Genomic DNA, 48,095 nt, shown 5'->3' with positions numbered 1-48,095 from the left:
GCGCGACCACGATAGCCGCGGTACTTACTGTCGCCGGCATCTCTGCTGGCGGGGTGGGGGGGACCTCGGCTGCGGCCGCCCCCCCCCCCCCCCCCCCCCCCCGGGACCGCTGGGTGGAGCGCGGGGGGCCGACGTGCTCTGATGGGGCCGAGGGGGTGATAACTGAGTTATCACCCCCTGCTTCTGACGATGCAGGTTAGTAAGCTCACCGCATGGTTACCCCAAGCCCTTCCGGAGACAGGGAAAAGGTTGTCTCCAAGCTGCCGACATGGCTGCGCCGTGACCTGAAGGTGCGCGCCGCGCAGCTCGGCGTGGACATCCAAGACGCCACTTCTCAGGCCATCGAGATGTGGCAGACGACTAGCGAAGTCGCGCCCGTGGAAACGGCCGGCGGTGTCGCGTGGTCGACTTGGCTGCCGCCGGGCCAGTGGGCGGAACTGCGTGAGACGTGCACGTCCCGCGGGATGCCGCTCGTGCAGGGACTCGCCCAAGCCATCACCCTGTGGCTCCAGACCCACTCGGCACCCGCCCCCACGGAGTACACCCGCCGCATCGTGGTGTGCAATCAGAAGGGAGGTGTGGGCAAGACGAGCATCGCGGCCGCACTGGCCGGCGCTTGCGCGGAAGATCCCGAACTGCAAGTGCCCGTAGCAGCGGAGGCCTTGGCCCTCCAGTCCGCTGACGGAGAAGGGCTGTCCAGCGAGGCCACGGACCTGCTCACGTCCGACGAAACGCATGCCGGTCTCGGCCTTCGGGTCCTGCTCGTCGACTACGACCCGCAGGGCCACCTCACCCAGCAACTCGGCCTGGAGCTCATCGGCATTGATGACCCCAGCCTCGCCAAGTACATGGCGGGCACCGTACGGACGGGGTCGATCCGGGACGTGATCGTCACCGTAGAGGACAGCCGATTTGGCGGACGTCTCGACATCCTGCCCGCCTGCAACGACGCCTTCCTCCTGGACGTCATGATCGCCATGGACCGCAACCGCCAGGCCACGCTCGAACGCGTACTGGAACCGCTGGAAGCCGACTACGACGTCATCATCCTGGACGGCCCACCCAGCCTCGGGGTGGGCATGGACGCGGGCATCTACTACGCGCGGCGCCGTGAGAACGAGGCCCCCGGCAACTCAGGCGTGCTCATCCCCGTCCAGCCCGAGGACAGCTCGGGCGACGCGTTCAAACTGTTGCGTCACCAGATCGAATCCGGTCAGGTGGACTGGCGTATCGAGGTGGACGACCTTGGCCTGGTCGTGAACCTCTACGACCCGCGCGACGGATACGTAGTCACGTCGGCACTGGAAGCTTGGAGACAGCTCAAGGAGCCCCGAATGATCGGCGTTGTCCGTCGATTGAAAGAGCAGCGGGAGGCCGTCAGGAACCGCCAGAACCTCATCTCCTACGCCCCGCTCTCAGAACAGGCAAAGGTCATCCGCCGCATCGTGAGGGAGATCGTGTGAGTGCCCGACGAGCAGCAGACCGCGTAGGCGCACCAGCTTTCGGTGCCCTGCAGAGCAGCCGGGGAAGGGCCATCGCTGCCGTCACCGGAGTGACTCCGGTCTTCGAAGCGACTCAGATCCCGCCCTCAGACATCAGCTTCAACCCGGACAACCCACGTGAAGAACTGGGAGACGTCAGCGATCTGACTGAGAGCTTCCAGGAAGTCGGGCAGATCGTCGCGCTCACCATCGCGACCGTGGACGCCTACCTGACCAACCGTCCCGACCGGCGGGGCGACCTGGAAGGAGGAGCCAAGTTCGTTGTCATTGACGGCAACCGGCGACTGAAGGCTGCCCGCGAAGCAAGCCTGCCGACTGTCAAGGTCATGCTGGCGGACGAGTTCGCCGCCACCGATGAAAGCCTGCTCGAAGCGGCATTCATCGCCAACGCCAAGCGGGAAGGTCTCAGCGAACTGGAAGAAGCCCAGGCCCTCGACAAGCTGGTCAAGTTCTACGGCTCTCAGCACAAGGCAGCCAAGCGCCTGGGCATCAGTCAGCCGCTCATCAGCCAGAAAATCTCCCTGCTCAGCCTCACACCGGAACTCCAAGCCGATCTGGAAGCAGGACGACGTAACGTCTCCCATCTGCGCAACCTGGCCAAACACCCGCCAGAAGAGCAGCGCAAGGAAGCCGACCGGCGCGCCCGGCTCGATGCTGAGAAGAAGAGCCGGCGCACGAAGCGCAGCTCCTCGGCGGTGCCCGAGGGTGATAACTCAGTTATCACCCTCCCCGACGTGTCACCACATGCTGGTGCACCACAGCCGCCCGTGTCGGTCCCCGTTCAGGCAGCCGAGCCCGCAGGCCGGCAGCCGGTGCTGTTCCCCTACGACGACGGGAAGTTCGCCGCCCAGCTCCTGACGCGCAAGATGCCCCCGGACCAGCTCGACTTGCTGACCGACCTCTTGATCGAGCAGCGGTCCAGGAAGAGCGTCTGACGAGCCTCGGCCCCGGTCCGCCGTGATGGCAGGCAGGCCGGGGCCAGGGTCTCCGGTGGGAGTTCAGGGCGTCGGAGTGCTGGGCAGTATCCGCGCACAGTCCTGTCCAGTGAATCGTCATCAAGGGGGCTTCGTGCCTGTCTCTGTCGACCGGGAAGAGTGTTACGGCTCAGCGGAGTGCGTGTACCGGGTGCCTGACGTGTTCAGGGTCGTGGACGGCTATGGGGAGGTCATCCCCGGCCAGGAGGGTGCGGACGAGGACCCGCGCGTCATTGCGGCCGCGGAGGCATGCCCGTCTCAGGCCATCAGGATTTCGCAGGTCGGCTGAGAAGCCGCGCCCCGCTGGGCATACTGCTGGGCATGACGCCGTCGCTCGTCTTCCGCCTCTACGTGACGATCGTGCTGATTGCGGCGTGCATGACGGTCGGAGGGGCCTGCCTGGGCTTCTTGCTCTGGGGTTGGCGGGGCGCCGTGGTGGGGGCAAGCCTGATGGGATTGCTCGTGGGTGCCCTGGTGTTGTTTCCCCACCGGCGGACGCTGACGCTGCTGGGAGCCGATGCCGCTGAGGTGCAGGGGTCGGCCGAGGGGGCAGCTGACGCGGTCGTCATAGGCATCTGCCTCTACCAGGCCGCGGTGGATCCGCTCACGCCGGGCGGTGTGAGCGAAGAGGAGCGGGAGGCCCGGCGTAGCCGGGCATACCAGATCGCCGCGTCCGAGGCGCTGCCCCGGAAGGTCCAGGTCTCGGCGGCGGCGGCCCTGGAAGCCCTCGATGAAGGTCAGGACGATGAGCGTGCGCAGGCTGCGCTGGAAGCACTGGTGCGTTCAGTCTACGAGAGCCGCGCCAACTTCTGACGGCTCAACTGGCAGTCTGTCACTCACCGAACAGCGGCACGGTGGACACCTCGATGTCTGTGCGGACGCGGTGCGCGCGGGCGGGGTGCCGCCACCGCCCGGCCGCGTCCCGGGCGACGTCGACCGCCACCTCCATCACGACGTCGGGCTGCACCAGGTGCACATCGAGGGTGCGCTGAGTGCCCCACCCCGCGCTGAACGTCCACCCTTCCCAGGGGTGCGCGGCCGGAGGCGGGGCGATCAGCTCGGCGAGGGTGCGGCCGGCTGCTTGGGAGAGGGTGGTGCTGCGGCCGGTGTACTGCAGGCGCCCGGCACGGTCGTAACGGCCCAGCAGGACCGTCCGGGGAGCGGCCCAGGGAGCCGGTGACCGCACCCACGATGGCCTCGGTCGTGACCCGTACTTTGTACTTCTTCCACGAGCGCACCGGTCGGTAAGGCTCATCCAGCCTCTTGAAACACAGGCCCTCCAACCCGGCCGCCGTCCATCCCAGCCACTGCTCAGCCACGGCCGGGTCGGTGGTCGACGGGCACAGCGTCAGCAGTCCTGCGAGACCGTGCTCACTGAACAGCTGCTCCAGTGCTGTGCGCCGCCGCGCGTAGGCCCAACCGGTCAAATCAGCATCACCGTGGTGGAGCAGGTCGAAGACGACGTAGTGCGCCGGCCACCGGCCCGCGGCCTCGCTCGCTCCCTTGCCCCTGTGGGCCAGACGCTGCTGCAGCCGCTCGAACACCAACCGGCCGGACTCCCACACCACCAGCTCGCCATCAAGGCCCACGTCGGCCGGCAGCTGCGTGAGGGCTGCGGCCCGGATCTCCGGGAACGAGCCCGTCATGTCGGTGCCCTGCCGTGAGCGCAGCAGCACCCGCCCACCGCTGTGCACGGCGAGCTGCGCGCGGAAGCCGTCCCACTTCGGCTCTGCCGCGTACCCGGCGGGCAGAGCAGGGCTGTCGACGGACACGGTGAGCATCGGCTGAGGCAGTGACCAGGTCATGCCCGCATGCCTTCCACGCCGCGGACCGCCGGGCCGGTCCGGAAGAGGGCCGTCACCAGGCAGGCAACCTGGAAGGCCGGGGCATGGTCAGTCGAGGATGCCCAGGGCGGTGTCGGGGCGGCAGTGCACGCAGGGCGGCACCTGCTGGCGCAGCGCGTCGAGGACCTGGTTGCGGGACGCTGGACGGCACCGGCCGCTCTTGGCAGCCGCCCAGCAGTCTCCGCAGTGCACGGCGTCCACGTTGGCGTGGTTCAGCCCGTACTGGATCAGCCAGTCCGGAGGCGCCGGCCGCGCCTGTTCGCCTCGCTGCCGCTCGGCTTCTCGTCGTTCCTCGTCGGCGATCCACTGATCGATCTGAGTGAGAGCCGCCGTCGCCTGCTGCACCACCACCCGGCGCGCGAAGTGCAGCATCTGAAGCCGCGAGGAGTGATCGGTCATGTGTTCGATATTAGAGGGAGGGCGGGCCGGTGGTCGGGCCGTCCACTTCCGTGCGGATCGGGCGCGGCGTACGGTCAGGGCCATGACCAGTGGAAACCGGCAGCGGCGTGACGGCTCGGCCAAGCGGGTCCAGCTGACCAGCGGTGACCACAGCGGCCCGAAGGACAAGAAGGCGAAGAAGCCGCGTGTCAGCCGGCCGGATCGGGCCCAGCGGAAGGCAGCCGCTGGCCGGGCCTGGACGGAGCTGTTCGACCGCCTCCGCGAGGTGAAAGAACGGGAGCAGGCCAGGTCTGATCCCTCCCAGGAGTGATCAAGGGGCCGGATCCGTGCCCACCTGATCAGTCTGCGGGTTAGCCGCTCATGCGACTCTCTGTGATCAAAGCGGCTATCAGCGTGGTGGCTGCCCTGGTGGTCCTGGCGCCTTCTGCGTCGGCGTCGGTACCGATGAGCGCGGACCGCACCAAGGGGGAGGTGACGATCTCCGTCAAGGGCCGTGGACTGCACGTCGAGACGATCCACGTCACGAGCAGCAGGCAACGCACCTTGGAGGCGTTCCGCGTCTACCGCCACACCGGCTCGGCGGCCACCCAGTCGAACGTCACCCGCTGGAAGAAGGCGCGCTTCCACACCGCCGGGATGACGCGCTTCGCCATGGCCTCATGGAAGATCAACCGGAAGTTCCCGCACGGGACGTGGCTGTGCGCCACGGCGAAGAAGTCGTCCGGCAACCCCTGCATCCAGGTCCGCCGCTGACCGCGCCGACACCACGGTGCCCGCACTGAACCCGGGCACTGTGTCGCGCTCCCTTGGACTGCGCTCATTGAGCGGCCGGTGCCCAATCCGCAAAGCGGGTGGCAAGGGCACCGGCCAACCAAAGACCTCACAAAGGAGGACTCACCGCCAGCATATCGGGCCACCGTTCCCCGCTGGCACTATGCGCCACCACGACCCGGTGGCTACTCTTCCACCATGTCTGTCACCACGATGACCCTCCGCGTCCCCGACGATCTCGCCCCCGCGATCCGGGCCGCCGCCGGCGAGGCCGGACTGAGCGTGAACGCCTACGTCGTGCGCGCGGCCCGCCGCGCCGCGACCCTCGACGCCGCGAAGCAGCTCGCCGCCCTCGGCCTGGGGGACACCCTCGCGGGTGAGGGCGACACCCTGTGAACCGCGGGGACATCTGGACACTCCCCGACGGCCGCAACGTCCTGATCATCAGCCTGACCGGACTCGAAGAGGCCTACGGCGCCGTCCTGGCCATCGTCCTCCACGACAGCGGCCGCTACCCCGACACCGCCATGTCCGTCGTCATCGGCGACCCGCTGCCCTGCACAGCCGTCGCCGTCAACATCGTCCAACTGCGCACCGAGCGCTTCGACGGCGCCAAACTCCTCGGCCCCGTCGACGCCGCAGCCATGGCCCGCGTCGACGCCGCACTACGCGCAGTCCAGGACCTCTGACCGGCTCGCTGCGCCCGTGTGCCGGTACAGCCCCTCAGCTAAAAGGGCTACAGCACCCGCACCGTTGTTGAGCAGGACGGGCCCCGTCGGCCCTAGCGAGGTGGAACCTACGAGGTATGGCTTCGCCTACGGGGGTCAGCGGCTCTCAACGATGTGCCTTAGACGCTTTAGAGCGCGCACCGAAGCACCCCGCGCCGCCATCGCACTCACCAGTTCGTCCGCATCAAGCAGACACGCCATCCGAAGGTCATCGACGACCCTCTGGGCTGCCTTCTTGCCCAAGGTGTCGCCCCAGCCGTTGTTCTTGTGGAAAGTCAGCCGCTCCAACGCGTCCAGCCACCGCTTGTCCTCCGCCATGGCTTCCTCGTGCTGGGTGGAAAGGTTGAGAGCGCCGCGTTCCCGAGCCCAGCCCCGCACGGAGAACAAGAACCCTTCAACCACCACGAGCGAGGAGCCTTGGGCCAGCTGCTCGGCGTAGACGAGACTTTCCGGCGTCGGCGTGTAGGCGAGGACGGGCTCGCCGCTCGCTGGACGGCTCCGTGACTGAGGGCTTGTCACCTCGAACCCGCGTAGTGCGGGGACACTGGAGATCGCATCCAGCGCGTTCGCGACGAGAACAGGCGTCGCGCCCTCGTCCGTGGCTCGCCTCCGCACCCAGCGCGCTGCGAGAGCCGCAGCCTCTTCCCAGTCCTGCGCAACATCTTCTGGCACCCAGGCCGCGTGTCGTATCCCCATGATCAGAAGATACGCGCGGCCAGCATCCGTCTGGCGCGGAACAGGGTCTTCCCGGACGCTCGTCCTCGCCACATGCCCGCAGACGTCGCCCGTCTGCTCCGCGACCACCCCGCTACCGCCGGCCGCCCCGACACCACCACCGCTTCCTCACCACGCTCACCGGTCACTGTCACCGCAACGCTCGCCAGCTCGCACCCCCCGGTGCTTCCGGGCTGCGCGCCTACCAGCACGGCGCCGCGGCCGCCGGGCTTGCCCCCCTCAGCTGCCGTCTGAGCTGACACGGCAGCTGTTTCGCCCGCGTCGCGTGCCCCTTCCCGCTTTCCGGGGTCTCGCTCGGGTGAATTCGACCTCGGGAGAGAACTTGGTCTGGGCAGGGTGCGTCGTGCCGGTCATGGAAGCGATCAACGATGTGCATGTGTCCGAGCCGGGTCTGGTTGTGGTCGATGTCGCCGCCGCCGACGACGAGACCGCGTTCGCGTTCCACTCGGCCCTGTCCGCGCGGTGGGCGACGACGTCGGTGGAGCGCACCACCAGGGATGCAGGCCAGGCGGGTGTGCGGCTGCGTTGTTACCTCGACCTGCGTCAGCCCTTGACGGAACCCGCCGGGACGGGCGGGCCCTGACGGTGCGCCGGGCGAGAAGGGCTACCGGGCGAGGGTGATCGTAACGGGCTGGTTCGGGCAGTCCGTGGTGGCCCGGGTCAGGGTGTCGCGTTCCCTCTCGTCGGCTGTCAGCTGCCAGCGCAGTTTGGTGGCGATCCAGTCGGTGAGGTACTGGCAGTGGTACGGCTCGTACGGGGGCAGCCACTCAGCCGGGTCCTTGTCGGCCTTGGAGCGGTTGGTGGCCGCGGTGACCGCGATCAGGGAGCGGTCGTCCCCAAGGTCGTTGGCGTAGGCCTCACGCTCGGCAGCTGTCCAGGTGGAGGCGCCGGAGTCCCAACTCTCCGCCAACGGCACCAGGTGGTCCAGGTCAAGGGCGCTGGGGGAGTCGACATAGGTGTTGCTGTAGGCGCTGTACCACTGACCGCCGGACAGCTTGCAGCCCGCGGCCTGCTCCGGAGCGATGACCGCTTCGGCCTTCAGCACCTCGCTGCGGGTGTTGCAGCCGTCTCGGTCGGCGTCGACCCAGTGTCTGAACGCGCTGCGCTGGTAGCCGGCGCGGCTTTCCGCTGCGACGGGTAGCGAGGTGATGGCGTCGGCCAGGGGCAGGGTCAGGGTGTCGCCCTTCTCACCGAGCGGGCCGTCGGCGTAGGCGGGAGTGATGAGAGCGGCGACGGCAGCAGCAGCGGCCGCGACGGAGACGAGGGCGCGCACAGCGGGTCCTTCCGGAAGATCCGACGAGACGAGTCGAGATCTTCGTAGCGGAAGCACGCTGTCCGGGAGGCAGATCAGCCGGGGCATTCACCCTGGGGCATGGAAAGTCAGACCAGCGGCCCAGCACCCGAACGAGAGGAACAGGACGGCTCTGAACTGCCTACGCCCTGCCGACTGGCCCTGCATGATGCACAAGGCCTCACATTCCTACCGCGTGCCCGGGTCGCGGAGGCTTCCGCATGGACGGCTTCTTCGACATTGCCGGCACGCGCTTCGGGAACTCTCCGGAAACCCGTGAAGTGCACGGTCTGTGCCGCCGCAGACCCTGCGTGAACCCTGCCCGGAGCAGACAAACGCTGGGCTGTCGGTCCCCCTCCGTACCCTTGGCACTCAACTGCTGGGGCTTACGGGCCTGCCGGGCCTTGGACCACGGAAAGCGGGACCGCACAGTGCCATCGATCTACCTCTCCTCCGACAACCCCCGGTGGACACCGAAGACCGAGGCCGACCTCCAGGCCGCCATCACCGGTGGCCTGTTCGAGGAAAGCCACTACCTCGACCTCAAGAAGGCCCCGAACAGCAAGGGCGACAACAAGGAACTGGCGCGCGACCTGTCCTCGTTCGCCGTCGACGGCGGCACTCTGATCATCGGCGTGCAGGAGAACAAGGAAAGCCGCACCTTCGAACTCGCCCCCCAGCCACTGAACGGACTGCCGGAGAAGATCGAGCAGGTCGCCCGGACGATCCCCGACCCGCCGCTGACCATCCTCACCGAGGAAATCAGCGCGGCGGCCGACGACGGCACCGGCTACCTCGTCGTGCACATCCCGGCCAGCCCCGTCGCACCGCACATGGTCGACAACCGCTACTTCGGCCGCGGCGACAAGACGAAATACCAGATGGGCGACGCAGAGGTCGTCGCGCTGCACGCACGGCGGCGCAACACCGAGGCCGACACCCTCGCCCTGCTGCGCAAGGAGATGGACGAAGACCCGCTACGCGACGTGGGAGCCCAGTCCCACCTCTTCCTGGTCACCCAGCCCACAGCCGGACGACGGGACATGTGCCTGTCGATCACCGGCGCCCAGGACTGGAACATGCGCCTGCACACCCTGATCCGTCGCGTCCAGGACAACCAGCGCCTACGGGCAGCGCTCGAAGGTAAGGGCTTCAGCCCCGACCTGAGCCAAGCACACCAAGGGCACAGGCGCGCCAGGGGCATTGCTCTCAGCTCCTCCGGCCTCCGCTCCGACCGCACATATGCCGCAGACGGCGGCGGCGACGAGGATGTGATCGAAGTCCAGCTCTTCGAGGACGGCGGACTGCGCCTGTTCATGACCCGTCTCTCCGCCGGTCTCAAGAGCCATGCCTCGGAGGACGAGAAGGAACAGGTCCTTTTCGACGCCGGCGCCGTCATCCTCACCCGGCACATGCTGGAACTGACGCGTCTGATCTCCGACGACGTGGGCTACCACGGAAACTGGGCCGCTGCAGTCGGGGCCAACAGGCTCCGCGGCCGCCGCAGGTTCTCCGAACGGTCACACTGGCCCAGCAACCACAGGTACAGCGCCGACACCTACGAGGAAAGCACCGGCACCACGCTGGCGGAGCTGCGTGACGCACCGGGCACGGTGACCCGCAGGCTTCTGGGCCCCCTGCTCCGTTCGCTGGACTCCGAAGAGTTGTTCACCAAGGCCCTGACCGACGAAGGGTGATCTCACTCACCAGACGCTGCGGGAGGCCGACCGTCCGGCCATCACGGTCGGGACGGCACCGCGGCTGCCGAGGAGCACCACGGTGTCGCAGCTTGGGCGGCTTCCGGGGTAATGGGTGCGCTGGTCTGCCCTCAGGGATGCCAGTCGCAGTGCTCGTGTGGGAGCTGATGCAGCGAGACGGTCGGCGGCATCACATCGGGTCGGTCGCGAGGAGAAGACCCGCATGAAGGGACGTGCGACTGATCCATTGGAGCGGTGCTCTCGACAGGACCGCGTGCGGACAGACCGCGGGGAGTGTCAGTGCTGTGGTCTACGGTCGTCGTGCCCCCTGTGCGGGGATGTGCTCTCGCCTGGCCTCTATGGGCGGCCAGGCGAGAGCGGATGCCCGCTTCCCCCATTGTTTCGGCACAGGGACGGGCCCTTCCGGATGGAAGGCCGACACCAACGGCGTCACGTTCCATTGACGTCGCTTTGGCCTGCAATTGCAAGGAGAACCGGGAACTTCCACCCGTCAGCGCGCCGACTTGCCCCCTCAGGCGCCGTTACTCTCCCCAGCCGTGCCGGATACGGCCGTGATCGCTATTGTTCCGCGATTCCCTGATCACGTGGCGTAACAACTCCCCGTCTGGTCATGCTGGTTGCCCTCCCCAGCGCGGCGGCCTCGGCACCCGTCTGCGCGGGGCGCCGGCGTGCCCTCCCGGATGGGGCCGCCGGGCTCACATGGCTGACCCGACGACGACCAAGGGGAGTACCCCGTATGAAGCCTCGGCAGATAGCGGTCACCACGGTCACGGTCACGGTGACCGTGTTCGCCTGGAGCGTGGTGATGGTGGCCGCCGGCGAGACGGCCGCGGTGGCCGCGCTCGCCCCGGCCCTCGCCCTGACCGTGCAGCAGATCGTCCGCACCGTCCGCACCCGTACCGCGCCCACGCCCGGCGCCGCCCGCCTGGACGCGGCCGCGGACAAGGAGGACGACGCCCCGTGACGACACCGACCGAACCTCCAGTACCACCCGGCAGAGCCGCACCCGCCCGCCCCGGACGCAAGCTCGGGCCCGTCGCCGACAACGTCGGCAGCGCCCACCGCGCCTGGCTCGACCCGATGCGCACCTCCTACCTGGCCAGCGGCCTGACCCTGAACGAGCTCAGCGGCCGCGTCCGCTTCGCCAAGTCGAAGATCTCCGAACTGCTGCGCGGCGTCGGCCTCTACCCCCGCTGGGAGATCGTCCTCCTGCTTGCCCTCGAGCTGGGCATGCCGAACTGGCCCCTCTACCGGCTGTGGAGCCAGGCGGCCCTCGAAGCCCACAAGAGCAGCGAATGGATCAACAGCTGCACCGACCGCACCACCGTGACCGCCACCCACACCACCCCGCCCCTGGACCACGGCGCCTTCCGCGAACTCGTCGAGAACGACTACGTGCTCTACGCCCAGGTCTTCCTCGACGACGACCAGCGCGACAACGCCGTCGCCGACACCTTCGACCGCCTCTGGCTGTCCTGGAACCAGGCCCTCGCCAGCCACGACCTCCGCCGCTACGCCTGGAACGTCCTGCGCACCACCGTCATGGCCCGCACCCCCCACCGCGACGGCCGGCCCGAACTCGGCCATGCCGCCTTCGACACCGTCACCCTGCAGAACCTCACCGACCCGACCCACTACGCCCACCAGCTCACCGAAACCCTCGAACTCTTCACCGCGATCAGCCGCCTGCCCGACCGCCAACTCGACGTCATCGTCCTGCGCCGCCTGTGCGGCTTCACCCACGAGGCCGCCTCCGCCCTCTTGGGCACCTCCCTGGCCACCATCCGCTCCGACGAACGCCACGCCACCCGCTTCCTGGACAGCGTCATCCCGCCGCCCAGCACCGAAGGGACCGCCTCGTGAGCCACATCGAAGAACGCCTCTCCAGAGCCCTCCTCATCCGCAACCGCACCATCCCCCGAGAGACCGCTCCCCACCCCACACCAGGCACGACCAGCACACGCCAACCCGCACACACCCAGGCCCCGGATGGCCCGCTCACCGAGGCGGCCGAAGACCTGCGCGCCCTGTGCGAAACCCTCCTCACCCACACCCCACCCACCGCCGTCGCCGACTTCCTCACCGACCAGGTCCCCGAACCCCGCAGCGCCCTCGCCCTCGCCTGCGTCCTGCAACTGTCCGACACCGACGAAGGGGCACGGTTCTGGTGGCAGTACGCCGCCGGCGCCGGACAAGCCGCCGCCGCCTACTGCCTCTACCTCCACCACCTCGCCCAAGGAGAGAGCGACACTGCCGACTGGTGGCACCACCAGACCGACGACGTCCAATCCCTATCCGGATCACCAACCCCGGCTCAGGACGTTGGTCCTGAGCCGTACTGCCCCCGGCGCTGGCACCCCGCCAACCACCCCATCACCAGCACATCCACCACCACCATCCTCCGAGTCCTGCGCCACCTCTCCGCCAACACCAACCGATCAAGGTCAGCCACAGTCCTCAAGCTGATGACCTACATCCCCCGGGCGGTCACCTCCGGCTACCTCCGCGAACCCGAAGCCGAACTTCCCGTTCCTGGAGACGGCTTCGCCCAACGCGTCCAGGAGCTGATCAACACACCAGCCATCCGGCCCGAAGTAGGCGAACCGGCAACGCACTCCACCGCTCATGATGCTGAGGAGGCAGCGCCGCAAATGCTGGGAGAGACCGCGAAACGGTGAGGGCTCCGTTCTCTGACACCTGGTACGTAGGGGCGCACGTCGGGGGACCGCCGCGTGTTACATGCTGTCGGCCCATGCAGGGACGGGGTAGGCGTGGAGGTCGCCGAGGGCGAGACGGAGCGGACCGAGGAGGCGGTGAGCGAGGCCGGGGGAGAGGTCTTCGATCGCGAGGGCCGCAGCGGCGAAGCACACGGATTTCTGTTCGTCCGAGAAGCCCCGTACAGGTTCGTTGTAGGAGCGGGCTGCTCGGGCCAGTGCTGCTTCGGTGTGCTTGATCAGGGCGTTCTTCAGCTGTGCCCGGTTGGCGGCCGTGGCAAGGTCCTGCGCCTGGAACAGCGGAGACAACCTCGAGGCAGGCAGGGCGGCCGACGCACCTGGGCCGCCAACGCCGCTCCCGGAGCCGACCCGGACGCGTGCCGCTGTTGCCCCGCCTGCGGCCCCGGCAGAAGCCGAAACGCCCCAGCCTTCAGGCCCCGGCCCGGCCGCAGCACCGGCCCGGGCAGATGCGCGACCTGTGCCGCCGGGCCGACGGTGCCGCCTCCCCCGAGATCGTGCGCCTCTGCCGCCAGACCTGGGGATAGGCAGCTCGCTCCACACAGCCCGGCGGGGCGCTGCAACCACGGGCGCGTGCGCCGTGTCTCCTCCCGCATGACAGGTAACCGCCGATGGCAGCAGCGGCCCGCGCCGGGCGAACGGGAACTGCGGCTGTGGAAGGTCGGGCGGGCATTAGGCGTCACGTTCGCGGCGGCGCTCCTAGCCGCGGGCGGCATCTTCTACGGCCTGGTCCACCTGCTGGAGATCAAAGAAATCGACAGCACGGCCAAGCTGGATGCCAAGACGCTGTTCGACCTGGTGAAGTTCTCCTTCGGCGTGGTCGCCGGAGCCGGTGCCCTCGTCGCCCTGGTCGTCGCTTACCGCCGCCAGCGCGTTGACGAGGCCGGCGCCCACCGTGAGGCCACCCGCCTGCACACCGAGCGGTTCTCCCAGGCCGTCGACAAACTCGGCTCCGACTCCCCGGCCGTTCGCCTCGGCGGCGTCCACGCCCTGGCCGGACTCGCCGACGACGCCCCCGACGACAGCCTGCGCCAGACCTGCATCGACGTCCTGTGCGCCTACCTCCGCCTGCCGTTCCCCGCCGATCCCGGAGACCTGCCCGTCCTGCCCGACGGATCCCCGCCCCCCGAGGACGAGCGCGACGCCCACCAGGACAGGAAGGACCGATACCGCGCCTTCCGCGAGGTCAGGCACACGATCCTGCGCCTCATCGGGGACCACTATCGCATCCCTCAGGACACTCACCGCTCCTGGCAAGGCTGCGACCTCGACCTCACCGGGGTCACCATCGACGGCCCCATGGACTTCACCGGCGCCGTATTCGCCAGCGGCCGCGTGGACTTCCAAGGTGCGACGTTCTCCAGCAACCACGTGCGCTTCGTGGAGGCGGTGTTCTCCGGCAGCCACGTGAACTTCGGCAGTGCGGTGTTCTCCCGCGGCTTCGTGGCCTTCACCGGCGCGGCGTTCTCCAGCGGCCACGTGGACTTCGCCTACGCGGCGTTCTCCGGCGGCATCATCGACTTCGACAAGGGGGTCTTCTCCGGCGGCGACGTGACCTTCGGCAGTGCGGTGTTCTCCCGCGGAAACGTGGACTTCCATGATGCAACGTTCTCCGGCGGCCACGTGGTCTTCCGAAGCGCGACGTTCTCCGGCGGCCACGTCGCCTTCGAAGCTGCGACGTTCTCCGACGGCGACGTGACCTTCCAAGGTGCGACGTTCTCCGACGGCCACGTGAACTTCGGGCGCGCGGTGTTCTCCGGCGGCCACGTGAACTTCGAAGCTGCGACGTTCTCCGGCGGCCTCGTGGCCTTCCCCTCCGCGATGTTCTCCGGCAGCCACGTGAACTTCGGGCGCGCGGTGTTCTCCGGCGGCCACGTGAACTTCGACAATGGGGTGTTCTCCGGCGGCCACGTGGACTTCCCCTACGCGATGATCTCCGGCGGCATCGTGGCCTTCGAGGGGGCGACGTTCTCCGGCGGCCACGTGAACTTTGGCAGTGCGGTGTTCTCCGGCGGCCACGTGGCCTTCGAGGGTGCGGTGTTCTCCCGCGGCATCGTGGCCTTCGAAGCTGCGGTGTTCTCCGGCGGCCATATGGACTTCTCGGCAACGACTGGACCTGCTCCCCTCATGCTGCTGAGGGCGGTCGGTACCCCAGTGCCGCCCGGGGTCCGTCTGCGCACCGACTGGCTTCCCGCCGGCCCATAGGACGGGTGGTCACCTCGTCGGAGGTGACCACCCGTCCGCGTCGTGGCTGGCCGCAGCGGTCAGGGTCCTGCGGGAGGCCCCGTTCCGTGCACGCGGCCTCGACCGGTGGGGGAGCACCGGCAGCTCTGACCCCGAAGAGCCTTGTGCTGCCGTCCGCCGCCAGGCGGCGGACGGCAGCAGTTCAGCTGGATGGGGGACGTCTGTGGCACCGTTTCCGAGGTTCACAACGGTCTACTGACCTCCTCCAGTTGATGTGACGAGGGCGATGAGCACGAGAAGACAGGTAGCGAGAGTGATGACATCCGTCGAGCTCCAACCCTGTTGGAGAGCCAGCACGAGTACGGCGGCAGCGACGTACGGCCACGACGGGCGCTGTCGCTGCGGTGAGTTGGGCGTGAGCACGGGGGGCCTCCAGAGGTTGCCTGGTCTGTTGGAGACCTACGTTCATCCATGGTTTCGTTGTCCGGCGTTGCGGCATGTGATTGCTGCAGGTGGAGGCTCATAAATCGCGGACAACCTGGGATTGTCCCGGGACAAGACGGAGTGGGGGAGCGGATGGGGCGGCCGCTGGGAGACCTGAAAGGGTTGACGGAACAGGCTAATGACTTCGCCCGCTGGTTACGCAGAATCACCCATGGGGTGACGGTGCGGTCTTTGGAGCAGGAGTTCCCCCACGGCAAGACCTCGTGGAGCAGGTTCCGTGATGGCAGCAGACTGCCGCCTGCGTCCTTGGTTGAAGAGGTGACCGCTCGCTTCGTGCGTGAGCCCGAGATGCGCAAACGCCAGCTGGAGCACGGGCTGAGTCTGCTTGGGGCTGCTGAGCGGGCTGCGAGGGACCTGTCTGAACAGGCTGCGCCACCCGGCAGGGGCCTGCCGGCGACATGGGCAGCCCAGCGACAAATTGATGTCGCCGCGCTTGCTCTGCGTCTGGACGACGCTCGCCTGCTGCAGTTCGAGGCGATGCGGAAGTATGAAGCCTCCGAGCGGCGTCGCGAGGAGTTAGAGACGATGGTCTCGGTTCTGGAACAGCGCATCACTGTCCTGGAGAGTGAGCGCGACCGGGTCAGGGAAGACGTCCGCGCCGAACTGCAGCGCGAACTGCAGATGTCGCGGGAGTACCGGCGGCAGGCAGGTGAGAGGCTGAGAAAGGCCAGCCGAGCGGTGGAACGGGCCCGGCAAATACGGCTTGCAGCTGACAAGCAAGTGGCTCGCGAGCAGCACGAGCTGCGACGTGTCGAAGGCCATGACGCCAAGGGATTCTCGCCTCTCACACCAGGCACGACCGTGGCCGAAGAACTGCAACTACCACCCCTGGACCGCATCCAGGAGTTCTTCGACGCCAACAAGCAGCAGATGGACGCCTTGGATGATGAGCTAGACGACCTCGGCAGGGAACTTGGCATCCACGAGACTGAAGACTTGCCCGACGACACTGCCACCCATCACGTCATCTGGGGACAGGTCGTCGAGCCGGCGGGGAACGACGAGGATGTCCCAAGACAGACGACGGACAACGCGCGAAAACCACTGACCAGCGCAGACACCGCCCGGCCGGCCAAGGAAATGGGACCCGAGGCGCCCCTCAGGGAGGCTTACGCTGCCGCCACGCGCCCTCAGCACACCGTATCGACGGAGTTGGTCGCTTGCTTGCGCACAGCAAGTACCCCGGACGCGTTGGCGACGGCGCTCTCCCAGCTACGGCGCCGCTCCGGAGCGAAACCAGTCCGGGAACTGGCCGCCGCACTGCCCGACGACATGAGAGATGACGTGCTTGGCGCCGCAGTTGGGCGCTGGATCGACGGTGACATCCTCCCAGACAGGTGGCCTCACCTTGAGGCTCTGGTACGCCAGATGGGGGCTACAGATGACGAAGCATCGGCGTTCGAACAGGCCTACCGCAGGATCGCATCCAGCGGACCCTCGTCATGGAGCACCCGAAATCACGACCTAGCCGACCTGGCTCCCTTCGCCCGCGGCCTACGCCACTTCCTTGGTGCACCTGCCACGCCGCTCCGGAAGCGAGACTGGGGCATAGCCGTTTCTGCTCCGACCGCTGTCCTCGGAATGACGACCGCCTATACGGCTGCCCTTCAGGCGACCCCCCGCCCTACCCTGGTCACGCTGAGCGTCTACGGAGCCCTCCTGCTTGCCGGATGTCTCTTCGTCGTGCTTGTCACTGCGCGAGTCGCAGTTCTTGGCGCACGAGGGGAGCGCTGGCGTAAACGGTTCGGCGAGGCCTGCCTCGCGGCCAGCCTGCTCACCGTTCCGGCAGGGCTGGCACTGCCCTGGCTGTTGGAGTTCGACCTCCCAGGACGGTGGCTCGCCCAACTTATGGGGCTCTTATAGGACTGGTCCTTTGGCGCGACGTTGGTAGCGGATCGGTGTGGTCGACGCCGTGTCGCGTTGCCGCGCTCGAGGCTGGCCCTGCCCGTGAGGCGGCCGGAGCCCCTCAGCCTCGCCCTCGCGACCTCCGCGTGAGCCCTGGACGTACTTGGTGAAGAACCGGTCGATCCGCGGATCGGATGCCTTGTCCACGGTGAGCTGGCGCCCCCAGGCCGACAGCGTGATCGCCCCGGACTGGCCCTGGACCGGGCTCCCCTTGAGCCGGGCGCACCCTGCGCGGCCAGGGGCAGGGCGAGGCAGACCTGGAAGGTCAGCACGTACGAGCCGATCATCGCCGTGGAGAAGAGCAGGAAGGGCCGGTTGGCCACGACAATGCGCCACTGTGCGAGCACCCCTCCCGGCCCGGCCGTGGCATCGGCGGTGTCGCCGCGGCGTACGGGCAGTGCCCGCCACTGCAGCACGGTCAGTACGGCGAAGACGGCAGCGGCCACCGTGCACACGAGGCGGAAGTCGGCAGCCGGGAGGGCGATTTCGACCAGCGGGCCGAGCAGCATGCCGGCCTGGTAGTAGACGTTGAAGGTGGCGAAGGCGTCCACGCGCCGGTCACCGGCCTCGGCGGCGAGATAGGCACGGACGGCCGGATTGAACAGCGCGCCGGCGAAGCCGGTGGCCGCCGCGGCGGCGATCCGGGCGGGCAGGCTGTCGACCCAGCCGAGCAGGCCGAAGCCAACGGTGCGCAGCAGGCAGCCCGCCATGATCGGAGCCTTGTAGCCGAAGCGGTCGGCGATGGTGCCGCCGATCAGGAACATGCCCTGCTGGGAGAAGTTGCGCACGCCCAGGACGAGGCCAACTGCCCAGGCCGCCAGTCCGAGCCCGCCGGACAGGTGGGCGGCGAGATAGTGCCGGGCTGCGGGCGAGAAGGAGCGGGTCTGCCGCAACAGGGTCATCATCGGGCAGTCCCCGCAAGGGCCTGCTCGATCGGCTGCTTCTGACCGGTCGCGGTGAGAGGGTTCGTGAGGTCGGTGCAGCGGGTCCAGCGGGTGACGACTCGGTCGCCGGGTGGGCGATCTCGTCCCGTTGGTGGGGTGGCCGGTCCAAGACTGTCCCGCCCATGCCGCACCCTCGCTGCACTCCCCCAGGCCGTTGACCAGTGCAGATGCAGAAGTCCGACAGGAGTGCTCACCGCATAGCCTGGGGGTCAGACGGGAATACCGACGCCCCGCTCGCGGTTTTCACTGATACCCCCCTAGGGTATCAGTGAGGGCGTCCCACTCACGGGACTGCCCGGAGAGGAAGCGATGAGCGCACCCCATCACGAGCACGGAGCGGACCCGGGCATGCAGGGGGAGGGTCACGATCGCGCCCGGGAGGTCACGCACGGCCCGGTACCTGAGCACGACCGGCACGGCGGGGTCGACACCGATGCCCTGCGTGAGCCCGCCCACGGGGGTCAGGGCCCGCACGCCGGTCACGGCACGTCTCACACGGGTCACGGCGGCCACGGTGACCACATCGGGCAGTTCCGCCAGCTTTTCTGGATCATGCTCGCACTCGCCGTTCCCACTGTGCTGCTCAGCCCGATGTTCGCGATGATCCTGGGCTATGACCTGCCGGACGTGGCCGGGCTCACCTGGGTCTCGCCGGTCCTGGGCACCGTGATCTACGTCTGGGGCGGCCGGCCGTTCCTGACCGGCGCGGTCAGTGAGCTCAAGGCCCGCAAGCCCGGGATGATGCTGTTGATCGGCATGGCCATCACGGTGGCCTTCCTCGCATCCTGGGGAGCCACGATCGGCGTGCTGTCCCACGAGCTCGAGTTCTGGTGGGAGCTCGCCCTCCTGGTCGTGATCATGCTGCTCGGTCACTGGATCGAGATGCGTTCCCTCGCTCAGACCTCCTCCGCGCTGGACTCCCTCGCCGCTCTCCTGCCCGACGAGGCGGAGAGGGTCGAGGGTGACACCGTCGTCACCGTCGCCCCGTCGGAGCTCCGGCTCGGTGACGTCGTCATCGTCCGCCCCGGCGGCCGTGTTCCGGCCGACGGTGAGGTGGTCGACGGCGGGGCCGACGTCGACGAGTCGATGATCACCGGTGAGTCCAGGCCGGTGCGGCGCGGGGTCGGTGACCAGGTCGTCGCCGGCACGGTCGCGACGGACAACGCGCTGCGGGTGCGGATCTCCGCCGTCGGGGAGGACACCGCCCTGGCGGGCATCCAGCGCCTGGTCGCCCAGGCGCAGTCCTCCTCCACCCGCGCCCAGCGCCTGGCCGACAAGGCTGCCGGCTGGCTGTTCTGGTTCGCCCTGGGTGCCGCCGTGATCGCCCTGGTCGCCTGGCTGCTGCTGGGCACGCCCGAGCAGGCCTGGATCCGTGTGATCACGGTGCTGGTCATCGCCTGCCCCCACGCGCTGGGTCTGGCGATCCCGCTGGTGGTCTCCATCGCCACGGAGCGCGCCGCCAAGGGCGGGGTGCTGGTCAAGGACCGCATGGCGCTGGAGCAGATGCGCACCGTCGACGCCGTCCTGTTCGACAAGACCGGCACCCTGACCGCCGGCCAGCCGGCCCTCACCGGCATCACCACGACCGGAGCCCGCGGCGAGGACGAACTGCTGGCCCTGGCCGCCGCCGCCGAGTCCGACAGCGAGCACCCGCTCGCCCGCGCCATCCGCGAGGCCGCAGCCGAGCGAGGTCTCACCGTCGCGCCGGCCACGGATTTCCACGCCTCGGCCGCCGTCGGCGTGCGCGCCACGGTCGACGGCCACACCGTCGCCGTGGGAGGTCCCGCCCTGCTGACCGGGTCCGGCCGGGACTTGCTGGCGGCCACCGGGGAATGGTCCGCGCGCGGCGCCACGGTGCTGCACGTCCTCGTCGACGGCGACGTCGCCGGCGCACTCGCCCTGGACGACGAGATCCGGCCCGAGTCCCGCGAGGCCGTCGACGCCCTCCACCAGCTCGGCGCGCACGTGGTGATGATCACCGGCGACGCCGAACCGGTCGCCCGCACCGTGGCCGGCCAGCTCGGCATCGACCAGGTCTTCGCCCAGGTCCGGCCCGAGCACAAGAGTGAGAAGGTCGCCGAGCTCCAGCGCCAGGGCCGGGTCGTGGCCATGGTCGGTGACGGCGTCAACGACGCACCGGCACTGGCCCAGGCCGACGTCGGCATCGCCATCGGCGCCGGCACGGATGTCGCGATCGCCTCCGCCGGGGTCATCCTCGCCTCCGACGACCCGCGGTCCGTGCTGTCGGTCATCCAGCTCTCCCGCGCCGCCTACCGCAAGATGAAGCAGAACCTGTGGTGGGCCGCCGGGTACAACCTCATCTCCGTGCCGCTGGCCGTCGGCGTGCTCGCCCCGGTCGGTTTCGTCATGCCCATGGCCGTAGGTGCGCTGCTGATGTCGCTGTCCACCGTCGTGGTGGCGATGAACGCCCAGCTGCTGCGGCGCCTCGACCTCAGCCCTCAGGCCAGCGTCAGCGCCGTGCGCGGCGCCCCGCCCGTGCGCGCCGAGCGAATCGACCGGGAGGAGGCAGCCCTCGCGCACCACTGAGCCCGGGCGTCGTCGAGCGCTCGCGGCCGCACGGAAAGGGTCTTCCGTACGGATCTGCCGATCGCGTGGCTGGTCAACGTCCCGCACTCGGTGATGCACAGTGCCGCCGGGGAGAGCCGCACCGGCGGCCTCAGCTCCGACCGCGCCGCCGATCACATCACGGGCACGGTACTGGCCGCCTTCACCCTGCCGGGAAAGCCGGTGCCGGAAGCCGGCGAGGGAGCATGACACCGGCGACCCCCTGAGGCTCTACGGGGCAGGCGAGCACCGCCACGACACGCGGACGCCGACGGGCGGGCCGGGGCGAGGCAGTGCGACAGGCGGCCGACGGGGCGGTGGCCGGTGAGGGGATGCCCGTACGATGGGGCCGTGACCGGAAGCACCCGATCAGGCCGCCGCCCCGCCGGGCGGCTGTTCGTGCTGCTGGTGCTCGCGGTGCTGACCGGTGTGCTGGGCATGCACGGCCTGGCGCCCGGCGGGGTGCTCGCAGCGCAGACGGGGGCCGGCCACGAAATGGTGACGGCCGCGGCGGACGGCGTGCCGCACGCGGACGGGGGATGCACGCACACGGACGGCGGATCAGGTCACCTCGATCATGCCGACGCGACGTGTGCGGCCGCCGGGACCGCTTCGGCGTACACGCCGCCGGCGCTGGCCGATGCGGTACTGGACGTGCCCGCCGCCTCTTCTCCCGTCGCGGCGGCCACCGGCTCACCCCAGCTCGGTCGGGCGCCGCCCGACCTTTCCGAGTTGCAACTTCTGCGGATATAGGGCCGCCCGCTCGGCACCGGCATCCCGGCATGCGCCGGTAAACGGTGCCGCGCTCGCGCACACCCTTTCGATCCGCGCATCTCGCGCGCCCTGTCGTGGGCGCGTGTGAAGGAGTTGCACCACCATGATCCGCAAGCGTTCCCTCGTCCGCCGCACCGCCGCCGTCGCCGCCGCCGGTGCGGCAGCACTCGTCCTGGCCGCCTGCGGCGGCAACGACGCCGACGGCAGCTCGGCCGCCGGGCACGGCGACCACAACGCCACCGCTTCCTCGTCCGCCTCGGCACCCGCGTCGCAGGGACAGCACAACGCCGCCGACGCCGCCTTCGCGAAGGGGATGATTCCCCACCACCGCCAGGCCGTCGAGATGGCCGACCTGGCCCCCGGCCGGGCTCAGTCGGCCGAGGTGAAGAAGCTCGCCGCCGACATCAAGAAGGCCCAGGACCCGGAGATCAAGACGCTGTCCGGCTGGCTGACCTCCTGGGGCGAGGAGGTGCCCGCCGAGGGCGCCATGGACCACTCCATGCACGGCATGGACGGAATGATGACGGCCGAGGAGATGACCGAGCTCGAGAACGCCTCGGGCAAGGCGTTCGACACCGCCTTCATGGAAATGATGATCAAGCACCACGAAGGCGCGGTCGAGATGGCCAAGACCGAGCAGGCCGACGGCGCCTACGCCCCCGCCAAGAAGATGGCCGAAGAGATCATCGCCTCGCAGAGCGCGGAGATCGAGCAGATGAACGAGCTGCTCGGCAAGAACTGACCTGCGGCTGACAGCACGGGGCGGGCGCCAGGCAAGCGCGCCCGCCCCACCCGCCGCGCCCACCGCCTTTCTCCTCCCGCTTGGACACCACCATGACTTCCGTCCGCATACGGCGCCGCGCCCGGCGCGCCGCGTACTTCCTGGCCGCCACGGGGCTGCTGCTGGCGGCCTGCTCCACTCCCGCCACGGATCAGCACGCGGCCGTGCCCGATCCGGGGACCGGGCACCTGCACGGCCTGGGTGTCGACCCGGCCGACGGCGCCGTCTACGCCGCCGGCCACCACGGCGTCTTCCGCCTCGGCGGCGGCACGGCGGTCCGCGTCGCCGACCGCTACCAGGACACCATGGGCTTCACCGTCACCGGCCCGTCCACGTTCCTGGCCAGCGGCCACCCCGCCCCGGCCGACCCCGACGCCCGCTCCCCCCACCTGGGCCTGATCCGCAGCACGGACGCCGGCAGGACGTGGCGGACCCTCTCCGCCGAGGGCGAGGCCGACTTCCACGCCCTCCAGCAGGCGGGCGACACCCTCTACGGCTTCGACAGCCAGAGCGCAAAGGTGTGGGCCAGCACCGACGGCGGCCGCACCTGGGACATCCGGGCCGGCCTGCCGCTGCTCGACCTGGCCGCCCACGCCGACAGCCCCGCGACGGTGTGGGCGGCCACCGGCAAGGGCCTCGTCCACAGCACCGACGGCGCACGCAGCTTCCGGGCCGTCCCCGGCGCCCCGGCCTTGGTGGCGGTCGACGAACCGGAGTCCGGGCTGCTGGTCGCCCTGGCCGCGGACGGCCGCGTGGTCACCAGCCGCGGCGGCCAGACATGGACCGAACAGGGCCGCCTGCCCACCGGCGGCGAGCCTACCGTGCTCACCGCTGCAACCGTCCGGCATCTGCTGGCCGCCGACAGCACCGACACCATCTACCAATCCACCGATGGTGGCCGCACCTGGACCGCGCTCCACCGGCCGTACAGCCAAGCGGAACGCCCCTAAAGACCGGCCCATGAGACCCGCCGAGCCCGCAGCTGCGCTCACCCCCCGTGGCCGGGGCGGTGCTGCGCAATGCATGCCGCCGGGCACGCCGCAACGACGCTGCCCGTACCGGCCGGTTCGGCAACCCTCACAGACGCGGGGCGCGGCGCAGGGTGTCGCTGAGTTCGGCGTACTTCTCCTCGGCCCGGGCGGGGCCGGTGCGGGCGGCGGCGGTGACGCAGCCGCGTACGTGCTCGTCGAGGAGGCCGAGGGCGACCTCCTGCGGGGGCGCGGCCGGCGGCGCTGATCTGGGTGAGAACGTCGATGCAGGAGCGGTCGTCGGTGACCATGCGGGAGATGCCGCGTATCTGGCCTTCGATCTTGTTCAGGCGGGCCAGACGGTCGGCGTGACCGGGCGCCTGGGTGTGCCCGTGGGCGTGGCGTGCGGTGGCGGGAGCGGTGGCCACCGGGTTTCGCCCCCCTCCTGCGTGCCGCCGGTCGTGGGGGCGGTGCAGCGGTCGGGGGCGGCGTCGAGGGCGGCGGCGCAGTGGGCGACGAGAGCGAGACGACGGCGCAGAAAACGCCCAGCCGCACGCCGCGCCGCAGCGTCTGGCCGTCGAGGAAACCCGGCGCACTGTCCGGCCGGCGCCTGAGCGGACGGCGGGCGCGGCGGTTCTTGCCGGCCGCCCCGGGGGTACTCAGCCCGATGCTCGCCGGCATCGCCCTGGCGTTCTCGTCGGTCTTCGCCGTCGGTGACAGCCTGCGGCTGCACGGCTTCCGCGCCGCCCGGCATCCTCAAGCGGCCGTTCTTCCGCACGGCTGACCCGCTCCGGCACCGCCTTCTCGGTGCCGGGGCGGGTCCCTGGGCGGGTCCCCGGTCACCCAGGCGGTGCTCAGACCCGGACGCCCCACATGAACGGCATGCCGCTGGTGCTGATCGGCTCATAGCGCACGACGGCGCCCGGCTTGGGGGCGTGGAGGATCTGCCCGTTGCCCGCGTAGAAGCCGACGTGGCTGAGGTCGGTGCGCATGATGATGAGGTCGCCCGGTTTCAGCTCGCTCAGGGAGTTGATCCGGGTGCCGATGTTGGCCTGGGCCTGGGAGGTGCGGGGGATGGAGATGCCCGCCTGGTTGAAGGCCCAGGAGGTCAGCCCGGAGCAGTCGAAGGAGTTCGGCCCGGTGGCGCCCCAGACGTAGGGCATGCCGACCCGGGACTTGGCCGCCTCGAAGGCGGAGGCCGTGCGCTGCGAGCCGCTGGCCTCGTTACCCAGCTCGACCCGCTCGCTGGCACGGTTGGCCCGCTCCTCCTCGGCGGCGATCTTCGCGCGCTCCTTCGCCGTCAGCGTGTTGAGGAGCTTCTGGGCCTGGGCGAGCTTGCCCTGGATCTCCTTCTTCTTGTCCTTCAGCTCCTTGCGGGTGCTCCCGAGGTCCGCGAGCTTCTGTGAGGCCTCCTCGCGCTGCTGGGCGAGCGTGCGCTGCTTGGCCTGGATCTTCTTGAGCGTGCTGAGCTGCCGACTGCTGAGCTGGTCCAGGACGGCGGCCTTGTCCAGGTAGCTGTCGGGGTCGGAGGAGAGGAAGAGCTGCACGGAGGGGTCCACCCCGCCGCTGCGGTACTGCGCGGTGGCGAGCGACCCCAGGCCGTCCCGCAGTGTGTTGAGCTCGTCCTGGCCGCGGGCCACTGTGTCCTGCAGGTTGTCGACCTGCTTCTGCAGTTTGTCGTGCTTCTCTTTGGCGCCGTTGTACTTCTCGGTCGCCTGGGTGGCCTGCTCGTAGAGCCGGTCGACCTCCGCCTTCACCCCTTTCTTGTTGGGGTCCGGCAGGGGATCGGCCTGAGCCGACTGTGCGGTGAGGGCCACTACCGCCGCGGCGGTGGTAGTGAGCACGGTCGTACGGGCGCGGTTGGGCTGCTTGGGACGACGGTGGGACGCCACGGGGGCGAGCTCCTTCTTCCTCGGCCGCCTGCCGGACATGGGCCCGGCTCCGCGTGACCTCCGCGGACTCGGCGGTACCCCCGCCGCCGCCCCGGATGGGCGGCCGACCGTGCGAAGGCTCGGAGGCGGATATTACTCAGCTAATCAACTTAGCTGCAATCTGGTGGGTCACGGGGGCGGTGGATCACCAGGCAACGCGAAAGAAGGAACTCTTCCCGGCGCATCTACCTGTCAGGCAGGTGCCCAGGTCCACTTCTATCGCTAAGGTGCTTAGCTGCTATGTGCCGGCCGTGGACCCTTGCGGGACGGCGACGGCCACGGCCGGCCGGGCCACTACGATGAACCCGTGCCGGTCCGGCACCGTCGGCAGTCCGGGGCGGAGGAACACACGTGCGGCCACTGGGTGAGCTGGAGGCGGAGATCATGACCCGCCTGTGGGCCTGGGGGCGCCCGGCCACCGCGCGCGACCTCCTCGCGGACCTCACCAGGACCCGCCCCCTCGCCTACAGCACCGTCAAGACCGTCGCCGAGATCCTGTACCGCAAGGGCATGCTCCGACGGCAGAAGGAAGGGCGGGCCTGGCGGTACGAGCCCACCTGCACCCGCCAGCAGTACACCGCGGCGCTGATGCGCGACGCGCTGGGCGACAACCCCGACCCCGCCGGCACACTCCTGAGCTTCGTCGAGCGGATGTCGCCGGACGAGGTGGAGGCGCTGCGCTCGGCCCTGCGGGCGGCACAGCGGAGGAACCAGACGTGACAGCGGCCCTGGTACTCACCGGATACGCCCTCCTGATCGGTGCCGTCGCCCCCACCGCGCTGGCCCGGGCCCGGTGGACCCACCACGCCCCCCGGCTGGCGATCCTCACCTGGCACGGACTGATGGCGACGTTCGTCATCACCGTCGCACTGATCCTCTACCACGTCGCCCTGCGAGAGCCGCACGTCCACGACGGGCTGCTCGGCCTGCTCACCGCCTGCGGCCTGCTCCCCGGCGCCGCAGTCTTCGGCCCGGCACCGCACACCGTCGCCGACCCTGCCGCCCTGCTGCCGCCGACCCTCGCCGTGCTTCTCCCCGTCGGCTGGTTTCTGCGCACGGTCTGGCGCACCCGGCGCGCCCAGCGCCGCCACCTGGCCATGCTCGCCCTGGTGGGCCGCCCCTCCGTCGAGCACGATGCCGTCGTCGTCGACCACGACACCCCGGCCGTCTACTGCCTGCCCGGACGCTCCCGCCAGGTGGTCGTGACCGAAGGAGCGATCAAGACCCTCTCCCGCGAACAGCTCCGGGCCGTGCTCGCACACGAGCGGGCCCATATCACCGGCCGGCACCACCTGTGCCACGCGGCCGCCGAGGCGTTCGCACACGCCTTCCCGAAACTGCCGCTCGCCCGGCACGCCCGCGAGCAGACCGCCCTGCTGCTGGAGATGGCCGCGGACGACCAGGCACTGCGCTCCCACTCCCGAGAGACCCTGGCCACCGCGATGTGCGAGGTCGCGGCAGGCCAGACGCCCCGGGCGGCCTTCGGCGCGGGCGGGCCCAGCGCGGCCGTCCGGCTGCACCGCCTCCTCACCCCGAAAGCCACGCCGCACCGTGCGACGCGGCTGGCAATCGTCGGCTGCTCCGTCGCCGCACCCGTGCTGCCGCTGCTCATCGCCTGCGGTCTGCTCGTGGGCTGACCGGGGCCGAGTTCCGTCGCCGCAGCTCATCCCGCCCCACCCTCGTACGGGCACCGGGCAGGAGCCGGCCGGTTTCGAGCCGCCGCGGGGTCCGGGCGGCGGCTCCCGGTGCGCCCGTCAGCCACCCGCCGGTCCGGGCGCCGTGCCCCTATAGCCGCGCTTCCGTGTGTGTCCCCGGGGGGAGCGGGTACTGAAGACATCTCGTTCCACACAGCGCTTTTCTGCCTGAGGAGGAACGGCCGTGTCCCACTCGGCGGACGCCCACGACCACTCCACGCACCCTCCGGCCGCCGCGGACAAGGAGCGCAGCACGGCGGTGCTGGACGTGCGCGGCATGGTGCGGGCGTCCCAGCAGAGCACGGTCGCCGCTGCGCTGGGACGGCGTCCGGGCGTGCTGGAGGTGGAGGCCAACCCGGTGGCGCAGTCGGCCACGGTGGTCTACGACCCGCGGCGCACCTCGCTGGCCGAGCTGCGCCGATGGGTGACCGAGTGCGGCTACCACTGCGCGGGCCAGTCGGTGCCCGCCCACGTCTGCGACCCGATGGAGGAGCCCGATCCGCCCGGCGAGCACGCCGGACACGCGAGTCGTGGCACGGGGACGGCCGTGGCACCCGGACCGGCGGAACAGGCCGGGCACGGCGCCGGGACGGCCGGGCCGGCCGAGCGCGTCGACCACGAACGGCATGAGCGGCACGCGGAGCACGAGGGCCACGCCAGGCCGAGGGGAGCGCTCGCGCCGCACGAGGCGATGGGCCACGGCGGGATGTCCATGGCGGCGATGGTGGCCGACATGCGCAACCGCTTCCTGGTGGCGCTGGTCTTCTCCCTCCCCATCGTGCTCTGGTCGCCGATCGGCGAGGACGTGCTGGGCCTGCACGTGCCGGTGCCCTTCGGCCTGCGGCAGGACGTGTGGGCGCTGCTGCTGAGCCTGCCGGTGATCTTCTACTCGTGCACGGTCTTCTTCGACGGCGCGGTGCGGGCCCTGCGCCACCGCACCCTGGACATGATGGTGCTGGTCGCGGTCGCCATCGGCGCCGGCTGGCTGTACTCCCTGGTCATCACCCTCACCGGGGGCGGGGAGGTCTTCTACGAGGCGGCCACCGTCCTGGCCGCCTTCGTGCTGCTCGGCCACTGGGTGGAGATGCGCGCCCGCGGCGGCGCCAACGACGCGGTGCGCACCCTGCTCGACCTGGCCCCGCCCAAGGCGCTGGTCGTCCGCGACGGGGAGCCGGTGGAGGTGCCCACCGCCGAGATCGCCGCCGGCGACCTGCTGCTGGTCCGCCCCGGCGCCAAGGTCGCCGTCGACGGCGTGGTCGAGGAGGGCGAGAGCGAGGTCGACGAGTCGATGGTCACCGGCGAGAGCCTGCCGGTGCACAAGGCACCCGGCGACCAGGTGGTGGGCGCGACCATCAACACCCACGGCACGCTGCGGGTCCGCGCCACCAAGGTCGGCTCCGACACCGCGCTGGCGCAGATCGTCAAACTCGTTCAGCAGGCCCAGAACTCCAAGGCCCCAGGCCAGCGGCTGGCGGACCGGGCCGCCTTCTGGCTGGTCTTCGTCGCCCTGGTCGGCGGCGCGGCGACGCTGGCCGTCTGGCTGCTGGCCACCGACCGCTCCTTCGGCACCGCGATGCTGTTCGCCATCACCGTCGTGGTGATCACCTGCCCGGACGCGCTGGGCCTGGCCACCCCGACCGCGATCATGGTGGGCACCGGCCTGGGCGCCAAGCGGGGCGTGCTGTTCAAGAACGCCGCCGCCCTGGAGACCGCCGCAAGCATCCACACCGTGGTGATGGACAAGACCGGCACCCTCACCCGGGGCGAACCCGAGGTCACCGACGTGATCACCGCCGGGGGCCGGCAGGAGGACGAACTGCTGCGGCTGGTCGCCGCGGTGGAACGCGAATCCGAGCACCCGCTGGCGGCAGCCATTGTCCGTCACGCCCAGGCGCGCTCGATGGCCTCGGCGAGCGCCCAGGAGTTCGTCAACGTTCCCGGCCACGGCGCGACCGCCGTCGTCGACGGGCACCGGGTCGCGGTCGGCAACCGCCGCCTGATGGAGCGAGAGGGCGTCGAGCTCGGCCCGCTGGCCGCCCGCCGGGGCGAGCTGGCCGCCGGCGGACGCACCGCCGTCATCGCCGCCGTCGACGGCCGGGCGGCGGGCCTGATCGGCCTCGCCGACGCACCCCGCCAGACCTCGGCCCAGGCGGTGGCCGAACTGCACGCCCTGGGCGTGGAGACCGTCATGCTCACCGGCGACAACCGGGCCACCGCCGAGCACATCGCCGCCCGGCTGGGCATCGACACCGTCATCGCCGAGGTCCTGCCCGGCGATAAGGCAGCCAAGATCGCCGAACTCCAGCGGGACGGCCGCAGGGTCGCCATGGTCGGCGACGGCGTCAACGACGCCCCGGCACTCGCCCAGGCCGACCTGGGCATCGCCATCGGCGCCGGCACCGACGTCGCCATCGAGACCGCCGGCCTCGTCCTGATGCGCTCCGCCCCCCTCGACGTCCCCACCGCCCTGCGCATCGGCCGCGGCACGCTGCGCAAGATGCGGCAGAACCTCGGCTGGGCCATCGGCTACAACGCCCTCGCCCTGCCGATCGCCGCGGGCGTCTTCGAACCCGCCCTCGGCCTGGTCCTCCGCCCCGAGATCGCCGCCCTGTCGATGTCCGGCTCCAGCATCATCGTCGCCCTCAACGCCCTCGCCCTCAAACGCCTCCGCCTGCCCGAGGCCCCGCCCCCGCCCGCCGCGCCGCCGCAGAAGGCCCCGGCCCGCCCGGTCACCGCGGGAAGCCCCTCCGGCGGCGCACGGTGAGACGCGCCGCCGCCGGCCGCAGTGCCGTCCGCCCCCCGGGCCGCAGCGGCTGCTGCGCCCTCGTCACCGTGGCCGACGGGCGAGTGCCGGCGCGGGGCCGAGTACCCGGCCCTTCCGGCGGCCCCGGACGTGCCGCGCTCGCCCTGAGGCGCGCCGGGCGCTCGGGGTCAGCGGGCTGCCGGGCGAATAGGCCGCGGGGCGAGAGGCACGGTGCACGCCGCATGGTGCGGCCTGACCCCGGAGCAGGCTCTGCAGCAGGCTCCGGAGGAGGCGCGGAAGGAGATCGCGGCCATGGAGGAGGGGTCGCGCCGCACGATGGCCGAGCTGTGCGAGGTGCCCGCGAGGAAGCAGTTCGACATCGAGTTCGCGCGGCGGATCATTTCCCACCACAACTCGGGGATCATCGAGTTCCTCGAGGTGCAGCCACGGGCCGACCACCCCGCTGGTTTTGTTCGTGAGTTGTGGTTCTGGCACACATTCCGTGAGCGATCTTGAGTCCGGCCTCCCCGGACCCCAACGACGCGTGGTCCTCGCAGCTCACGTAACGCGCGCGCCTCCTGCCGGCGAGAGCCAGCAGGATCTTTCACGGAATGTGTGCCAGAACCTGAGTTTGGGGGGCGCCAGCACGCTTGCAAGGCAGTGCGGGGATGCTCTTGCTGAAGGTGCTGGTCAACGGTGTACGTGGCGATCGGGTCTGGGCCACCCATTCCGGGTGGCCCAGACCCTCAGTGCGGCTACGAAGCCTTGACCATCGTCTTGCCGCAGCAGCACGTCGGGTTCTGCTGGCCGCCGCACGTCGACGGGGCGCCCTTGGTCACCGTCAGCTCGCACCCGCAGTTCTCATCGGGGCAGCGGTAGACCTCTCCCTCACGGAACGGCATCGCTCTCACCTCCACTTTTCGCGTTCTGATCCGTCACGAGCGACGCTAGAACCTGGCCCCAGGGTCAAGGTCAACACTGGGCGGCGAAGGAGGAACGATCATGGCGTTGCAGGGACTGACTATCGGGCAGGCCGCGCAGGCCGCAGGGCTCACTCGCAAGGCCGTCCGTGTATACGAGGCCAAGGGGCTACTGCCCAAGGCCGAGCGCAGCACGGCCGGCTACCGGCTCTACACCCAGGACGACGTCGAACTGCTGACCTTCATCCGCCAGGCTCGAACCCTCGGACTCCGCCTCGAAGACGTCCGCGAGGTTCTCGAGATCCGCCGCGGCGGCACACCGCCCTGCGACGCCGTCCGCGACCTGCTCGACGCACGCATCGCAGAGATCGACGCCACCGTCAACGACCTCATCGCCCTCCGCGAGAACCTCGCCGACACTCGGCGAGCAGCTGACGACCGTCCTTGCGGAGAGCCTTCCACCGTCTGCTCGATCATCGAAGACGCCTGAGGGGGCCGGGGCCGCTGACCATCGCCCACGCCAGTGCCGTCATTTCTCATCAACATCCACGACCCAGTTGATCGCTGGATGACTCCGGAACCCGTCGACAAACGCTGTCCCTTGGGAGGTTCTGGCACACATTCCGTGAAAGATCCTGCTGGCTCTCGCCGGCAGGAGGCGCGCGCGTTACGTGAGCTGCGAGGACCACGCGTCGTTGGGGTCCGGGGAGGCCGGACTCAAGATCGCTCACGGAATGTGTGCCAGAATCCCTTGGGATGAACGAAGCCACCCAGCTGAAGGTGGCGGCGACTACGGGGATTGTCAGCCAGGAGGCGCAGAGCGCGGACTTCCGCACCTGGCTGTCCGGACAGGCGCGGTGACGTACCGGACCGCGAGGAAACGGGGGGCGGGCCGGCGCCTTTCGTGCCGGGCCGCCCCTGATGCTGTCCGTGGAGTCCCGGGCAGACGGCTGCCGCGTAGAGCGTGCCGGGTGACGGGGGCGCCCCGCCCGGGCTAGTGGCTGCCGTCCGACATCGCCAGGCGCCGGGTGAAGGTCTTGCCGCCGTCCTCGGACTCGTAGACGCCGCCGGCGGTGGCGGCCAGAACATGGTCGGAGCCGACCGCGGTCAGGGCCTGGGGCTGCCCGCCGGGCACGGTGCCGGCCTTGGTCCAGCTCTTGCCGCCGTCAGTGCTGCGGTGCAGCGCGCCGGCGAGGTCGATCCCGTACAGCTCGCCCTGCTCGGCCCAGGACAGGTAGGCCAGGACCGGCCCGGCGCCGCCTGTGAAGGTCTTGCCGCCGTCGGTGCTCTTGGCGACGCCGTTCTCGGTGGTGGCCAGGACGGTGCCGGGGGCCTCGGGGCTGACGGCGATGTCCAGGGCGGCCAGTTCGGCGCGGTCCTTCCAGTTCTTGCCGTCCTTGCTGACGCGCAGCAGCCCATTGGTGCTGTCGTAGCCGTAGATGGTGCCGTGCGCCCGCTCCAGGGCGTGGAAGTCGGCCTTGCCGGCGAGGGAGAGGGTCTGCCAGGTCTTCCCGGCGTCGGTGCTCTTGATCAGGCCGCGGTTGGCGTGGTCGTCGCTGCCCGCGGCGGGGTGGCCGCTGCCGAGGAAGGTGTCGGCCCCGGTGATGGTGAAGCCCATGTAGTCGGCGGTGTCCCCCATGCGTTTGGCCGATCCGTCGTCGTTCACGGCGATGACGCCGTGGTGGGTGGCGACGTAGAGCTTCCCGTCGCCGGGGTTGATGCCCAGACCGTGGACGTGGCTGATCTCGATGCCGGACGTGGGGGATTGCTCGGTGGAGGAACCTTCGGGGGTGTCCGAGTCGGCGGAGCAGCCGGTCAGGACGGCCGCCAGCAGGGTCGCCGCGGCGATCGTGGAACGGAAGCGGACAGACATCAAAGATCCTCGCGTTGGTGCGGTGTGAGACCGGCCGAGGTATGCCGGTACGGCCGGGTCGGGGCGGATTCGCGTCTGAGGCCAACCTAGACGGCTCGTTGTACGGGTCTGTGCGGAGGGTGCCGCAGATGGCCTGCTGGACCGCCGGCACCGGACCCGTCCCGCCGTGGTGCCGCTGCGGGAATCGGTGTCCCGCCCTCGGCGAGCTGCTCAGTTCGGCGACGAGGGCATTGGCCTTGGCCCGTACCGCCCGGTGGTTCTCCGCCGCCCCGATGGCCCTCGCAGCCTCGCCGAGCATCCGGAGCAGCACCTGGGTATCCGGGGCTCGGCCGGAACCGGGTCTCGTCCGCCTCGGTGAGTTTCCGCGGCACCCGCCGCGTCCCCACCCTCGTCCTGGCCGGCGGCACCGCCCTCGTCGAGCCCATCGACGACCAGCTCCGCGACCACCTCACCACCGCGACCGGAGTCGAACAGAAGAGCGCACACAAGGGAGGGACGCCGTGGAGGCCGCTTCGACCGTCGCCGACCTGCGCCGCGTGGCGAACCATCCGGCCACTCGCTGCCTACTGGCCTGCCTGTTCACCGCCAAGGTGCGCCGGGCGCAGCACCCGCCGCGAACCCCTGCCCGGAAGAAGCCTGCCCGTCCCGACGGTTTCCCGCACGGCCACGGGGTGGGCCGCCGCAACGCTTCCGTCGCGGCGGCCCACCCCGTGGCCGAACCGGGGAGCAGCAAGAGATCAGCCCAGGGTGGCGAGGAGTTCGTTGCACGCCTGCTCGCAGCGGCGGCACGCCTCGGCGCAGATCCGGCAGTGCTCGTGCATGTCGGCGTGGCGCTCGCACTCCTCCGCACAGGACTTGCAGACCATGGCGCAGGCCTGGAGCTGGGCGCGGGTGATGTTGGCGTCGTAGCCGGTGTGCCGGGAGAGGATCTTGCCCGTGGCCTCGCAGATGTCCGAGCAGTCCAGGTCGGTGCGGATGCACTTGCGCAGCTCAGCGATCATGTCCTCGGACAGGCAGGCGTCCGCGCAGGCCGTGCAGGCCTGCGCGCAGTCGAAGCACGCGGCGATGCAGCGCTCCAGTGCCTCGCGGTTGACGCCGCCGAGGTCGGCCGGGTAGGTCCGCAGCATGTCCCTGACCATCGTGGTCATGGTGATCATCCTCTCCGTGTGTTTTCTCTTTCTCCGCCGGCGCGGGCCCGGGGCCGCGCCGTGGTGGTGGCAGGTAACCCTGACAGGGCCACTGCAAACCGACGGCCACCCCGCTTCGGCGGCGGATACGGCCGCCCCCGGGCTCCGGGAACCGGGACGGGCCAGTGGCGATGGGCGTGGACGGCCGCATGGCCGCAGCCGTGGGCGATCGGACAGCGGTTGGTCGGCACCCAGCGAGCACGAGGAGCACAGGCGGAGCGAAGGCCAGGACGCCCCGGAACAGCCGACCGGCCGGGCCTGCTGCACCATCTCGGGGAGTTGGCGAGCATGGTGGCGTTCTCGACGACCTCCGTATCAGGGCCGGGACGGTGTCCGCGGCAGCCGGAAGCGACGCGTCCGCAGCCGTTTCAGCAGGCTCCTGCCCGCCTCCCGGCGGCGACCATCACAGCCGGCAGCAGGCGCAGGGTGTCGGCCCCGATGTGCCGCTTGCGGCCGTGGACCTTCTTCCCGCCGCCCCACCCGCATGATGCGGACGGCGTCGACGGGGCGGGCCTTTCCGTGCAGCCGGTCGTGCAACTCGGTGATCAGGCCCTTGCCCCGCCGCCGCCGGTGGACGGCGGGGACGCGATCCCGCCGGGGAGTCCGCGGGCACCGCCCGCCACGTGACGCCGCCCGCGGCCAGGGGACAGGCCCCGACTTCTCCCGGCACACCCATGGCCGGCCCCGACGGGTCTACCCCGCCGGGGTATCCTCCGGGCAGAAGGCCGCAGACAGGGAGGCACGTGGTGAGGACGGGGAGGCAGAGGTGCGTGGCCTGGGCCGTCCGTCTGGCCCTGTTGTCCGCCGTCCTGTTCGGTGTGGTCACGATGCACTCCTTCGGCCACCCCACCCAGCGGACCCCCTCGCACAGCTCCGCGTCTTCCGCCGAGCCGGTGTCCGACCTCTCCGCCGGCCACGTCGTCCATGCGACATCGAACATCGCCGCCGGCATGCCGACAGCGGGTGACCCGGCCCCCGGCATGGTGCTGGACCCGTTGTCGGTGTGTTTGGCCGTGCTCGCCGTGTGGACCGCCGCCCTGCTGACCGCCGCATGCCTCTCGCGCCGGGCCGCCGACCGTCTGGGCGCTGCCCGCACGCGCCTCCTGCGCGCCCTGTGGCCGGTACCTCCTCCCGGAGGCCGGATACTCCTCGCCCGGTTGTCGGTACTGCGCCTGTAGGAGCGCGCCCGGCCGCTCCCCATCAAGGGCGGTCTCCGCGTCCTGCTCACGCATCGACATCGACACGAGGTGCACTCACCCATGCGCACAACCACCCGCCGCGCCGTGCTCGGCACGGGAATCGCCATTGCCGGCAGCGGCCTGCTCACCGCCTGCGCCGGCTCCTCCAACCACGCCGGCCGCGACACCAAGCCCTCGTCCGCGCCCGGGGGCGACTACGTCTCGCCAAACGACCGGGAGGTCGCCGACGCCGAGGCCAAGCGCAACCCCGGCCCCGAACGGAAGGTGAAGCTCACCGCGGCCCGTACCCGGCTCGACCTGGGCGGCCGTACGGTCAGCACCTGGGCCTACGGCGACCGGCTGCCGGGGCGGGAGGTCCGCGTCACCGCCGGGGACACCCTCGCCCTCACCCTCGCCAACCACCTGCCCGAGCCGACCTCCGTGCACTGGCACGGGCTGGCGCTGCGCAACGACATGGACGGCGTACCCGACCTGACCCAGCGGCCGATCAAGGCCGGGGCCTCCTTCGAGTACCGCTTCGCCGTCCCGCACCCGGGCACCCACTGGTTCCACCCGCACTCCGGAGTGCAGCAGGACCGCGGACTGTACGCGCCGCTGATCGTGGAGGACCCCAGGGAGCCGCTGCGGTACGACAAGGAGTGGGTCGTCGTCCTGGACGACTGGGTCGACGGGGTGGACGGCAGCACCCCGGACGCCGTGCTCGCCGAGCTCAGCCAGGGCATGGGCGACATGGACCACGGGGACATGGGCCATGGTGACCACGGCATGAGCGGTATGTCGGCATCCGGTGAGAAGTCGCCGTCCCCCGGGGCTTCCGGCCCGTCTCGGATGCTGATGGGCTCGCACAGCGATCTGCTGGGAGAGGACGCGGGTGATGTCGCATACCCGTACTATCTGGTCAACGGCCGTACCGCCGAGGCTCCGGAGAGCTTCCGCGCCAAGCCCGGCGACCGCATCCGGATCCGGATCGTCAACGCGGGCGGCGACACGGCGTTCCGGGTCGCGCTCGGCGGCCACGAGATGACCGTGACGCACACCGATGGCTTCCCCATCGAGCACGCGACGACGGACGCACTGCTGCTCGGCATGGGCGAACGTTACGACGTCCTGGTCACCGCCCAGGACGGCGTCTTCCCGCTGGTCGCCCTCGCCGAGGGCAAGAAGAAGACGGCGATGGCACTGCTGCGCACCGTCGGCGGCTCCGCACCGGAGCCGTCGGTCCGCCCGGCCGAGCTGTCCGGGAAGGTGCTCACGGCCGACCGGCTCAAGGCCGACGAAAGCGTGCGCCTGTCCGAGCGCAAGCCGGACCGGACGGTGAAGCTGAGCCTGACGGGTGGCATGGCGAAGTACGACTGGGGCTTCAACGGCAAGAGGTACGACCCCTCACACCGCCACCCGGTCCGCGCCGGCGAGCGGGTCCGCCTGGTCTTCACCAACACCACGACGATGTGGCACCCCGTCCACCTGCACGGCCACACATTCGCCCTCGCAGGCGGCGGCCCCCGCAAGGACACCGCCATCGTCCTGCCGGACGAGACCCTCACCGTCGACTTCGACGCGGACAACCCCGGCCTGTGGATGGTCCACTGCCACAACGTCTACCACGCCGAGGCAGGCATGATGACCGTCCTCGGCTACCGAAGGTAGCGACGCCCCGGACGGAATCTGCACGCACCCACCCACCGGCACCGGCCCGCCCCGGCCCGGCCCGGCTGCGTCACGCCACCTCGGTGGCAGCCCTCCACCACGGGGTGGCGACTGCCGTGCCGGGCCTTCAACGGTTCTGGCTGTACCGGACCACCCTGCCGTAGCGACCGTCCGCTTCCTGGTTTCTCTCCCACCGAATCTGCAGAGGTGCCTGTTATGCCGCATTTCCCACTCGTTTCCGGCCGTTCCGGCATACCACGGTGCACCGCCGTTGCCGCCCCGGCGGCCGCATCCCCCGACAACCAGCGCCTGACGCACCCGGCGGTGGAAGACCGCACGGTGGTGCCGGAACGTCGGGGCGAGACGCCGACCGGCAAGCCGATCAGTCACCCCGAACACTGCGGCAAGCCCCTGGGAACCAACGTGCGGGGCTCATTGCACGACCCGGTCCTCAAGGAAGGCTGAGGCATGCTGCTGGCTCTCGATCTCAACGGCACCGTGCTGACCGGCTCGGTGCTGCTGGCCATCCCGATCGCCGCGCTGGCCGGGCTGGTGTCCTTCTTCTCCCCCTGCGTGCTGCCGCTGGTGCCCGGCTACCTGTCCTACGTCACCGGCATGACCGGGGCAGACCTCGCCGAGGCCCGGCGCGGCCGCATCCTGGTCGGCACGCTGTTGTTCCTGGCCGGGTTCACCGCCGTGTTCGTCTCCTTCGGCGCCGCCTTCGGCTACGCCGGGAACGCCCTGCTGGAACACCAGGACATTCTCATCCGGGTGCTGGGTGCGGTGACCATCCTGATGGGCCTGGCCTTCATGGGCGTCATACCGTGGCTGACCCGGCGCGAGTTCCGCATTCACACCAGGCCGGCTGCCGGGCTGGTGGGCGCGCCGATGCTGGGAGTGCTGTTCGGGATCGGCTGGACCCCGTGCATCGGCCCGACCCTGGCCGCCGTGCAGGCCTTGGCGTTCAGCGAGGCGAGCGCCGAGCGCGGGGCGCTTTTGACAGTGGCGTACTGCTTGGGGCTGGGCGTGCCGTTTCTGGCGGCGGGGCTGGCCTTCCGCAAGGCGATGGGCGTCTTTGCCTGGGTCAAGGCCCACTACCGGTGGGTCATGTGGGCTGGCGGCGGCATGATGGTCGCCACCGGTGTGCTGATGGTCACCGGTATCTGGAGCTATTTCATCAGCTATATGCAGTCCTGGACAGCCGACTACACCATCGGCATCTGAACCCCGCCGGGTGCGCAAGTACCACCGCAGCCGCTCCCACCCGATCGACGTGAAGGGCCGTGATCGATGTGAAGGATCGTGAAGGTGACTGAGCCTCTTTCATCTGCGCGGCAGGAGTGAACGGACCGGTTTGCAAGGACGGGTGACGAGGCAGAGCTTCTCATCGTTGACGTGGTGATTCTCCCAGCACGCCGACGATCAGAGGAGCCCTGTCGGTTTTGTCCCCTGCCATGCTCGACGTCCCCCACGAGCTGGTCGAGCACGTCTCCTGGCTCCTCGACGCACGAAGGCGTGCACCGCGTTCCTCCTGGTGATGACCCTCTCCTCGCCCACCAGGAGGCCCGGCTCCATTTCCCGACAGCCTCCTGCGCAATGCGAATCGAAGTTCCTCTGAACGGCGGCGATGACCGGGCTCAGGCGCAGTCCCCACAGCGGATACAAGGCCCCGGCGGCGAAGGAGACGCCAACGCCGCACCCACCAGCGGATCGTGACGCTTCTCAGTCATGGCGGCAAGAGCCCGGGGTATGCCGGTGCCCGGAGCGGCGCGACGGATGAGCGGAGGCGTCCGTGCGCGGCCCGTGTTCCGAGGCGGCGCGGGAACGAAGTCCGGCCAGGGTGACCGTGACGAGGCGGAGCGCCGCGGCCTGGGACGACAGGCCGCTGGCCGCGGTGAGGGCATGCAGGCAGTAGCTCGCGAGCTCGCCGGGCGGGACGTCGTCGCGGACACTGCCGTCGCGCACGCCGTCGGCCAGCAGCTCCTCGATCATGCTGTGGAGCTGCCCCCGGGCCCGGACGATCTGCGGGTCGCGGTGCAGGAAGGCCGCCAGACCACTTTCGTGATGACCTCTGGTGTCGTGCGTGGTGAGGGCGAAGGCCCGCAGTACCGCCTCGAGCTGTTCACGGGTGTCCGCGCTCTGATCGCGGACCTGGACCAGGTGCTCGAGGTGGTGGCCGACCTGGCGCTCGTGCCAGGCGAGCAGGATCGACTCGACATCGGGAAAGTACTTGTACAGCGTGGCGCGCCCGATCCCGGAGTCCTTGGCGATCTGCGACATCGTCACCGACGCGAGTCCGCGTTCTGCGACCAGTGCCGCGGTGGCGTCCAGCACGGCGGCGCGTACGGCGGCGCGGTGCGCGTCGATCGTCTCCGTCCACAGCTTCGGCACACCGTCAGCATACGGGCCGCCACGTGCGTGACATCATGCATTGACAGAGACAGAGTGTCTCGATAAACCTGATGAGGCTGCAAGCCGGCCAGCGTCGCGGCGGAAAGGGGCGGCCATACCCCACCCGACGGGTCGCGTCCCTGTCCTGCTCCAATCCGCCCACCGTGAAGGAAACGCCATGCTGAGCACCGAAGCCCACGTCGCGACCGCCCGCCCGAGCCGGTACCTCATCCAGCTCTGCAAGCACTTCTCCCGCAAGGGCCGGCATCTGAGTCACCGTCCCCGCTCCCACCTCGGCGTCGACGCGCAGACACTGAGCGCGATGCGGATCGCAGCGGAACAGGCCCAGGTCGACTGGTCCGAAACCGAAGGCAGCGTCAGCCTTCCGTGGGGCACGATCACGCTGCGGACCGCACCAGGTGTACTGCTGCTGCGGGTCGAGGCCGCGGGTGAGGAGAACCTCCAGCGGCTGCAGGACCTTGTGACCCAACACGTGGAGCGGTTCGGCCGGCGCGACGGGCTGCAGGTGAGCTGGCAGCGCCTCGCGTCGGCTGTCGAGCCCGAGAGCTCCGGTGCAGCCGAAACAGCCGGAGCGTCAGGAAGGACAGCCGCTGGCCGGAGCGGGAATCTGAAGCTGCTGGGCCTTGCCGCCGCCGTGGTGCTAGCCCTCGCCGCCCACCTGGGTCTGGGTGGTGCCGTGGTGGCGAACTGGCACTCGGCCGGAGGGGCCGTGGGTGCTGTCCTGGCGGCTTTCCTGCTGAAGGCAGCCGTCGTGGGTGGCTTCGCCCTCCACCGCGGCCGGGCCACCAGGCGCCGCTAGGTGTGCTGCTCGGACAGGTTGGTGACGCGGCTGGCTGGTGAGTGGGACCAGCTTTGCTATCCGGCCCGGGCAGGTCGAGGCTGTCCCGGGCGGGCGTGCGCGCAGGGCACACTCAAGGGCGATCGGCCTGAGCGAAGGGGCGGTTACACGCTTCCGTGCAAAACGGGCGGTCAGCACCCTGATGCGTGAGGTGGGAGGCCAGGGCCTTGAGCAGTGCGGCGGCGGCCACCCTGACGACCGGGTGTCCCGCTGTCCGGCGCATGGTGCTGGTCCATGACGGTGTAGTCATGAGTGAACTCCCCTTGGGCGCGTGCTGACATCTGCGGTGATGTAAGGGCCGGCGGTCTGCGCGGTCAGAGTCTTCGAGTGTCATCACCGTCTGCCCTCCTCTTCAACGGCGCAGCCGGAACGAGGGGCGGGCCCGGAAGCCCGCCCCTCATCGGTTGCGGCGGGGCACGGTGTCAGCTGGCGGCCTTGAAGCCGCGCAGGCGCAGGCTGTTGCCGACGACGAAGACCGAGGAGAACGCCATGGCGGCTCCGGCGATCATCGGGTTGAGCAGTCCGGCCGCGGCGAGCGGAAGGGCGGCCACGTTGTAGGCGAAAGCCCAGAACAGGTTGGACTTGATGGTGCCCAAGGTTCTGCGGGCCAGGCGGATGGCGTCGGCGGCGGCGCGCAGGTCGCCGCGGACCAGGGTGAGGTCGCCGGCCTCGATGGCGGCGTCGGTGCCGGTGCCCATGGCCAGCCCGAGGTCGGCCTGAGCGAGCGCTGCGGCGTCGTTGACGCCGTCGCCGACCATGGCGACCGAACGGCCTTCGCTCTGCAGGCGCTTGACGACGTCGACCTTGTCCTCTGGCATGACCTCGGCGATCACCTCATCGATGCCGACCTCGGCGGCCACCGCCTCGGCGACGGCCTTGTTGTCCCCGGTGAGCAGGATCGGGGTCAGGCCCAGGGCGCGCAGCCGGGTGATGGCCTCGGCGCTGGTGGTTTTGACCGCGTCGGCGACCTCCAGGACCGCCCGTGCCTCGCCGTCCCAGGCGACCGCGATCGCGGTGCGGCCCGCGGCCTCGGCGTCCGCCTTGGCGCGCGCCAGGTCGGCCGGCAGTTCCATGGCCCACTCGGCGAGCAGCTTGGTCCGGCCCACCAGGACCGCGTGACCGTCGACCACGCCCTGCACGCCGAGGCCGGGCACGTTGGCGAAGTCCTCCGGTGCCGGCAGGGCGCCGACCCGCTCGGCGGCGCGGGCGGCCACCGCCCGGGCGATCGGGTGCTCGGAGGCGTGCTCCAGAGCGCCCGCCAGGCGCAGCACCTCGGCCTCGTCGGTGCCGTCGGCGGTGTGCACGGCCAGCAGGGCCATCTTCCCGGTGGTCACCGTGCCGGTCTTGTCCAGGACGACGGTGTCGACCTTGCGGGTGGACTCCAGCACCTCCGGGCCCTTGATCAGGATGCCGAGCTGCGCGCCGCGCCCGGTGCCGACCATCAGCGCGGTCGGGGTGGCCAGGCCCAGGGCGCAGGGGCAGGCGATGATCAGGACGGCGACGGCGGCGGTGAACGCGGCCGTCAGCCCGGCGCCGTTGCCCAGCCAGAAGCCCAGGGTGCCCAGCGCCAGCGCGATCACGACCGGGACGAAGACGGCTGAGATCTTGTCGGCGAGCCGCTGGGCGGCGGCCTTGCCGTTCTGCGCGTCCTCGACCAGCTTGGCCATGCGGGCGAGCTGGGTGTCGGCGCCGACCCGGGTGGCCTGCACGACCAGGCGGCCGCCGGCGTTCACGGTCGCCCCGGTGACGGCGTCCCCGGCGCCGACCTCGACCGGCACGGACTCGCCGGTGAGCATGGAGGCGTCGACCGCCGAGGCGCCCTCGACGACCGTGCCGTCGGTGGCGATCTTCTCGCCCGGCCGGACCAGGAACAGGTCCCCGCCCTTCAGCTCGACCACCGGGATCTGCTCCTCCCGGCCGGCCCGCAGGACGGTGACGTCCTTCGCGCCCAGCTGGAGCAGCGCCCGCAGGGCGGCGCCGGCCTTGCGCTTGGAACGGGCCTCGAAATAGCGGCCGGCCAGGATGAAGGCGGTCACGCCGGCGGCGGCCTCGAGGTAGATGTTCCCGGCGCCGTCGGTGCGGGCGATGGTCAGCTCGAAGGGGTGGGTCATGCCGGGGGTGCCGGCGGTGCCGAAGAACAGCGCCCACAGCGACCACAGGAACGCCGCCGACGTACCGACCGAGATCAGCGTGTCCATGGTGGCCGCGCCGTGCCGCGCGTTGGTGAACGCGGCCTTGTGGAAGGGCCAGGCGGCGTACGTCACCACGGGCGCCGCCAGGGTGAGCGAGAGCCACTGCCAGTACTCGAACTGCCAGGCCGGCACCATCGCCATTGCGATCACCGGGACGGCGAGCACCACGGCCGTGACCAGCCGCTGCCGCAGCGGTCGCAGCTCATCGCCTTCCGTTTCCTGGCCCGGCGCGCCGTCCTGACCGTCACCGGCCGCGCCGGGCGCGGGGTCCGGCTCCGGCCGGCGGGCGGTGTAGCCGGTGGCCTCCACCGTGGCGATCAGGTCTGCGACGTCGAGGTCGGGGCGGAAGGCGACCTTGGCCTTCTCGGTGGCGTAGTTGACGGTGGCGGTGACCCCCTCCATCCGGTTCAGTTTCTTCTCGATCCGGGCGGCGCACGAGGCGCAGGTCATGCCGCCGATCGCGAGTTCGACCTCGGCTGTGTCGGGGACCGTGGTAGCCATCGCTGCTCCTGGGACTGGGTGGGGCAAGGGGAAGAAAGGGGGCCGGGCCCGCGGGCGGGCCCGGCAGACGAACAGAGCCGTCAGGCCGCGCGGCCGGTGAGCTCGTAGCCGGCGTCGTCGACGACCTTCGCCAGCAGCGCGTCCTCGGGCTCGCCGGAGCTGGTGACAGCGACCTGGCCGCTCTCCAGGTCGACGTCGACCGCCAGGACGCCGTCCAGGGCGCCGATCTCCTTGGTGAGCGTGGCCTTGCAGTGCCCGCACGTCATCCCGGAGACGTTGTAGACGGTGGTGGTGCCCTCGGTGGTCGCAGCCGTGGCGGCGTTGGTGGAGCAGCTGCCGTCGGAGGTGCAGCAGGACATGGGTTCCTCCCAGAGATGAGCACGGGTGTACCCCCGGGGGGTACCGATGACGCCATTAGGTATACCCCCTCGGGGTATGTTTGGCAAACGTCTCCGCGTCTCCTACGCATACCCCTGGGGGGTATATAGTCAGGGGTGTCAGCCAAGGAACGCGGCGACACCGCCGAGAAAGGGACCGTCATGAACACCGGCGTCAAGATCACTGCTTTCACCGCCGTCCTCGCGGCGACCTTCGCCGCCGCCTACGGTGTCGGCGCGGCCACCGGCCCCCTCGCCTCCGACCCGGAGCCGGCAGCCCACGCCGGGCACAACCGGCCCGCATCCCCAGGTCACAGCGCCGGCGGACACAGTGGCCACGCGGACACAGCGCCCGCAGGCCTGCAGATCTCCCGGGCCGGATACACCCTCGACCTGAAGACCCCCCGTCTCACCGCGGGAGAGGACAACGAGCTCCGCTTCGCCATCCGTGACCAGGAGGGACAACAGGTCACCACCTACCGCCGCGAGCACGGCAAGGAACTGCACCTCATCCTCGCCTCACGCGACCTGGTCACCTACCGGCACCTGCACCCCACCCGGGCCGCCGACGGCACCTGGAGCACCCCCGTCACCCTGCCCGCCGCCGGCTCCTACCGCCTCTTCGCCGACTTCACCCCAGCCACCGAAGACACCACCAACCTCACCCTGGGCGCCGACCTCGCCGCCTCCGGCACCTACCAGGCCCCCGCCCTGCCCGAACCCGCCGCCACCACCACCGTCGACGGCTACACCGTCACCCTCGACGGCGACCTGCACCCCGGTAAGGCGGCCGAACTCACCCTCACCGTCAGCCGGGACGGCCGTCCGGTCACCGACCTTCAGCCCTACCTCGGCGCCTACGGTCACCTGGTCGCCCTGCGCTCCGGCGACCTCGCCTACCTCCACGTCCACCCCAACGGCGAACCCGGCGACGGCACCACCAAGCCCGGCCCCGATGTCTCCTTCACCGCCACCGCGCCCAGCGCTGGCACCTACCGCCTCTTCCTCGACTTCCAGCACAACGGCACCGTCCGCACCGCAGCCTTCACCGTCAAGACCGACCGAACCGCCGGAGCATCCGAACCGGCAGCCGGCGAGGAGCAGGGCAATCACCTGCACTGACCCATCAGACAAGCACCCTCTATGTGAGCCCGCCCCGACGGCCTGGCCCAGGACGAGTCACTCCTGCGGACCGGCATGGCCCGGCAGGGCTCGAGGCGTCCGGCCGAATACGGGAGGGGGGTATGCTGAGTGGTTCGGTCGCAGCGCGAAGACCTACCTGATCTGCGGGCCCGCCGCCCGCGGCGGCCAGGACACGGGTAGGAGCAGCCATTTCCGCCCAACGAGACGCGCGACAAGACACGAGGGACGAGGCGATGGTCAGCTACAGCAACCACAAGGACGACGTACTCAAGCGACTGCGGCGGATCGAGGGACAGGTCCGGGGGCTGCAGCGCATGGTGGAAGAAGACACCTACTGCATCGACATCCTCACCCAGGTCTCCGCGACCACACGCGCTCTGCAGTCCTTCGCCTTGCAGATGCTCGACGAGCACATGGACACCTGCGTACGCACCGCCGTGGCCGAAGGCGGTGAGGACGGAGACCTCAAGCTGAAGGAAGCCCGTGACGCCATCGCCCGCCTCGTACGCTCCTAGGCTCCCACTCCCAACAGTGCTTCGTTAAGCGCTCCGACCCTGCCTGGTCGTGGGCATGGTGAGCCTTCCCCGTGGTGTCAGCGGCAGCTCGTCACGTGCCGACCAACGAGGCGATTCCCGAGTCCGGTTCATGCATGGCCGCGCCCCCACTCCGGGACGGGCCGCGTGGGAGCAGCCGAGGACTGGCTCCGTGCGCGCCGGTATTACGCGTCGGCCGAGGCCGTCGCACACCGCTGAAAACAGGCATACAGGCTTTCGCTCCCGCCGACGCGGGGGTGTTCCGTGCTGGGCGAGCTGCTCGGCCAGGTTGACCGCGTCCTCCCCGCCGACGCGGGGGTGTTCCGCCCGCGGGGCTCTACACGGTGATGACCTGGCTGTCCTCCCCGCCGACGCGCGGGGGTGGTCCGCAGCTCGCGCCGATCATCCGCGACCTGTCCCCGTCCTTCCTGCCGATGCGGGGGTGTCCGGTCACGTGGCTGTGTGTGGTGTCTGTTCCGTTGGTGGGGTGGCCCAGTCGAGTCCGAGGGCGGCGAGTGCGGCCAGCTTGTCCGCGGTGAGCTTGGTCCGGCGGCTCTTGTGGTTGGACAGGAACACTCCGAGTTTGACGACGTGTTCCACGCCGTCGACCACCACGGTCTCCTCGTGCCCCCTGGAGGGCGTCAGGGAGCCCGTGCGGGCCTTGTACTGAGCCAGTGCCGCAATGCCCCGTTCAAAGGCCGCTGAACGGCCCCCAGACGGTCGTCTGCCCGGCGCCGCGTCTCTAGTTCCCGCTTGTGCCGGTACGGTCTGCTCGGCAGGCTTTACACCCAGCCGGGCGAGCCGGTCGCGCTGCCCTTGGCTCAGGAGCGGCCAGTCCTGCCGCTGGGTGGCCAGCCACCGGCCGACGTCCATGCCGTGCACGACCGTCCCCGGCTTCACCGACGCGAGATCGACACCGTCGTCCACCAGGTTCTTCAGCGTGGCGTAGTGGCGCTGCCAGTCCACCGGCCAGTCGGGCTTCCAGTCCGGATCGATCGCCGTCAGCAGCGCCGCCCGCCGGGCCGCCCGCTGCGGGTCCTTGCCCAGTCCGCCCTTCTTGCGGGCGTTGGCCAGCCACTGCCCCACCGGCCTGTCCAGGATCGCCGCCGTCACCGGGGCTGCGAGCGTGCCATAGGCATCGAAGTACGCGCGGGCCGCTCCCAGGTTCTCCTCCCACGCCTCATCGGCCGGCTCCCACACGATCCCCAGCTCCTCCAGGTCCTCGGCCCGCTCGGCAGCCAGCCGCCCTGCGCGCATGGCCCGCCGCTGATCCGACAGCCACCGCCCGAGCGGGAACCCACCACCCTTGAACGCGGCCGGCGCCCCGGCCGGGCCGCCCTCGACATGGTTGTAGGGGACGTTCAGGTGGCCTTCGCGCTGGCGGTAGGCGACCGCCGCACGGTGACCGGCCTTCCAGTTGGCTTGCTCGGGCTCGATCAGCTGGTACTTGACGAACCGGGCGACGAGCGCCGGGTCGCGGCGGGTCCCGAACCGCAGCAGAAGCCGCTTCTCCTCATCGTCGTCACCCTCCGGCGCCTCACCGAGCCACGACGGCACCGGCTCGCTGCGATTCAGGTTTTCCTGCGGCGCCGCCAGCATTTCCACCGCACGCTCATCATGCGCCCGCAACCCGGACAACACCCTCACCAACGGACGATAAGAAGCCGAATACGGCATATCCTCCGGTGTCTCACCCTCACCCAGGAAAATCGGCACGACCAGCGTCGCCAGTTTCCCTTGATCCGGTTTCTGGCGCAATGCTCGCCCAATGGCCTGGACGATATCCACCGCCGACCCCTTCGGATCGATCAACGCAACCGAATCCACGCTCGGCACATCCACGCCCTCACCCAGAACCCGGCAATTCGACATCACCGCACGACCCGCCCGCGCCCCGAACATCCGCAGCCGCTCGCCACGCACCTCCTGGTCCTGCTCGCCCGACAACCACCCCGACCACACCGCCTTCGGGTGCCGCTCCGGATCACTGGCGTGCAACTGGCGCACCACACGGGGGAGCCCCTCGGCGAAAGCACGAGCCTCGATGGTCCGGTGGTGGAAGGTGATGCACCGGCCGAGCCGGTGCTCGCTCATCGTCTCCAGCAGCGCGGCCTGGAGCACCGCCAGCCGCTCACCGCGCACATGCTCCTCGTACCGCTCCTCGCCGTACAGCTTCTGCAAGGGAAGCGAAGGGTCCCGCAGCTCCACCACCACGATCTGGTACCGCGCCAGCAGCCCCCGCGAGATCGCCTCCGACAACGCCATCGCCCACAGAACAGGCCCGTAAATCGCCTCATCGTCCATCGAACAGGCCATCTCTTCCGGCAGCGGATCACGCGGCACCACCGCCCCCTCGACCTCACGCTCCCAACGACGCCGCGGAGGCCGCTCCATCCAGATCCGCGGAGTCGCCGTCAGATACAACCGCCGCATCGCCGGCACCAGCTCCTGATCGTGCACAGCCGCCCACGCCTTCCCTAGATGACCACTGGTCCGGTGCGCCTCATCGACTGCCACCAGGTCCCACACGTCCATGGGGAGCCCGTACAAACCCTCGTGAGCCTCGATCAGGACCGGCAGGGAGGCGTAGGTGGCGAACACCGTCACCGGCCCCTTGCCCCAGTGCAGCGCCAGCTGCGGCGCGCTGGTCGTGGACGGCACCCCCAGCGAGTACAGCTGCGGATCGTCCTCGATCGAGCACACCGCCACCATCGGACCCGCATGCCCGAACGCCCGCCACTCCTGCACCGTCTGCGAAAGCAGAGCCAGAGTCGGAACCAAAATCAGAACACGGCCATGAGGCGCAATACGGTGCGCAGCGGCGGCGGCGATGAAGGTTTTTCCCGTACCGCACGCGGCGTGCACCTGACCGCGCAATCCACCGTCAGGGATCCGCTGTCCCGGACCGATATGGAGCCCGGACACAATGGCTTCCACAGCCTCTTCCTGATGGGGACGGAGTTTGATTTTTTCGGCCATGACCAGGAACCTTTCTCCAGGTTCATCAGGGAGTGAGTGTTCGTTCGGGAAGCTACCCGATGCATCACATGATGCATCATACGTGGGACAGGCACCTCACGTATCGCTGATCCGGTCGATGGTTGGCTGGTCTCTACTCGTGTTGGCGTGTACGGGGGGTGCCAGTGGCACCCTTTCCAATGTGGCGGGCCCCGGGGGAGCAGGGCGCCTGGTAGGTCGTCTGACGGTTGGTCTGCTCGGGGGTTTCTCCGCCTGGGTCGTCCTGCTCCTGGTGGTGGCTCCGGGGTGGGCCGGCCTCTGGCCGGTGATGCTGGCCGGTTCGGGGTCCTACCTGGTAGCAGAGTTGATGCACCGTCACCCGCCCCCTGCTTGTTGCTGCTCGGCGTAGCCGGTAGGGCAGGAGCGCAGCGGATGCCCCGGGCCGGTGAAGCGCAGCGGAACCGGCCCCCGAGGATTGGAGCGCAGCGGAAATCCGTATTCACGCGAAGCGTGAATGCAAGAAAGGCGCGAAGCGCCTTTCAAAAACACGCGGAGCGGGTTTTTGAATTCGCGCAGCGAATTCATTCGTTTCCCATCGCGCAGCGATGGGGGACCCGCTCCGCGGGGG

Annotated in this window: 48 protein-coding genes and 3 pseudogenes; 33 read left to right on the top strand and 18 right to left on the bottom strand. The window is 70.1% G+C overall.

What is annotated here, in order from left to right; genetic code table 11:
* The first annotated feature begins 212 nt into the window (after positions 1–212).
* From ACZ56B_RS22800 to ACZ56B_RS22785, 4 genes are all read left to right on the top strand, one after another.
* The gene (locus ACZ56B_RS22800; RefSeq protein ID WP_468793578.1) at positions 213–1,463 is read left to right on the top strand and encodes a ParA family protein; all 1,251 of its coding nucleotides are present in this window, start codon (positions 213–215) and stop codon (positions 1,461–1,463) included.
* 89 nt (positions 1,464–1,552) lie between these two features.
* Positions 1,553–2,437 carry a ParB/RepB/Spo0J family partition protein gene (locus ACZ56B_RS22795; RefSeq protein WP_468793575.1) on the top strand — a complete coding sequence of 295 codons (885 nt, stop codon included), beginning with the start codon at positions 1,553–1,555 and terminating at the stop codon, positions 2,435–2,437.
* Positions 2,438–2,462: 25 nt separating this feature from the next.
* Positions 2,463–2,765 (top strand): ferredoxin, encoded by a 303-nt coding sequence (locus ACZ56B_RS22790; RefSeq protein ID WP_468793572.1) that lies wholly within the window; start codon positions 2,463–2,465, stop codon positions 2,763–2,765.
* A 32-nt stretch (positions 2,766–2,797) separates the two neighbouring features.
* The gene (locus ACZ56B_RS22785; protein ID WP_468793569.1) at positions 2,798–3,289 is read left to right on the top strand and encodes a hypothetical protein; all 492 of its coding nucleotides are present in this window, start codon (positions 2,798–2,800) and stop codon (positions 3,287–3,289) included.
* Positions 3,290–3,308: 19 nt separating this feature from the next.
* Here ACZ56B_RS22785 and ACZ56B_RS22780 read toward each other — a convergent pair whose 3' ends face one another.
* The 3 genes and pseudogenes from ACZ56B_RS22780 to ACZ56B_RS22770 all read right to left on the bottom strand — a co-directional run bounded on the left by ACZ56B_RS22780 (position 3,309) and on the right by ACZ56B_RS22770 (position 4,719).
* On the bottom strand, positions 3,309–3,662 hold the full coding sequence (locus ACZ56B_RS22780) for a hypothetical protein (RefSeq protein ID WP_468793635.1): 354 nt from the start codon (positions 3,660–3,662) through the stop codon (positions 3,309–3,311).
* An 88-nt stretch (positions 3,663–3,750) separates the two neighbouring features.
* Positions 3,751–4,257, bottom strand: a pseudogene (locus ACZ56B_RS22775) (ATP-dependent DNA ligase); the annotation flags it as partial.
* 111 nt (positions 4,258–4,368) lie between these two features.
* Positions 4,369–4,719 (bottom strand): DUF6233 domain-containing protein, encoded by a 351-nt coding sequence (locus ACZ56B_RS22770; RefSeq protein ID WP_468793566.1) that lies wholly within the window; start codon positions 4,717–4,719, stop codon positions 4,369–4,371.
* An 82-nt stretch (positions 4,720–4,801) separates the two neighbouring features.
* On the opposite strand from ACZ56B_RS22770, the gene ACZ56B_RS22765 reads away from it, so the two are divergent.
* The 4 genes from ACZ56B_RS22765 (at position 4,802) to ACZ56B_RS22750 (ending at position 6,179) form a co-directional block, all read left to right on the top strand.
* Positions 4,802–5,029: a hypothetical protein gene (locus tag ACZ56B_RS22765; RefSeq protein WP_370406070.1), complete on the top strand. Its 228-nt coding sequence runs from the start codon at positions 4,802–4,804 to the stop codon at positions 5,027–5,029.
* A gap of 50 nt (positions 5,030–5,079) precedes the next feature.
* The gene (locus tag ACZ56B_RS22760) at positions 5,080–5,472 is read left to right on the top strand and encodes a hypothetical protein (protein WP_468793563.1); all 393 of its coding nucleotides are present in this window, start codon (positions 5,080–5,082) and stop codon (positions 5,470–5,472) included.
* 216 nt (positions 5,473–5,688) lie between these two features.
* A complete protein-coding gene (locus ACZ56B_RS22755; RefSeq protein ID WP_239075933.1) occupies positions 5,689–5,886 on the top strand; it encodes a toxin-antitoxin system HicB family antitoxin in 198 nt (65 codons plus the stop codon).
* Entirely contained in the window at positions 5,883–6,179 is a 297-nt protein-coding gene (locus tag ACZ56B_RS22750; protein ID WP_468422408.1) for a hypothetical protein, read from the top strand. The genes ACZ56B_RS22755 and ACZ56B_RS22750 overlap by 4 nt, the downstream gene beginning before the upstream one ends.
* A 135-nt stretch (positions 6,180–6,314) precedes the next feature.
* Here ACZ56B_RS22750 and ACZ56B_RS22745 read toward each other — a convergent pair whose 3' ends face one another.
* Complete coding sequence (locus ACZ56B_RS22745; RefSeq protein WP_468793558.1) at positions 6,315–6,914, bottom strand: hypothetical protein; 600 nt, start codon at positions 6,912–6,914, stop codon at positions 6,315–6,317.
* Between the two features lie 391 nt (positions 6,915–7,305).
* Between ACZ56B_RS22745 and ACZ56B_RS22740 the strand changes: the two genes are divergently transcribed.
* On the top strand, positions 7,306–7,536 hold the full coding sequence (locus ACZ56B_RS22740) for a DUF6207 family protein (protein WP_468793555.1): 231 nt from the start codon (positions 7,306–7,308) through the stop codon (positions 7,534–7,536).
* Between the two features lie 21 nt (positions 7,537–7,557).
* Here ACZ56B_RS22740 and ACZ56B_RS22735 read toward each other — a convergent pair whose 3' ends face one another.
* Positions 7,558–8,226: an HNH endonuclease family protein gene (locus tag ACZ56B_RS22735; protein WP_468793552.1), complete on the bottom strand. Its 669-nt coding sequence runs from the start codon at positions 8,224–8,226 to the stop codon at positions 7,558–7,560.
* Positions 8,227–8,675: 449 nt separating this feature from the next.
* On the opposite strand from ACZ56B_RS22735, the gene ACZ56B_RS22730 reads away from it, so the two are divergent.
* From ACZ56B_RS22730 to ACZ56B_RS22715, 4 genes are all read left to right on the top strand, one after another.
* Positions 8,676–9,941 carry an AlbA family DNA-binding domain-containing protein gene (locus ACZ56B_RS22730; RefSeq protein ID WP_468793549.1) on the top strand — a complete coding sequence of 422 codons (1,266 nt, stop codon included), beginning with the start codon at positions 8,676–8,678 and terminating at the stop codon, positions 9,939–9,941.
* A gap of 757 nt (positions 9,942–10,698) precedes the next feature.
* On the top strand, positions 10,699–10,926 hold the full coding sequence (locus tag ACZ56B_RS22725) for a hypothetical protein (RefSeq protein ID WP_468793546.1): 228 nt from the start codon (positions 10,699–10,701) through the stop codon (positions 10,924–10,926).
* A complete protein-coding gene (locus ACZ56B_RS22720; protein WP_468793543.1) occupies positions 10,923–11,825 on the top strand; it encodes an RNA polymerase sigma factor in 903 nt (300 codons plus the stop codon). The genes ACZ56B_RS22725 and ACZ56B_RS22720 overlap by 4 nt, the downstream gene beginning before the upstream one ends.
* Positions 11,822–12,640: a hypothetical protein gene (locus ACZ56B_RS22715; RefSeq protein ID WP_468793540.1), complete on the top strand. Its 819-nt coding sequence runs from the start codon at positions 11,822–11,824 to the stop codon at positions 12,638–12,640. The genes ACZ56B_RS22720 and ACZ56B_RS22715 overlap by 4 nt, the downstream gene beginning before the upstream one ends.
* Positions 12,641–12,697: 57 nt before the next feature.
* On the opposite strand, the gene ACZ56B_RS22710 is transcribed toward ACZ56B_RS22715, so the two are convergent.
* Positions 12,698–12,985 carry a hypothetical protein gene (locus ACZ56B_RS22710; RefSeq protein ID WP_468793537.1) on the bottom strand — a complete coding sequence of 96 codons (288 nt, stop codon included), beginning with the start codon at positions 12,983–12,985 and terminating at the stop codon, positions 12,698–12,700.
* A gap of 303 nt (positions 12,986–13,288) precedes the next feature.
* Between ACZ56B_RS22710 and ACZ56B_RS22705 the strand changes: the two genes are divergently transcribed.
* Together ACZ56B_RS22705 and ACZ56B_RS22700 are read left to right on the top strand one after the other, a co-directional pair.
* Positions 13,289–14,899, top strand: a complete 1,611-nt coding sequence (locus tag ACZ56B_RS22705) for a pentapeptide repeat-containing protein (RefSeq protein WP_468793534.1) — start codon at positions 13,289–13,291, stop codon at positions 14,897–14,899.
* Between the two features lie 654 nt (positions 14,900–15,553).
* Positions 15,554–17,245: a hypothetical protein gene (locus ACZ56B_RS22700; RefSeq protein ID WP_468793531.1), complete on the top strand. Its 1,692-nt coding sequence runs from the start codon at positions 15,554–15,556 to the stop codon at positions 17,243–17,245.
* Here the strand turns inward: ACZ56B_RS22700 and ACZ56B_RS22695 are convergent.
* Together ACZ56B_RS22695 and ACZ56B_RS22690 are read right to left on the bottom strand one after the other, a co-directional pair.
* Positions 17,240–17,461 carry a DUF3105 domain-containing protein gene (locus tag ACZ56B_RS22695; protein ID WP_384669786.1) on the bottom strand — a complete coding sequence of 74 codons (222 nt, stop codon included), beginning with the start codon at positions 17,459–17,461 and terminating at the stop codon, positions 17,240–17,242. The genes ACZ56B_RS22700 and ACZ56B_RS22695 overlap by 6 nt on opposite strands.
* 32 nt (positions 17,462–17,493) lie before the next feature.
* Positions 17,494–18,192 (bottom strand): annotated as a pseudogene (locus ACZ56B_RS22690) (MFS transporter); the annotation flags it as partial.
* Between the two features lie 591 nt (positions 18,193–18,783).
* On the opposite strand from ACZ56B_RS22690, the gene ACZ56B_RS22685 reads away from it, so the two are divergent.
* From ACZ56B_RS22685 to ACZ56B_RS22670, 4 genes are all read left to right on the top strand, one after another.
* A complete protein-coding gene (locus tag ACZ56B_RS22685) occupies positions 18,784–20,778 on the top strand; it encodes a heavy metal translocating P-type ATPase (protein WP_468422364.1) in 1,995 nt (664 codons plus the stop codon).
* Positions 20,779–21,147: 369 nt separating this feature from the next.
* Positions 21,148–21,549 (top strand): DUF6153 family protein, encoded by a 402-nt coding sequence (locus ACZ56B_RS22680; RefSeq protein WP_384669777.1) that lies wholly within the window; start codon positions 21,148–21,150, stop codon positions 21,547–21,549.
* Between the two features lie 124 nt (positions 21,550–21,673).
* Positions 21,674–22,312: a DUF305 domain-containing protein gene (locus ACZ56B_RS22675; RefSeq protein ID WP_384669775.1), complete on the top strand. Its 639-nt coding sequence runs from the start codon at positions 21,674–21,676 to the stop codon at positions 22,310–22,312.
* 92 nt (positions 22,313–22,404) lie between these two features.
* Positions 22,405–23,301 carry a F510_1955 family glycosylhydrolase gene (locus ACZ56B_RS22670; protein ID WP_384669773.1) on the top strand — a complete coding sequence of 299 codons (897 nt, stop codon included), beginning with the start codon at positions 22,405–22,407 and terminating at the stop codon, positions 23,299–23,301.
* A gap of 38 nt (positions 23,302–23,339) precedes the next feature.
* On the opposite strand, the gene ACZ56B_RS22665 is transcribed toward ACZ56B_RS22670, so the two are convergent.
* Complete coding sequence (locus ACZ56B_RS22665; RefSeq protein ID WP_384669784.1) at positions 23,340–23,630, bottom strand: hypothetical protein; 291 nt, start codon at positions 23,628–23,630, stop codon at positions 23,340–23,342.
* 197 nt (positions 23,631–23,827) lie between these two features.
* On the opposite strand from ACZ56B_RS22665, the gene ACZ56B_RS22660 reads away from it, so the two are divergent.
* On the top strand, positions 23,828–24,103 hold the full coding sequence (locus ACZ56B_RS22660) for a hypothetical protein (RefSeq protein ID WP_468422375.1): 276 nt from the start codon (positions 23,828–23,830) through the stop codon (positions 24,101–24,103).
* Between the two features lie 70 nt (positions 24,104–24,173).
* Here the strand turns inward: ACZ56B_RS22660 and ACZ56B_RS22655 are convergent, their stop codons facing one another.
* The gene (locus tag ACZ56B_RS22655; RefSeq protein ID WP_468422367.1) at positions 24,174–25,211 is read right to left on the bottom strand and encodes a C40 family peptidase; all 1,038 of its coding nucleotides are present in this window, start codon (positions 25,209–25,211) and stop codon (positions 24,174–24,176) included.
* 390 nt (positions 25,212–25,601) lie between these two features.
* Between ACZ56B_RS22655 and ACZ56B_RS22650 the strand changes: the two genes are divergently transcribed.
* The 4 genes from ACZ56B_RS22650 to ACZ56B_RS22635 all read left to right on the top strand — a co-directional run bounded on the left by ACZ56B_RS22650 (position 25,602) and on the right by ACZ56B_RS22635 (position 30,203).
* Entirely contained in the window at positions 25,602–25,970 is a 369-nt protein-coding gene (locus ACZ56B_RS22650; protein WP_384669769.1) for a BlaI/MecI/CopY family transcriptional regulator, read from the top strand.
* A complete protein-coding gene (locus ACZ56B_RS22645) occupies positions 25,967–26,887 on the top strand; it encodes a M56 family metallopeptidase (protein WP_384669767.1) in 921 nt (306 codons plus the stop codon). The genes ACZ56B_RS22650 and ACZ56B_RS22645 overlap by 4 nt, the downstream gene beginning before the upstream one ends.
* Before the next feature lie 334 nt (positions 26,888–27,221).
* On the top strand, positions 27,222–29,708 hold the full coding sequence (locus ACZ56B_RS22640; protein ID WP_468793630.1) for a heavy metal translocating P-type ATPase: 2,487 nt from the start codon (positions 27,222–27,224) through the stop codon (positions 29,706–29,708).
* Between the two features lie 210 nt (positions 29,709–29,918).
* Entirely contained in the window at positions 29,919–30,203 is a 285-nt protein-coding gene (locus ACZ56B_RS22635; protein WP_384669765.1) for a hypothetical protein, read from the top strand.
* 239 nt (positions 30,204–30,442) lie between these two features.
* Here the strand turns inward: ACZ56B_RS22635 and ACZ56B_RS22630 are convergent, their stop codons facing one another.
* Positions 30,443–30,589, bottom strand: a complete 147-nt coding sequence (locus tag ACZ56B_RS22630) for a hypothetical protein (RefSeq protein WP_384669763.1) — start codon at positions 30,587–30,589, stop codon at positions 30,443–30,445.
* A gap of 100 nt (positions 30,590–30,689) precedes the next feature.
* Between ACZ56B_RS22630 and ACZ56B_RS22625 the strand changes: the two genes are divergently transcribed.
* Entirely contained in the window at positions 30,690–31,097 is a 408-nt protein-coding gene (locus tag ACZ56B_RS22625) for a heavy metal-responsive transcriptional regulator (protein ID WP_384669761.1), read from the top strand.
* Positions 31,098–31,601: 504 nt separating this feature from the next.
* On the opposite strand, the gene ACZ56B_RS22620 is transcribed toward ACZ56B_RS22625, so the two are convergent.
* Positions 31,602–32,480: a F510_1955 family glycosylhydrolase gene (locus ACZ56B_RS22620; protein WP_384669759.1), complete on the bottom strand. Its 879-nt coding sequence runs from the start codon at positions 32,478–32,480 to the stop codon at positions 31,602–31,604.
* Between the two features lie 737 nt (positions 32,481–33,217).
* The gene (locus ACZ56B_RS22615) at positions 33,218–33,628 is read right to left on the bottom strand and encodes a four-helix bundle copper-binding protein (protein WP_384670042.1); all 411 of its coding nucleotides are present in this window, start codon (positions 33,626–33,628) and stop codon (positions 33,218–33,220) included.
* 809 nt (positions 33,629–34,437) lie between these two features.
* Between ACZ56B_RS22615 and ACZ56B_RS22610 the strand changes: the two genes are divergently transcribed.
* The 5 genes and pseudogenes from ACZ56B_RS22610 to ACZ56B_RS22590 all read left to right on the top strand — a co-directional run.
* Positions 34,438–34,845 (top strand): hypothetical protein, encoded by a 408-nt coding sequence (locus tag ACZ56B_RS22610; protein ID WP_384670040.1) that lies wholly within the window; start codon positions 34,438–34,440, stop codon positions 34,843–34,845.
* 81 nt (positions 34,846–34,926) lie between these two features.
* Positions 34,927–36,513: a multicopper oxidase family protein gene (locus ACZ56B_RS22605; RefSeq protein ID WP_384670038.1), complete on the top strand. Its 1,587-nt coding sequence runs from the start codon at positions 34,927–34,929 to the stop codon at positions 36,511–36,513.
* Positions 36,514–36,729: 216 nt separating this feature from the next.
* Positions 36,730–36,978, top strand: coding sequence for a hypothetical protein (locus ACZ56B_RS22600; RefSeq protein ID WP_384670036.1), 249 nt, complete (start codon positions 36,730–36,732; stop codon positions 36,976–36,978).
* A 3-nt stretch (positions 36,979–36,981) separates the two neighbouring features.
* Positions 36,982–37,737 carry a cytochrome c biogenesis CcdA family protein gene (locus ACZ56B_RS22595; RefSeq protein ID WP_384670034.1) on the top strand — a complete coding sequence of 252 codons (756 nt, stop codon included), beginning with the start codon at positions 36,982–36,984 and terminating at the stop codon, positions 37,735–37,737.
* A gap of 197 nt (positions 37,738–37,934) precedes the next feature.
* Positions 37,935–38,048: pseudogene (locus tag ACZ56B_RS22590) on the top strand (IS5/IS1182 family transposase); the annotation flags it as partial.
* 187 nt (positions 38,049–38,235) lie between these two features.
* Here ACZ56B_RS22590 and ACZ56B_RS22585 read toward each other — a convergent pair.
* A complete protein-coding gene (locus ACZ56B_RS22585) occupies positions 38,236–38,904 on the bottom strand; it encodes a TetR/AcrR family transcriptional regulator (protein WP_384670032.1) in 669 nt (222 codons plus the stop codon).
* 178 nt (positions 38,905–39,082) lie between these two features.
* Here ACZ56B_RS22585 and ACZ56B_RS22580 point away from each other — a divergent pair, with 178 nt between their 5' ends.
* Complete coding sequence (locus ACZ56B_RS22580; protein ID WP_384670030.1) at positions 39,083–39,724, top strand: DUF2218 domain-containing protein; 642 nt, start codon at positions 39,083–39,085, stop codon at positions 39,722–39,724.
* Positions 39,725–40,185: 461 nt separating this feature from the next.
* On the opposite strand, the gene ACZ56B_RS22575 is transcribed toward ACZ56B_RS22580, so the two are convergent.
* Together ACZ56B_RS22575 and ACZ56B_RS22570 are read right to left on the bottom strand one after the other, a co-directional pair.
* The gene (locus ACZ56B_RS22575) at positions 40,186–42,456 is read right to left on the bottom strand and encodes a heavy metal translocating P-type ATPase (RefSeq protein WP_384670028.1); all 2,271 of its coding nucleotides are present in this window, start codon (positions 42,454–42,456) and stop codon (positions 40,186–40,188) included.
* Between the two features lie 80 nt (positions 42,457–42,536).
* A complete protein-coding gene (locus ACZ56B_RS22570) occupies positions 42,537–42,815 on the bottom strand; it encodes a heavy-metal-associated domain-containing protein (RefSeq protein WP_384670026.1) in 279 nt (92 codons plus the stop codon).
* 180 nt (positions 42,816–42,995) lie between these two features.
* On the opposite strand from ACZ56B_RS22570, the gene ACZ56B_RS22565 reads away from it, so the two are divergent.
* Both ACZ56B_RS22565 and ACZ56B_RS22560 read left to right on the top strand, forming a co-directional pair.
* Positions 42,996–43,955 (top strand): hypothetical protein, encoded by a 960-nt coding sequence (locus ACZ56B_RS22565; RefSeq protein ID WP_384670044.1) that lies wholly within the window; start codon positions 42,996–42,998, stop codon positions 43,953–43,955.
* Between the two features lie 254 nt (positions 43,956–44,209).
* Positions 44,210–44,491 (top strand): metal-sensitive transcriptional regulator, encoded by a 282-nt coding sequence (locus ACZ56B_RS22560; RefSeq protein ID WP_384670024.1) that lies wholly within the window; start codon positions 44,210–44,212, stop codon positions 44,489–44,491.
* 468 nt (positions 44,492–44,959) lie between these two features.
* Here the strand turns inward: ACZ56B_RS22560 and ACZ56B_RS22555 are convergent, their stop codons facing one another.
* Both ACZ56B_RS22555 and ACZ56B_RS22550 read right to left on the bottom strand, forming a co-directional pair.
* Positions 44,960–47,488: a helicase associated domain-containing protein gene (locus ACZ56B_RS22555; protein WP_468793518.1), complete on the bottom strand. Its 2,529-nt coding sequence runs from the start codon at positions 47,486–47,488 to the stop codon at positions 44,960–44,962.
* A 354-nt stretch (positions 47,489–47,842) separates the two neighbouring features.
* Positions 47,843–48,095: hypothetical protein (locus ACZ56B_RS22550; protein WP_388515037.1), on the bottom strand; the 253-nt coding region annotated here is incomplete at its 5' end.

It is taken from the genome of Streptomyces sp. NPDC034670 (genome assembly GCF_055574875.1).
Note: the sequence above shows the minus strand (reverse complement) of the source record. Positions and strands in the feature narration are given on the sequence as shown.

Excerpts from the sequence above, each read along its gene's own strand:
- ACZ56B_RS22800 (WP_468793578.1), top strand. The coding sequence starts at position 213 with ATGGTTACCCCAAGCCCTTCCGGAGACAGGGAAAAGGTTGTCTCCAAG.
- ACZ56B_RS22790 (WP_468793572.1), top strand. The coding sequence starts at position 2,463 with ATGGCAGGCAGGCCGGGGCCAGGGTCTCCGGTGGGAGTTCAGGGCGTC.
- ACZ56B_RS22785 (WP_468793569.1), top strand. The coding sequence starts at position 2,798 with ATGACGCCGTCGCTCGTCTTCCGCCTCTACGTGACGATCGTGCTGATT.
- ACZ56B_RS22770 (WP_468793566.1), bottom strand. The coding sequence starts at position 4,719 with ATGACCGATCACTCCTCGCGGCTTCAGATGCTGCACTTCGCGCGCCGG.
- ACZ56B_RS22765 (WP_370406070.1), top strand. The coding sequence starts at position 4,802 with ATGACCAGTGGAAACCGGCAGCGGCGTGACGGCTCGGCCAAGCGGGTC.
- ACZ56B_RS22760 (WP_468793563.1), top strand. The coding sequence starts at position 5,080 with ATGCGACTCTCTGTGATCAAAGCGGCTATCAGCGTGGTGGCTGCCCTG.
- ACZ56B_RS22755 (WP_239075933.1), top strand. The coding sequence starts at position 5,689 with ATGTCTGTCACCACGATGACCCTCCGCGTCCCCGACGATCTCGCCCCC.
- ACZ56B_RS22745 (WP_468793558.1), bottom strand. The coding sequence starts at position 6,914 with ATGGGGATACGACACGCGGCCTGGGTGCCAGAAGATGTTGCGCAGGAC.
- ACZ56B_RS22740 (WP_468793555.1), top strand. The coding sequence starts at position 7,306 with ATGGAAGCGATCAACGATGTGCATGTGTCCGAGCCGGGTCTGGTTGTG.
- ACZ56B_RS22725 (WP_468793546.1), top strand. The coding sequence starts at position 10,699 with ATGAAGCCTCGGCAGATAGCGGTCACCACGGTCACGGTCACGGTGACC.
- ACZ56B_RS22705 (WP_468793534.1), top strand. The coding sequence starts at position 13,289 with ATGACAGGTAACCGCCGATGGCAGCAGCGGCCCGCGCCGGGCGAACGG.
- ACZ56B_RS22685 (WP_468422364.1), top strand. The coding sequence starts at position 18,784 with ATGCTCGCACTCGCCGTTCCCACTGTGCTGCTCAGCCCGATGTTCGCG.
- ACZ56B_RS22675 (WP_384669775.1), top strand. The coding sequence starts at position 21,674 with ATGATCCGCAAGCGTTCCCTCGTCCGCCGCACCGCCGCCGTCGCCGCC.
- ACZ56B_RS22670 (WP_384669773.1), top strand. The coding sequence starts at position 22,405 with ATGACTTCCGTCCGCATACGGCGCCGCGCCCGGCGCGCCGCGTACTTC.
- ACZ56B_RS22665 (WP_384669784.1), bottom strand. The coding sequence starts at position 23,630 with ATGGTCACCGACGACCGCTCCTGCATCGACGTTCTCACCCAGATCAGC.
- ACZ56B_RS22640 (WP_468793630.1), top strand. The coding sequence starts at position 27,222 with ATGGTGCGGGCGTCCCAGCAGAGCACGGTCGCCGCTGCGCTGGGACGG.
- ACZ56B_RS22630 (WP_384669763.1), bottom strand. The coding sequence starts at position 30,589 with ATGCCGTTCCGTGAGGGAGAGGTCTACCGCTGCCCCGATGAGAACTGC.
- ACZ56B_RS22625 (WP_384669761.1), top strand. The coding sequence starts at position 30,690 with ATGGCGTTGCAGGGACTGACTATCGGGCAGGCCGCGCAGGCCGCAGGG.
- ACZ56B_RS22620 (WP_384669759.1), bottom strand. The coding sequence starts at position 32,480 with ATGTCTGTCCGCTTCCGTTCCACGATCGCCGCGGCGACCCTGCTGGCG.
- ACZ56B_RS22615 (WP_384670042.1), bottom strand. The coding sequence starts at position 33,628 with ATGACCACGATGGTCAGGGACATGCTGCGGACCTACCCGGCCGACCTC.
- ACZ56B_RS22605 (WP_384670038.1), top strand. The coding sequence starts at position 34,927 with ATGCGCACAACCACCCGCCGCGCCGTGCTCGGCACGGGAATCGCCATT.
- ACZ56B_RS22600 (WP_384670036.1), top strand. The coding sequence starts at position 36,730 with ATGCCGCATTTCCCACTCGTTTCCGGCCGTTCCGGCATACCACGGTGC.
- ACZ56B_RS22595 (WP_384670034.1), top strand. The coding sequence starts at position 36,982 with ATGCTGCTGGCTCTCGATCTCAACGGCACCGTGCTGACCGGCTCGGTG.
- ACZ56B_RS22580 (WP_384670030.1), top strand. The coding sequence starts at position 39,083 with ATGCTGAGCACCGAAGCCCACGTCGCGACCGCCCGCCCGAGCCGGTAC.
- ACZ56B_RS22575 (WP_384670028.1), bottom strand. The coding sequence starts at position 42,456 with ATGGCTACCACGGTCCCCGACACAGCCGAGGTCGAACTCGCGATCGGC.
- ACZ56B_RS22570 (WP_384670026.1), bottom strand. The coding sequence starts at position 42,815 with ATGTCCTGCTGCACCTCCGACGGCAGCTGCTCCACCAACGCCGCCACG.
- ACZ56B_RS22565 (WP_384670044.1), top strand. The coding sequence starts at position 42,996 with ATGAACACCGGCGTCAAGATCACTGCTTTCACCGCCGTCCTCGCGGCG.
- ACZ56B_RS22560 (WP_384670024.1), top strand. The coding sequence starts at position 44,210 with ATGGTCAGCTACAGCAACCACAAGGACGACGTACTCAAGCGACTGCGG.
- ACZ56B_RS22555 (WP_468793518.1), bottom strand. The coding sequence starts at position 47,488 with ATGGCCGAAAAAATCAAACTCCGTCCCCATCAGGAAGAGGCTGTGGAA.